The sequence below is a fragment of the Enterobacter sp. 241F3 genome, assembly GCF_034106785.1.
GTDB lineage: Bacteria > Pseudomonadota > Gammaproteobacteria > Enterobacterales > Enterobacteriaceae > Enterobacter > Enterobacter vonholyi.
Window position 1 is genome coordinate 1,429,833 of the sequence record NZ_JAWNDD010000001.1, and the last position, 57,671, is coordinate 1,487,503.

Annotated in this window: 55 protein-coding genes (2 of these 55 cut by a window edge); 17 read left to right on the top strand and 38 right to left on the bottom strand. The window is 56.5% G+C overall.

The window, feature by feature from the left end:
- Positions 1 to 447, bottom strand: partial view of a tRNA uracil 4-sulfurtransferase ThiI gene (gene thiI, locus UR504_RS06795; protein ID WP_302234236.1) — the 5' end (the start) only. It extends 1,002 nt beyond the left edge of the window; the window shows 447 of its 1,449 coding nt (coding positions 1-447); the start codon lies at positions 445 to 447; its stop codon lies off the left edge, out of view.
- A gap of 191 nt (positions 448 to 638) precedes the next feature.
- Between thiI and xseB the strand changes: the two genes are divergently transcribed.
- From xseB to UR504_RS06815, 4 genes are all read left to right on the top strand, one after another.
- Positions 639 to 881, top strand: coding sequence for an exodeoxyribonuclease VII small subunit (gene xseB, locus UR504_RS06800; protein WP_008503331.1), 243 nt, complete (start codon positions 639 to 641; stop codon positions 879 to 881).
- On the top strand, positions 882 to 1,781 hold the full coding sequence (gene ispA, locus UR504_RS06805) for a (2E,6E)-farnesyl diphosphate synthase (protein ID WP_302234234.1): 900 nt from the start codon (positions 882 to 884) through the stop codon (positions 1,779 to 1,781).
- Between the two features lie 24 nt (positions 1,782 to 1,805).
- A complete protein-coding gene (gene dxs, locus UR504_RS06810) occupies positions 1,806 to 3,668 on the top strand; it encodes a 1-deoxy-D-xylulose-5-phosphate synthase (RefSeq protein ID WP_274242225.1) in 1,863 nt (620 codons plus the stop codon).
- 62 nt (positions 3,669 to 3,730) lie between these two features.
- The gene (locus UR504_RS06815; protein WP_111963423.1) at positions 3,731 to 4,705 is read left to right on the top strand and encodes an aldo/keto reductase; all 975 of its coding nucleotides are present in this window, start codon (positions 3,731 to 3,733) and stop codon (positions 4,703 to 4,705) included.
- A gap of 62 nt (positions 4,706 to 4,767) precedes the next feature.
- On the opposite strand, the gene thiL is transcribed toward UR504_RS06815, so the two are convergent.
- From thiL to nrdR, 5 genes are all read right to left on the bottom strand, one after another.
- On the bottom strand, positions 4,768 to 5,739 hold the full coding sequence (gene thiL / locus UR504_RS06820) for a thiamine-phosphate kinase (protein WP_274242224.1): 972 nt from the start codon (positions 5,737 to 5,739) through the stop codon (positions 4,768 to 4,770).
- 77 nt (positions 5,740 to 5,816) lie between these two features.
- Positions 5,817 to 6,236 (bottom strand): transcription antitermination factor NusB, encoded by a 420-nt coding sequence (nusB, locus tag UR504_RS06825; RefSeq protein ID WP_006809908.1) that lies wholly within the window; start codon positions 6,234 to 6,236, stop codon positions 5,817 to 5,819.
- Between the two features lie 21 nt (positions 6,237 to 6,257).
- A complete protein-coding gene (ribE, locus tag UR504_RS06830; RefSeq protein WP_006176874.1) occupies positions 6,258 to 6,728 on the bottom strand; it encodes a 6,7-dimethyl-8-ribityllumazine synthase in 471 nt (156 codons plus the stop codon).
- Positions 6,729 to 6,815: 87 nt separating this feature from the next.
- Positions 6,816 to 7,919 (bottom strand): bifunctional diaminohydroxyphosphoribosylaminopyrimidine deaminase/5-amino-6-(5-phosphoribosylamino)uracil reductase RibD, encoded by a 1,104-nt coding sequence (gene ribD / locus UR504_RS06835; RefSeq protein WP_115874340.1) that lies wholly within the window; start codon positions 7,917 to 7,919, stop codon positions 6,816 to 6,818.
- 4 nt (positions 7,920 to 7,923) lie between these two features.
- On the bottom strand, positions 7,924 to 8,373 hold the full coding sequence (nrdR, locus tag UR504_RS06840) for a transcriptional regulator NrdR (protein ID WP_008503337.1): 450 nt from the start codon (positions 8,371 to 8,373) through the stop codon (positions 7,924 to 7,926).
- 152 nt (positions 8,374 to 8,525) lie between these two features.
- Between nrdR and UR504_RS06845 the strand changes: the two genes are divergently transcribed.
- A complete protein-coding gene (locus tag UR504_RS06845) occupies positions 8,526 to 9,065 on the top strand; it encodes a DUF3251 domain-containing protein (RefSeq protein WP_111963494.1) in 540 nt (179 codons plus the stop codon).
- Positions 9,066 to 9,335: 270 nt separating this feature from the next.
- Positions 9,336 to 10,214 (top strand): nucleoside-specific channel-forming protein Tsx, encoded by an 879-nt coding sequence (locus UR504_RS06850; protein WP_111963496.1) that lies wholly within the window; start codon positions 9,336 to 9,338, stop codon positions 10,212 to 10,214.
- An 88-nt stretch (positions 10,215 to 10,302) separates the two neighbouring features.
- Here the strand turns inward: UR504_RS06850 and UR504_RS06855 are convergent, their stop codons facing one another.
- The 7 genes from UR504_RS06855 to queA form a co-directional block, all read right to left on the bottom strand.
- A complete protein-coding gene (locus UR504_RS06855; RefSeq protein ID WP_111963426.1) occupies positions 10,303 to 10,983 on the bottom strand; it encodes a helix-turn-helix transcriptional regulator in 681 nt (226 codons plus the stop codon).
- A gap of 14 nt (positions 10,984 to 10,997) precedes the next feature.
- Positions 10,998 to 11,363 (bottom strand): VOC family protein, encoded by a 366-nt coding sequence (locus UR504_RS06860; RefSeq protein ID WP_111963427.1) that lies wholly within the window; start codon positions 11,361 to 11,363, stop codon positions 10,998 to 11,000.
- Positions 11,364 to 11,505: 142 nt separating this feature from the next.
- Positions 11,506 to 12,477 carry a protein translocase subunit SecF gene (gene secF, locus UR504_RS06865; RefSeq protein ID WP_008503342.1) on the bottom strand — a complete coding sequence of 324 codons (972 nt, stop codon included), beginning with the start codon at positions 12,475 to 12,477 and terminating at the stop codon, positions 11,506 to 11,508.
- 10 nt (positions 12,478 to 12,487) lie between these two features.
- Positions 12,488 to 14,335 (bottom strand): protein translocase subunit SecD, encoded by a 1,848-nt coding sequence (secD, locus tag UR504_RS06870; protein ID WP_071957349.1) that lies wholly within the window; start codon positions 14,333 to 14,335, stop codon positions 12,488 to 12,490.
- Between the two features lie 27 nt (positions 14,336 to 14,362).
- The gene (yajC, locus tag UR504_RS06875; protein ID WP_003859109.1) at positions 14,363 to 14,695 is read right to left on the bottom strand and encodes a preprotein translocase subunit YajC; all 333 of its coding nucleotides are present in this window, start codon (positions 14,693 to 14,695) and stop codon (positions 14,363 to 14,365) included.
- A 22-nt stretch (positions 14,696 to 14,717) separates the two neighbouring features.
- Positions 14,718 to 15,845: a tRNA guanosine(34) transglycosylase Tgt gene (gene tgt / locus UR504_RS06880; RefSeq protein ID WP_003859110.1), complete on the bottom strand. Its 1,128-nt coding sequence runs from the start codon at positions 15,843 to 15,845 to the stop codon at positions 14,718 to 14,720.
- 53 nt (positions 15,846 to 15,898) lie between these two features.
- Complete coding sequence (gene queA, locus UR504_RS06885; RefSeq protein WP_274242223.1) at positions 15,899 to 16,969, bottom strand: tRNA preQ1(34) S-adenosylmethionine ribosyltransferase-isomerase QueA; 1,071 nt, start codon at positions 16,967 to 16,969, stop codon at positions 15,899 to 15,901.
- A gap of 92 nt (positions 16,970 to 17,061) precedes the next feature.
- Between queA and acpH the strand changes: the two genes are divergently transcribed.
- The gene (gene acpH / locus UR504_RS06890) at positions 17,062 to 17,643 is read left to right on the top strand and encodes an ACP phosphodiesterase (protein ID WP_115874336.1); all 582 of its coding nucleotides are present in this window, start codon (positions 17,062 to 17,064) and stop codon (positions 17,641 to 17,643) included.
- Between the two features lie 127 nt (positions 17,644 to 17,770).
- Entirely contained in the window at positions 17,771 to 18,373 is a 603-nt protein-coding gene (locus UR504_RS06895) for a peroxiredoxin (protein WP_302234222.1), read from the top strand.
- Between the two features lie 43 nt (positions 18,374 to 18,416).
- Here UR504_RS06895 and UR504_RS06900 read toward each other — a convergent pair whose 3' ends face one another.
- From UR504_RS06900 to phoB, 7 genes are all read right to left on the bottom strand, one after another.
- Entirely contained in the window at positions 18,417 to 19,802 is a 1,386-nt protein-coding gene (locus UR504_RS06900; protein ID WP_302234220.1) for a DUF3999 domain-containing protein, read from the bottom strand.
- Positions 19,799 to 22,420: a DUF2339 domain-containing protein gene (locus UR504_RS06905; RefSeq protein WP_302234218.1), complete on the bottom strand. Its 2,622-nt coding sequence runs from the start codon at positions 22,418 to 22,420 to the stop codon at positions 19,799 to 19,801. Before UR504_RS06905 ends, UR504_RS06900 begins: the two co-directional genes overlap by 4 nt.
- A gap of 86 nt (positions 22,421 to 22,506) precedes the next feature.
- Entirely contained in the window at positions 22,507 to 24,324 is a 1,818-nt protein-coding gene (gene malZ, locus UR504_RS06910) for a maltodextrin glucosidase (RefSeq protein WP_302234216.1), read from the bottom strand.
- 163 nt (positions 24,325 to 24,487) lie between these two features.
- Positions 24,488 to 25,861 carry a proline-specific permease ProY gene (gene proY / locus UR504_RS06915; protein ID WP_008503261.1) on the bottom strand — a complete coding sequence of 458 codons (1,374 nt, stop codon included), beginning with the start codon at positions 25,859 to 25,861 and terminating at the stop codon, positions 24,488 to 24,490.
- 82 nt (positions 25,862 to 25,943) lie between these two features.
- Positions 25,944 to 27,263: a branched-chain amino acid transporter carrier protein BrnQ gene (gene brnQ / locus UR504_RS06920; RefSeq protein WP_111963434.1), complete on the bottom strand. Its 1,320-nt coding sequence runs from the start codon at positions 27,261 to 27,263 to the stop codon at positions 25,944 to 25,946.
- Between the two features lie 409 nt (positions 27,264 to 27,672).
- Positions 27,673 to 28,968: a phosphate regulon sensor histidine kinase PhoR gene (gene phoR, locus UR504_RS06925; protein WP_045909799.1), complete on the bottom strand. Its 1,296-nt coding sequence runs from the start codon at positions 28,966 to 28,968 to the stop codon at positions 27,673 to 27,675.
- A gap of 21 nt (positions 28,969 to 28,989) precedes the next feature.
- Entirely contained in the window at positions 28,990 to 29,679 is a 690-nt protein-coding gene (gene phoB / locus UR504_RS06930; protein ID WP_008503265.1) for a phosphate response regulator transcription factor PhoB, read from the bottom strand.
- Between the two features lie 187 nt (positions 29,680 to 29,866).
- On the opposite strand from phoB, the gene sbcD reads away from it, so the two are divergent.
- Together sbcD and sbcC are read left to right on the top strand one after the other, a co-directional pair.
- Positions 29,867 to 31,072 (top strand): exonuclease subunit SbcD, encoded by a 1,206-nt coding sequence (gene sbcD / locus UR504_RS06935; protein ID WP_302234211.1) that lies wholly within the window; start codon positions 29,867 to 29,869, stop codon positions 31,070 to 31,072.
- The gene (gene sbcC / locus UR504_RS06940; protein WP_302234210.1) at positions 31,069 to 34,200 is read left to right on the top strand and encodes an exonuclease subunit SbcC; all 3,132 of its coding nucleotides are present in this window, start codon (positions 31,069 to 31,071) and stop codon (positions 34,198 to 34,200) included. Before sbcD ends, sbcC begins: the two co-directional genes overlap by 4 nt.
- A gap of 76 nt (positions 34,201 to 34,276) precedes the next feature.
- On the opposite strand, the gene mak is transcribed toward sbcC, so the two are convergent.
- Complete coding sequence (mak, locus tag UR504_RS06945; RefSeq protein ID WP_302234209.1) at positions 34,277 to 35,182, bottom strand: fructokinase; 906 nt, start codon at positions 35,180 to 35,182, stop codon at positions 34,277 to 34,279.
- Positions 35,183 to 35,305: 123 nt separating this feature from the next.
- On the opposite strand from mak, the gene rdgC reads away from it, so the two are divergent.
- Entirely contained in the window at positions 35,306 to 36,220 is a 915-nt protein-coding gene (rdgC, locus tag UR504_RS06950; protein ID WP_023310540.1) for a recombination-associated protein RdgC, read from the top strand.
- Between the two features lie 48 nt (positions 36,221 to 36,268).
- On the opposite strand, the gene ppnP is transcribed toward rdgC, so the two are convergent.
- The 5 genes from ppnP to UR504_RS06975 form a co-directional block, all read right to left on the bottom strand.
- The gene (ppnP, locus tag UR504_RS06955; RefSeq protein WP_008503270.1) at positions 36,269 to 36,556 is read right to left on the bottom strand and encodes a pyrimidine/purine nucleoside phosphorylase; all 288 of its coding nucleotides are present in this window, start codon (positions 36,554 to 36,556) and stop codon (positions 36,269 to 36,271) included.
- Between the two features lie 71 nt (positions 36,557 to 36,627).
- The gene (locus UR504_RS06960; RefSeq protein WP_302234207.1) at positions 36,628 to 37,305 is read right to left on the bottom strand and encodes an AroM family protein; all 678 of its coding nucleotides are present in this window, start codon (positions 37,303 to 37,305) and stop codon (positions 36,628 to 36,630) included.
- A 237-nt stretch (positions 37,306 to 37,542) separates the two neighbouring features.
- On the bottom strand, positions 37,543 to 37,734 hold the full coding sequence (gene yaiA / locus UR504_RS06965; RefSeq protein ID WP_023334675.1) for a protein YaiA: 192 nt from the start codon (positions 37,732 to 37,734) through the stop codon (positions 37,543 to 37,545).
- Between the two features lie 44 nt (positions 37,735 to 37,778).
- Positions 37,779 to 38,303 (bottom strand): shikimate kinase AroL, encoded by a 525-nt coding sequence (gene aroL / locus UR504_RS06970; RefSeq protein ID WP_032639634.1) that lies wholly within the window; start codon positions 38,301 to 38,303, stop codon positions 37,779 to 37,781.
- Between the two features lie 144 nt (positions 38,304 to 38,447).
- Positions 38,448 to 38,906, bottom strand: a complete 459-nt coding sequence (locus UR504_RS06975; protein WP_010428006.1) for a YaiI/YqxD family protein — start codon at positions 38,904 to 38,906, stop codon at positions 38,448 to 38,450.
- A 97-nt stretch (positions 38,907 to 39,003) separates the two neighbouring features.
- Between UR504_RS06975 and proC the strand changes: the two genes are divergently transcribed.
- On the top strand, positions 39,004 to 39,813 hold the full coding sequence (gene proC, locus UR504_RS06980) for a pyrroline-5-carboxylate reductase (RefSeq protein WP_111963440.1): 810 nt from the start codon (positions 39,004 to 39,006) through the stop codon (positions 39,811 to 39,813).
- Between the two features lie 14 nt (positions 39,814 to 39,827).
- On the opposite strand, the gene adrA is transcribed toward proC, so the two are convergent.
- The 6 genes from adrA to UR504_RS07010 all read right to left on the bottom strand — a co-directional run bounded on the left by adrA (position 39,828) and on the right by UR504_RS07010 (position 45,494).
- Positions 39,828 to 40,931, bottom strand: a complete 1,104-nt coding sequence (gene adrA / locus UR504_RS06985; protein ID WP_302234202.1) for a diguanylate cyclase AdrA — start codon at positions 40,929 to 40,931, stop codon at positions 39,828 to 39,830.
- A gap of 102 nt (positions 40,932 to 41,033) precedes the next feature.
- A complete protein-coding gene (gene psiF, locus UR504_RS06990) occupies positions 41,034 to 41,354 on the bottom strand; it encodes a phosphate starvation-inducible protein PsiF (protein ID WP_008503278.1) in 321 nt (106 codons plus the stop codon).
- A gap of 89 nt (positions 41,355 to 41,443) precedes the next feature.
- Complete coding sequence (gene phoA, locus UR504_RS06995; protein ID WP_302234200.1) at positions 41,444 to 42,859, bottom strand: alkaline phosphatase; 1,416 nt, start codon at positions 42,857 to 42,859, stop codon at positions 41,444 to 41,446.
- A gap of 99 nt (positions 42,860 to 42,958) precedes the next feature.
- Positions 42,959 to 43,219: an anti-adapter protein IraP gene (gene iraP, locus UR504_RS07000; RefSeq protein WP_024906786.1), complete on the bottom strand. Its 261-nt coding sequence runs from the start codon at positions 43,217 to 43,219 to the stop codon at positions 42,959 to 42,961.
- Between the two features lie 208 nt (positions 43,220 to 43,427).
- Positions 43,428 to 44,642, bottom strand: coding sequence for a multidrug efflux MFS transporter (locus tag UR504_RS07005; RefSeq protein WP_302234195.1), 1,215 nt, complete (start codon positions 44,640 to 44,642; stop codon positions 43,428 to 43,430).
- Positions 44,643 to 44,810: 168 nt separating this feature from the next.
- Entirely contained in the window at positions 44,811 to 45,494 is a 684-nt protein-coding gene (locus tag UR504_RS07010; RefSeq protein WP_302234193.1) for an extensin family protein, read from the bottom strand.
- Between the two features lie 103 nt (positions 45,495 to 45,597).
- On the opposite strand from UR504_RS07010, the gene ddlA reads away from it, so the two are divergent.
- Complete coding sequence (ddlA, locus tag UR504_RS07015) at positions 45,598 to 46,698, top strand: D-alanine--D-alanine ligase (protein WP_111963444.1); 1,101 nt, start codon at positions 45,598 to 45,600, stop codon at positions 46,696 to 46,698.
- On the opposite strand, the gene UR504_RS07020 is transcribed toward ddlA, so the two are convergent.
- Positions 46,695 to 46,931 (bottom strand): DUF2754 domain-containing protein, encoded by a 237-nt coding sequence (locus UR504_RS07020; RefSeq protein WP_111963445.1) that lies wholly within the window; start codon positions 46,929 to 46,931, stop codon positions 46,695 to 46,697. The genes ddlA and UR504_RS07020 overlap by 4 nt on opposite strands.
- Positions 46,932 to 47,178: 247 nt before the next feature.
- Between UR504_RS07020 and UR504_RS07025 the strand changes: the two genes are divergently transcribed.
- The gene (locus UR504_RS07025; protein WP_008503287.1) at positions 47,179 to 47,478 is read left to right on the top strand and encodes a DUF2755 family protein; all 300 of its coding nucleotides are present in this window, start codon (positions 47,179 to 47,181) and stop codon (positions 47,476 to 47,478) included.
- On the opposite strand, the gene UR504_RS07030 is transcribed toward UR504_RS07025, so the two are convergent.
- The 3 genes from UR504_RS07030 to UR504_RS07040 form a co-directional block, all read right to left on the bottom strand.
- Entirely contained in the window at positions 47,475 to 48,572 is a 1,098-nt protein-coding gene (locus UR504_RS07030; RefSeq protein WP_302234191.1) for a DUF1615 domain-containing protein, read from the bottom strand. The two genes, UR504_RS07025 and UR504_RS07030, sit on opposite strands and share 4 nt — an antisense overlap.
- A 14-nt stretch (positions 48,573 to 48,586) precedes the next feature.
- Entirely contained in the window at positions 48,587 to 49,807 is a 1,221-nt protein-coding gene (sbmA, locus tag UR504_RS07035) for a peptide antibiotic transporter SbmA (RefSeq protein WP_104949290.1), read from the bottom strand.
- 115 nt (positions 49,808 to 49,922) lie between these two features.
- Entirely contained in the window at positions 49,923 to 50,456 is a 534-nt protein-coding gene (locus UR504_RS07040) for an isochorismatase family protein (protein ID WP_115874321.1), read from the bottom strand.
- 204 nt (positions 50,457 to 50,660) lie between these two features.
- Here UR504_RS07040 and ampH point away from each other — a divergent pair, with 204 nt between their 5' ends.
- Complete coding sequence (ampH, locus tag UR504_RS07045; RefSeq protein ID WP_111963450.1) at positions 50,661 to 51,821, top strand: D-alanyl-D-alanine-carboxypeptidase/endopeptidase AmpH; 1,161 nt, start codon at positions 50,661 to 50,663, stop codon at positions 51,819 to 51,821.
- A 2-nt stretch (positions 51,822 to 51,823) separates the two neighbouring features.
- On the opposite strand, the gene UR504_RS07050 is transcribed toward ampH, so the two are convergent.
- Both UR504_RS07050 and UR504_RS07055 read right to left on the bottom strand, forming a co-directional pair.
- A complete protein-coding gene (locus UR504_RS07050) occupies positions 51,824 to 52,447 on the bottom strand; it encodes a helix-turn-helix domain-containing protein (RefSeq protein ID WP_127729731.1) in 624 nt (207 codons plus the stop codon).
- Between the two features lie 93 nt (positions 52,448 to 52,540).
- A complete protein-coding gene (locus UR504_RS07055; protein ID WP_274242200.1) occupies positions 52,541 to 55,315 on the bottom strand; it encodes an autotransporter outer membrane beta-barrel domain-containing protein in 2,775 nt (924 codons plus the stop codon).
- A gap of 452 nt (positions 55,316 to 55,767) precedes the next feature.
- On the opposite strand from UR504_RS07055, the gene hemB reads away from it, so the two are divergent.
- Together hemB and UR504_RS07065 are read left to right on the top strand one after the other, a co-directional pair.
- A complete protein-coding gene (hemB, locus tag UR504_RS07060; RefSeq protein WP_248172652.1) occupies positions 55,768 to 56,742 on the top strand; it encodes a porphobilinogen synthase in 975 nt (324 codons plus the stop codon).
- Positions 56,743 to 56,869: 127 nt separating this feature from the next.
- Positions 56,870 to 57,671: the start of a lysophospholipid acyltransferase family protein gene (locus UR504_RS07065; RefSeq protein ID WP_252092581.1), read on the top strand. It continues 911 nt past the right edge of the window; 802 of the gene's 1,713 nt are visible here — the first part of the coding sequence; the start codon lies at positions 56,870 to 56,872; the stop codon falls past the right edge of the window.

Below are 57,671 nucleotides of genomic sequence, written 5' to 3' on the forward strand. Positions count from 1 at the left end.
CGTCACGTCCGGGTTGGTCAGACGTACGCGCGCCGTTTCAACGTGCTGGTTTAAACCGCCGCCGACATAACGTTCCACTTCAATGGAGCTGAATTCGTGCTTGCCGCGACGCTTCACGCGCACGCAGAAGGTTTTGCCTTCGATCTGGTCACGGTACTGCACCAGCGCTTTCTCGAAGATGTCGTGCATATCGCTGAACGGAACATCTTCCACTTCCAGGATATGGTGGATCCCCGGAATACGGGTCAGCGCGTCGCGAATATCCTGACGTTTGTTTTCGTCTTTCGCACGGACCTCAACGTGGTCCCAGTGGCGCACCACGGCGAGGGTTTCGTCGTAGTGCTTTAATACGTTACGAATGTTCCCGGTGAGAATTTTAATAAAGCGCAAACGCACAGATTGGCTTTTGATGGTGATTTCAGGGAACAATTTAATGATAAACTTCATGGCGGCAATGTTTCTTAGGCAAGCGTATTAAGGCTTGTAATGGAAAAGAGTACAGCAGCCCACACCCGTGGCTGCATCCAGGCGCGCAAGTATACCACCATCGCGCCGCTCCTGTGCACATTGCGCGTTATTTGCTTATCCGCCCAAGTCCGTTACCATGTCGGGGCGAAGAATATAAGAGTCAATTCACTATGCCGAAGAAGAACGACGCACCGGCCAGTTTTGAAACTGCGCTGAGTGAACTGGAGCAAATTGTTACCCGTCTTGAGAGCGGCGATCTCCCGCTGGAAGAGGCGCTCAACGAATTCGAGCGTGGCGTGCAGCTGGCGCGCCAGGGGCAGGTCAAGCTGCAGCAGGCCGAGCAGCGCGTGCAGATCCTGCTTTCCGACAGCGAAGACGCGAAAACCACGCCTTTCACACCGGACGCCGAGTAAATGGATTTTGCCAACGAGCTTCAGGCGCGCGTCGTACGCGCCAACGACGCCCTGCGCCGTTTTATTGCGCCACAGCCTTTTCAGAACACTCCACTGGTTGAAGCCATGCACTATGGCGCACTCTTGGGTGGAAAGCGCCTGCGCCCGTTCCTGGTGTATGCCACCGGCAATATGTTTGGCATCAGCGATAACACGCTGGACGCTCCGGCAGCCGCCGTTGAGTGCATCCATGCCTACTCGCTGATCCACGACGATCTCCCGGCCATGGACGACGACGATTTGCGTCGGGGTAAACCCACCTGCCATATCAAGTTTGGCGAGGCGAATGCCATCCTGGCGGGTGATGCCCTGCAGACGCTGGCGTTCTCGATTCTGAGCGACGCGCCAATGGCGGAAGTGGCTGACCGCGACCGTCTGGCGATGATCTCCGAGCTGGCAATGGCCAGCGGCGTGGCCGGCATGTGCGGCGGACAGGCGCTGGATCTTGAAGCGGAAGGACGTCAGGTTAATCTGGAACAGCTGGAGCGTATTCACCGCCATAAAACCGGGGCACTGATTCGTTCCGCCGTTCGCCTGGGCGCGCTGAGCGCGGGTGAACAAGGGCGCAAAGCCCTGCCGATTCTGGACAGATACGCAGAAAGTATCGGTCTGGCATTCCAGGTTCAGGATGACATTCTGGATGTGGTGGGCGATACTGCAACATTGGGTAAACGTCAGGGTGCGGACCAGCAGCTTGGCAAAAGTACCTACCCCGCCCTGCTGGGCCTTGAGCAAGCCCAACGTAAAGCCCGGGATCTGATTGACGATGCCCGCCAGTCGCTGAATGAACTGGCTGCGCAATCGCTGGATACCTCGGCACTGGAAGCGCTAGCGGACTATATAATCCAGCGTGATAAATAAACTATATATCTCGATGAGCCTTTGATGAGTTTTGATATTGCCAAATACCCGACACTGGCGTTAGTTGACTCCACCCAGGAGTTACGTCTGTTGCCGAAAGAGAGCCTGCCGAAGCTGTGCGACGAGCTGCGTCGCTACCTGCTCGACAGCGTAAGCCGCTCCAGCGGCCATTTCGCCTCCGGGCTTGGCACGGTAGAGCTGACCGTGGCGCTGCACTACGTCTATAACACGCCGTTCGATCAGCTCATCTGGGACGTGGGTCACCAGGCCTATCCGCACAAAATTCTGACCGGACGTCGCGATAAAATTGGCACAATTCGTCAGAAAGGCGGCTTGCACCCGTTCCCGTGGCGCGGTGAGAGCGAGTACGACGTGCTGAGCGTCGGCCACTCCTCTACCTCCATTTCGGCGGGCATCGGTATTGCCGTTGCCGCCGAGAAAGAGAACAAGCAGCGCCGCACCGTCTGCGTGATTGGCGACGGCGCCATCACCGCCGGTATGGCCTTCGAAGCCATGAACCACGCGGGCGACATCAAGCCGGACATGCTGGTTATCCTCAACGATAACGAAATGTCGATTTCCGAAAACGTCGGCGCGCTAAACAACCATCTGGCGCAGCTGCTCTCCGGCAAGCTTTACTCCTCGCTGCGTGAAGGCGGTAAAAAGGTCTTCTCCGGCGTACCGCCGATCAAAGAGCTGCTCAAGCGCACCGAAGAGCACATCAAAGGCATGGTCGTGCCAGGCACCCTGTTTGAAGAACTGGGCTTTAACTATATTGGGCCGGTTGACGGTCACGACGTGCTGGGTCTGGTGACCACGCTCAAGAACATGCGCGACCTGAAAGGCCCGCAGTTCCTGCACATCATGACCAAAAAAGGGCGTGGCTACGAACCGGCGGAAAAAGATCCGATCACCTTCCATGCGGTGCCTAAATTTGACCCGTCCAGCGGCTGTCTGCCAAAAAGCAGCGGCGGCATGCCGAGCTATTCAAAAATCTTCGGCGACTGGCTGTGCGAAACCGCCGCAAAAGACAACAAGCTGATGGCGATCACCCCGGCCATGCGCGAAGGCTCCGGCATGGTCGAATTCTCCAGAAAATATCCGGACCAGTATTTCGACGTGGCCATTGCCGAGCAGCACGCGGTGACGTTTGCAGCGGGCCTGGCGATCGGCGGCTACAAGCCGGTTGTCGCTATCTATTCCACCTTCCTGCAGCGCGCCTACGATCAGGTGATCCACGACGTGGCGATTCAGAAGCTGCCGGTGCTGTTTGCTATCGATCGTGCGGGCATCGTCGGTGCCGATGGTCAGACGCACCAGGGCGCGTATGACCTGTCGTTCCTGCGCTGCATTCCGGATATGGTTGTCATGACGCCAAGCGACGAGAACGAATGTCGTCAGATGCTGTTTACCGGCTACCACTATCAGGATGGCCCAAGCGCCGTTCGCTACCCGCGCGGCAATGCCGTAGGCGTTGAGCTTCAGCCGCTGGAAAAACTGCCGCTTGGTAAAGGAGTGGTTAAGCGTCGCGGTGAAAAAGTGGCGATCCTGAACTTCGGCACGTTGATGCCCGAGGCCGCGAAAGTGGCTGAAACGCTGAATGCCACGCTGGTGGATATGCGCTTTGTGAAGCCGCTCGACGAATCTCTGATCCTGAGTATGGCTGAGGCCCACGACGTGCTGGTGACGCTGGAAGAAAACGCCATCATGGGCGGTGCGGGTAGCGGCGTGAACGAGGTACTGATGGCAAATCGTAAAGCCGTGCCAGTGCTGAACCTCGGCCTGCCGGATCATTTCATTCCGCAAGGTACCCAGGACGAAGCCCGCGCGGCGATTGGCCTGGACGCTGCCGGTATCGAAGCTAAAATCCGCGCCTGGCTGGACTGATCCCTCACCTTTTCCGCTCCTGCTATGCTTAAACCTGGTGTTTAAACAGCAGGAGCGGAACCGTGCAATACACAACATTAGGAAAAACGGACCTTAAGGTATCCCGACTTTGCCTGGGCTGCATGACCTTTGGCGAGCCCGATCGGGGAAACCACGCCTGGACGCTGCCGGAAGAGAGCAGCCGTCCGATTATCAAACGCGCCATCGAGGGCGGCATTAACTTCTTTGACACCGCCAACAGCTACTCCGACGGCAGCAGCGAGGAGATTGTCGGCCGCGCCCTGCGCGATTTTGCCCGGCGGGATGACGTTGTCGTTGCCACCAAGGTCTACTACCCGGTGGGCGACCTGCCGCAGGGCCTTTCTCGCGCGCAGATCCTGCGCTCCATTGATGACAGCCTCAGACGCCTGAACATGGATTACGTCGACCTGCTGCAAATTCACCGCTGGGATTACAACACGCCGATCGAGGAGACGCTTGAGGCGCTCAACGACGTGGTCAAAGCCGGTAAAGCACGCTACATCGGCGCGTCGTCTATGCACGCGTCGCAGTTTGCCCAGGCGCTGGATCTCCAGGCCCAACACGGCTGGGCGCGCTTTGTCACCATGCAGGATCACTACAATCTGATCTATCGTGAAGAAGAGCGCGAGATGCTGCCGCTGTGCCATCAGGAGGGCGTGGCGGTTATCCCGTGGAGCCCGCTCGCGCGCGGTCGCCTGACCCGTCCGTGGGGCGAAACTACGGCCCGTCTGGTCTCGGATGAAGTGGGAAAAAATCTCTATGAAGGAACAGAGGCCAGCGATGCGCTGATTGCCGAACGCCTGGCCGGGATTGCCGACGATACCGGCGCAACCCGCGCCCAGGTGGCGCTGGCGTGGCTGCTGGGCAAGCGCGGCGTCGCGGCTCCCATTATCGGCACGTCCCGGGAAGAGCAGTTGGACGAACTGTTAAACGCGGTGGATATCACGCTGACGCCCGAACAGGTTGCCGAGCTGGAGACCCCGTATCAGCCGCATCCGGTGGTGGGGTTTAAATAAGCCCCATCTTTTGTAGGCCGGGTAAGGCGGAGCCGCCACCCGGCAATACAAAGCGTACAAACTCACGCGAAGTGATCGTACCCTTTCCAGTCCAGCGTAACCGGCGCACCGTCTTTCACAAACTTCAGCCCTTCACTCTCCGGCATGATCTGACCTATGCAGGTGAATTTCGCACCAAGATGCGCTAATGCCACGTCGAGCGTTCCACGGTTCAGCTCCGGAACGGTAAAGCACAGCTCGTAATCTTCGCCACCGGACAGCGCCCAGCGCAGCGCCTGCTCAGGTTCGACATGACGAAGCAGTTCCTCTGACAGCGGGAACAGATCCAGATCAACGCGCGCCCCAACGCCGCTGGCCTTTAAAATATGGCCAAGGTCTGAGATCAGCCCGTCAGAGAGGTCGATAGCAGAGCTCGCGCGCTCGCGCAGCGCCTGGCCGTGCAGAATACGCGGCGTTGGGCGCAGATGGCGTTTCACCAGATACGCCGCGTCGTCGGCATCCTTTACGGTTAAGCGATCCTGGAGAATCGCCAGCCCTGCCGCACTGTCACCCGGCGTACCGGTGACGTAGATCCAGTCGCCGGGTTTTGCACCCGAGCGCTTCAGGGCGCGGCCGAGCGGCACATAGCCGTGGATCGCCAGCGTCATCGACAGCGGCCCGGCAGTGGTATCACCGCCAATCAGCTGCATATCGTAGTAGTTAAGCTGCTCAAACAGCGCATCGCTGAAAGCTTCAAGCCAGGATTCGTCCACCTCAGGCAGCGTCAGCGCCAGCGTTAACCACGCGGGATCGGCACCCATCGCCGCCAGATCGCTGACGTTAACCGCCAGCGCCTTATAGGCCAGATCGGCAGGATCGATATCCGGTAAGAAATGACGGCCGCACACCAGAGTGTCGGTGCTGATTGCCAGCGTCTGTTTTTCTGGAATATTGAGAAGTGCACAGTCATCGCCGATGCCGGTTTCAACATCAAGACGAGAGGTTCTGACACGGTCGAAATAACGGGCAATCAGGGAGAATTCGCCGCATGCCATACGTTATGCCTCAGCAAATAAAAGAAAAAACCGGAGCCGCACCGCCCGTCAGGCAATGCAGGACTCCGGTTTGCGGATCACTTTTTGTGGGGACGGATCGCAGGTGCTGCTTTATCAAGTACGCCGTTTACAAACTTGTGGCTGTCTTCAGCGCCGAAGGTTTTCGCCAGTTCGATCGCTTCGTTGATGGCCACTTTGTACGGCACATCATCACGTTTAGACAGCTCAAACAGCGCAATACGCAACACTGCTTTTTCTACCTGGCCCAGCTCTTCGAGCAGACGGGACAGATAAGGCTTCATCAGACCATCGAGATACGCGCTATTAGTCGCCACTCCCGACAGCAGTTCACGGAAGTACAGAACGTCAACGTCTTTCACGTCCTGTTCTGACAGGAACTGGTATTCAACATCAGCGATGTCGTTCTGGGACAACTGCCAGGAGTAAAGTGCCTGGACGGCACATTCACGGGCGCGGCGACGAGCAGCAGGTTTCACGGAATTCCCCTTACAAAAAAATCAGGCCTTGATGGCTTTCAATACATTAATCATTTCAAGCGCGGTCAGTGCAGCTTCTGCACCTTTGTTACCGGCTTTGGTGCCAGCACGTTCGATGGCTTGTTCAATACTTTCGGTGGTCAGCACGCCGAATGCGACAGGAATTTCAGCATCCTGCGCAACGTGTGCCAGGCCGTTGCTTGCACCGCCCGCAACGTATTCGAAGTGCGCAGTGCCGCCACGAATAACGGTACCCAGCGCAATCACCGCGTCGTATTTACCGGTTTTCGCCAGCGCGCCTGCCGCCAGTGGCAGTTCGTAAGCGCCTGGAACCCAAACAACGGTAATGTTGTCATCTTTAACCTGGCCGATACGTTTCAGGGCGTCAATCGCACCTTCCAGCAGGCTGTCGTTGATGAAGTTGTTGAAACGCGCAATGGTGATGGCGACGCGAGCGTCCGGGGTAGCTACAGCAGCTTCAATAATGTTCATACTCTTCCTTTACGGGTTCATTTGGCCCCGCAGGGGGGCGGATTTTATCATAATACTTTGCGCACTGCTTCCCTATTTAAGGAGCAATTACGCTGTCGTTAAGTGGAGGCAGACATCCGGACCTACCGGACGAATCTCGCTAAATTTGAGTTGCGGTGCGTCGGCCAGTTTTTCAAGGCCGGGCAGCACAAACAGGCCGCGCGCGTCGTGGCCTAACAGTTTAGGCGCAACGTAAACAAGCAGTTCATCCACCAGCCCGGCCTGTAAGAGCGCACCGGCAAGCGTTGGCCCCGCTTCCACCCAGATGCTGTTCACCTGCTGCTTGCCGAGCAGCATCATCAGCACCACCAGATCCAGATGGCCATTATGCTCCGGCACCGTAATGCTGCGTACGCCTTCCGGCCATTCGCGAGCATCCTCTTTGGTACGGGCAATCCAAGTCTCACCAGGCTGCTGGACGATGCGGTGCTCCGGCGTCACGCGGTTCTGGCTATCAATGACAATACGCAGCGGCTGACGCAGGTTCTCCTGCGGGTAAAGAGCCTGGGTATCGGCATTCAGCTCGTCCCAGCGCACGGTCATGGCCGGATCGTCAGCCAGAACGGTTTCACTGCTGGTGAGAATAGCATGGCTTTGCGCGCGCAGACGTTGCACATCGCGCCTTGCCTGTGGAGAAGTGATCCACTGGCTTTCACCGTTTGCCATTGCCGTACGGCCGTCCAGCGAGGCGCCCAGCTTGAGCTGAATATACGGGAACCCCGTGCGCATGCGCTTCAGGAAACCTTTGTTAAGCGCTTCCGCGTCCTGCATCATCAGACCATGGCTGACGTCAATGCCTTCCTGCTGCAGGCGATACAGACCGCGTCCAGCCACCTGCGGATTTGGGTCCTGCATCGATGCGACCACGCGTGAAACACCCGCCGCGATCAACGCTTCACAGCACGGCGGCGTACGCCCGTGATGGCTGCAGGGCTCCAGCGTGACGTAGGCTGTGGCACCGCGCGCCTTCTCACCGGCCATGCGCAACGCATGAACCTCGGCATGCGGTTCGCCCGCCCGATAGTGAAACCCCTCTCCGACAATCTCGCCATCGTTGACGATAACGCACCCGACGTTCGGGTTGGGATGGGTAGTAAAACGACCGCGCTGCGCCAGCTTCATGGCTCGCGCCATGTAAATCTCATCCTGCATGAGCTTAATCCTGTAAGCGGGCGATCTCTTCGCCAAACTCTTTGATGTCTTCGAAGCTGCGGTAGACCGAGGCGAAGCGGATATAGGCGACCTTATCGAGCTTTTTCAACTGCTCCATCACCAGGTTGCCGATCATTTTGCTTGGCACTTCACGCTCACCCAAACCACGAAGGTAAGATTTTATGTGGTTTAACGCCATCTCCACGTCGTCCGCGCTGACGGGACGTTTTTCGAGGGCCTTCAGCATCCCGCTGCGCAGTTTCTCTTCGTTAAACGGCTCGCGCACGTCGTTACTTTTTACCACGCGCGGCATTACCAGCTCTGCAACCTCAAAGGTCGTGAAACGCTCGTTGCACACCAGACACTGCCGACGACGGCGTACGGATGACCCTTCGCCCACAAGACGAGAGTCGATGACTTTGGTATCCACAGCGGAGCAGAATGGGCAATGCATACGGTATCCCTGTTATCTGGTTAACTAATTTTCATTTTACCCTGATCTGGCCTGACAACAAAGGAAGAGCTTTTTGAGACAAAGGATCTATATCTCACATGATGATGCTGGCTAACATTAAGGCGATCCGTTATTTCAAGGAAATAAACGCAATGACAAGACGTTACCTGAAAATCTTGCTGGTGGGGAGCCTCTTCACCCTTAGCGCCTGTGCACAGCAAACCGAAGTCCGTCAGTTGAAACAGAGCGTCAATACGCTCAATACGGCGATGGACAAGCTGAACAAAGAAACGGTGAAAATCACCCAACAAAACGCGTTGAATGCCAAATCCAGCAGCGGAGTTTATCTGCTGCCGGGCGCGAATACGCCTGCGCGTCTCAATAGTCAGATCGGCACGCTAAAAATGTCTCTGGTGAATGTGGCGGCGAACGCCGATGGTACTCGCGCAACATTGCGCATTCAGGGCGAGTCCAACGATCCGCTTCCGGCCTTCAGCGGCACCGTCGAGTGGGGGCAGATCCAGGGCACAACGGAGAACTACCAGGAGGTGAACGTGAAGAATCAGCTCTTCACCGCCCCGGCCAGTGTTTTAGCACCAAGCGATGTGGATATTCCGCTTCAGTTAAGCGGCGTTACGCCGGAACAGTTAGGCTTTATCCGCATTCACGACATTCAACCCGCCGCGCACTAATCCCCTCTTTTTTAGCGGAGCGCAATGTCACTCCGCTAACATTTACATTTCGTATGGATTGGCAACATAAATGATTGCCGCTACAATCCCGCCCGTTTAAAGTACGCAAACGTGAACGCAATCGATTACGCGCGTGAGAAATATGTGAAACAACACATATTTTTGTGAGCAGGGATTCCTATAATAGGCACCGCAGAAACACGAAATATTTAGAAACGCAATTCGCGCATTTTTCACTCCCGAAAGGGAATTTCAATCAGTGGCATGATTATGAAAAAAACATTACTCGCAGCTGGCGCCGTGCTGGCACTTTCTTCCTCTTTCACTGTTAACGCAGCGGAAAACGATAAACCACAATACCTCTCCGACTGGTGGCACCAGAGCGTTAACGTCGTCGGCAGCTACCACACCCGTTTCGGACCACAGATCCGCAACGATACCTACCTGGAGTACGAAGCATTCGCCAAGAAAGACTGGTTTGATTTCTACGGCTACATGGATGCACCGGTCTTCTTCGGCGGTAACTCTCAGGCAAAAGGTATCTGGAACCACGGTTCTCCGCTGTTCATGGAGATCGAGCCGCGCTTCTCCATCGACAAGCTGACCGGCACCGACCTCAGCTTCGGTCCGTTCAAAGAGTGGTACTTCGCGAACAACTATATCTACGACATGGGCCGCAACGAGTCTGGTCGTCAGAGCACCTGGTATATGGGTCTGGGTACCGATGTTGACACCGGCCTGCCAATGAGCCTGTCCCTGAACGTTTACGCGAAATACCAGTGGCAGAACTACGGTGCAGAAAACCAGAATGAGTGGGATGGCTACCGTTTCAAAGTGAAATACTTTGTACCAATCACTCAGCTGTGGGGCGGTAACCTGAGCTACATCGGCTTCACCAACTTCGACTGGGGTTCAGAACTGGGAGATAAGAGCGGTTACGCAGAGAACGGTATTAAACAGCGTACTAACGACTCCATCGCCTCCAGCCACATCCTGGCGCTGAACTACGATCACTGGCACTACTCTGTAGTGGCGCGTTACTGGCACAACGGCGGTCAGTGGAACGACGACGCCGACCTGAATTGGATGAAAGAAAACGTCCGTTCTACCGGTTGGGGTGGTTACCTGGTTGTAGGTTACAACTTCTAATCAGTGTGGGTTTCGCCCGGTGGCGCTACGCTTACCGGGCCTACGACCCAAATGTAGGCCGGGTAAGGCGTAGCCGCCACCCGGCCTTTTACTGCTTCACCTTCCGCAAAAAATCCGCCAGAGACCTGTCCGCGCTCTCGCTAAAACGCCTCTCCGTAGCCACAATATTGAGGCATCGGTCGAGCCGGAAACAGCGATAGTCATCGCGCCGTTCACACCACGCAGCCAGCAGCCAGCGCTCTCCCCAGAAGAATAGCCCCAGCGGCTGAACCTCGCGCTTTGAGAGCTGTCCTGCTTCATCACGGTAATGCAGCGCCAGCACGCGCTGGGCGGAAATCGCCTGATGAATCATGTCAAAATCGCTGCGGGAGTGGCTTTGCATGCAAAAGTCCGGGGCGTAGATCCGCGTCTGCTCCGCCTTTCGGCGGCTCTCCTCGGGCAGGATAGCCAGCACCTTCTCCTGAGCCGACTCCAGCTCGCGCGACAGCGATTCCCCACCCCAGGTTTTGAGCAGGCGAATCGCGACGATCAGCGCCTCGGACTCCTTATTTGTCAGCATCAGCGGCGGCAGGTCAAAGCCCGACATCAGCCGATATCCACTCCCCGCCTCACCTTCCACCGGCACGCCGGAAAGCGACAGGTCGCGGATATCGCGATATACCGTGCGCTCGGACACGCCAAGCCGGTCCGCGAGATGCGCTGCCGTTGTCAGACGCCTGCCCCGCAGGATCTGCACAATCTGAAACAAACGGTCAGCGCGTCGGGTCATATCTTTATCCGCTCTCAGGCAGGTTGATGGAGCCCGACGCGGTTGCCCTCGCTGTCGGTAAACAAGGCGATAGTGCCAATGCCATGCGGCAGTTCCAGCGGGCCAAACACGCACTCGCCGCCCGCAGAGGCGATGCGATCGAGCGTGGCCGCCAGATTGTCAGTATGCAGGTAAATAATAGCGCCCTGCAAAGACGGTGTAACGCCGTCAAATTTTGCCAGTGCGCCTCCGGTACCCGGATCCTCATGCGGGAAAACGGCCAGCTCCGCACAGTCCATTTTCTCGCGACGCAGCGCAAGCTGCATCACGGGCTCATAAAATTTGATGGCGCGATCCATATCCGAGACCGGAATTTCAAACCAGTTAATGACGCTTTTCATACATCCTCCTGCCTGTTGTTTGGGTTCAGAAGGAGTCTACGACAGGGCTCCTGACAGCATACTGTCAGGAGTGTTTGTCAGGAGCAGATAAAAAAAATCCCGGTCAACCGACCGGGATTTCGATAACGCGCTAAACGTCGCCTTACGGCAGAATGGACGGCTGATCCGCCCCTTCTTTCTCGACTTTCTGCTGGAGCAGGTGCTCGCGCTTCATGCCGAGTTTCAGTGCCAGGGCGGACGCAACGTAGATAGACGACGCCGTACCGATGGTGACACCAATCAGCATGGTCAGCGAGAAGCCTTCCAGTACCGGACCACCGAAGAGGAACAGCATCAGGATCACCATCAGGGTGGTACCGGATGTGATCAAGGTACGGTGCAGCGTCTGGGTCAACGACACGTTAAAGATCTCGTACGGCGTACCGCGACGGATCTTACGGAAGTTTTCACGGATACGGTCAGATACCACGATACTGTCGTTCAGCGAGTAACCGATAACGGACATCAGTGATGCCACGATCGTCAGGTCAATCTCAATGTGGAACAGCGACAGTATGCCCATGGTGATCACCACGTCGTGCGCCAGGGCGATAACCACACCGGCCGCCAGTCGCCACTCAAAGCGGAAACCGACGTACACCAGGATGGAGATCAGCGCCACCAGCAGCGCCATCGCGCCGGTCTGCGCCAGGTCAGCACCTACGCTTGGGCCGACGAACTCAATACGCTTAACCGCCGCGTTCTGGCTGGTTGTTTCGTTAATCACGCTAACAACCTTACTGCCCAGCTCCTGGCTGCCGTTGGCATCGTGCACCGGCGGCATACGTACCATAATGTCGCGGCTGCTGCCGAAGTTCTGCAGCAGCGGCTCTTCAAAGCCCGCTTTCTGCAGCGATTCGCGCATCTGGTCCATATCGACCGGTTTTTCCAGGGAGATTTCAATTACCGTACCACCGGTAAAATCGAGCCCCCAGTTAAAGCCTTTCACGCCCATAATGACGATGGACAGTATCAGCAGGAAACCTGAAATGCCGAAGGCCCAGTAGTCCCAGCGCATAAAGTCCCAGACTTTACGGCCGTGGTTCAATTGTTCAACAGTATATTCCTGTGCCACAACGCACTCCTCAGATAGACAGCTTTTTGACGCGCTTGCCGCCGTACAGCAGGTTCACGATGGCACGGGTGCCGACAATAGCGGTAAACATTGACGTTGCGACACCGATACCGGTTGTAATCGCAAAGCCTTTGATAGCGCCGGTACCCACTGCATACAGGATAAGAACCTTGATCAGTGTTGTTACGTTCGCATCGAAGATAGAGCTGAACGCGCCTTTATAACCTTCGTCAATCGCCTGCTGAACAGAACGACCGTTGCTCAACTCTTCTTTGATACGTTCGTTAATCAGTACGTTGGCGTCGACCGCCACCGCAAGGGTCAGAACGATACCCGCAATACCCGGCATGGTCAGCGTCGCCCCCGGCAGCAGGGACATGATGCCGATAATCAGCACCAGGTTCGCAATCAGCGCAGAGGTCGCAATCAGACCAAACTTCTTATAGAAGAAGATCATGAACAGAATAGAGACCACCAGACCGGCCAGACACGCTTCCAGGCCCTGCTGGATGTTTTGCATACCCAGAGTTGGACCAATGGTACGTTCTTCAACAATCTGAATTGGCGCAATCAGCGCACCGGCACGCAGCAGCAGGGAGAGCTGACGCGCTTCGTTCGGGTTGTTGATGCCGGTGATACGGAAGCTGTTACCCAGACGAGACTGGATATTGGCGATGTTAATCACCTCTTCCTCTTTCACCAGCACAGCACGACCGTTTGCATCTTTCTTACCGCTGTCTTTGTACTCCACGAACAGGGTTGCCATCGGTTTACCGATGTTGTCCTTGGTGAAGTTAGACATGATGTTACCACCCGCGCTATCGAGCGAGATGTTAACCTGCGGCTGGTTGTATTCGTCCTGGCTCGACGTGGAGTCGGTGATGTGATCACCGGTCAGAATCACGCGTTTGTACAGCACAACTGGCTGACCTTCGCGGGTCTGTTTCACTTCGGAGTCACCCGGAATACGGCCAGAAGCGGCAGCAGACTGGTCAACGTTGGTATTCACCAGACGGAATTCCAGGGTTGCGGTCGCACCCAGAATCTCTTTCGCACGCGCGGTGTCCTGAATACCCGGCAGTTCAACCACGATACGGTCAGCACCCTGACGCTGTACAAGCGGCTCGGCCACACCCAGTTGGTTTACACGGTTACGCAGAATGTTGATGTTCTGCTGAACGGCATATTCACGCGCTTCTTTCAGGCGCGCATCGGTCATCACCGCACGCAGCTGGTTGCTGCCCTGCGAGGAGATCACCAGGTCACGGTGACGTTGAGTCAGATAATCTACAGCCTGATCGCGCGCCGCGCTGTCGCGGAACGTGATGCTCATGCCGTAGTTATCTTCTTTACGCACGGTGGTGTAAGCGATGCCTTTATCACGCAGATCGCTGCGCAGGCTGTCGATATTCTGTTCCTGCAGCTTGCCGAGCGCGGTATCCATATCCACTTCCATCAGGAAGTGAACGCCGCCACGCAGGTCAAGACCGAGTTTCATTGGCTCTGCTTTCATCGCAGCCAGCCAACGCGGGGTTGCAGGGGCAAGGTTAAGCGCCACGACGTATTTGTCACCCAGCACGCCCATCAGCGCTTCGCGAGCGCGGAGCTGCGTGTCGGTGGTGTCGAAGCGAGCAAGAATTGCGCCCTCTTCCAGAGCCACAGACTTAGCGGTAATTTTTTCTTCTTGTAACGTTTTCTGGACCTGGATCAGCGTTTGCTCACTGGCGGCGACACCGCGCGCGCCAGTGATTTGAACAGCCGGATCCTCACCATACAGGTTGGGAAGCGCGTACAGCAGGCCGACGAGAATCACGACGACCAGCATGATGTACTTCCACAAAGGATAACGGTTTAACACGGCAGTTCCCTTTGGGAAAAGTTGGGATTACAGCGCCTTCATGGTGCCTTTCGGCAGAACGGCAGCTACGAAGTCACGTTTGATGACCACTTCAGTGGTGTCGTTCAGGGCGATAGCAATGTAGCCGTTTTCAGCCACTTTGGTTACGCGACCGACCAGACCACCGTTAGTCAGCACTTCATCGCCTTTCGCAATGGAGTTCATCAGGTTTTTGTGCTCTTTGGTGCGCTTCTGCTGTGGACGCAGGATCATGAAGTAGAAGATCAGACCGAACACAACCAGCATCAGAATCAGAGACATCGGGCTGCCCTGCGCTGGAGCACCTGTTGCCGCTACCGCATCAGAAATAAAAAAGCTCATTCAAATTCCCTCATTATTAAAATTAATCAACGTTCAACGGTGGAACATCCCGCCCCTGACGTTGGTAGAAATCGGTCACGAAGCTCTCTAATTTACCCTCTTCGATAGCCTTACGTAAACCAGCCATTAAGCGCTGATAATAACGAAGATTATGAATGGTATTGAGACGCGCGCCCAAAATCTCGTTGCAACGATCGAGATGATGCAGATACGCGCGAGAATAATTGCGACAGGTATAGCAATCGCACTCAGAATCGAGCGGGCTGGTGTCACTCTTATGCTTCGCGTTACGGATTTTCACCACGCCATCGGTAACGAACAAATGGCCGTTACGCGCGTTGCGGGTTGGCATGACGCAGTCGAACATATCAATGCCGCGGCGTACGCCTTCAACCAGATCTTCCGGTTTACCCACGCCCATCAGGTATCGTGGTTTATCCGCAGGGATTTGCGGGCAAACATGCTCCAGAATGCGGTGCATGTCTTCCTTCGGCTCACCTACAGCCAAACCGCCGACAGCGTAGCCATCAAAACCTATCTCTACCAGACCTTTAACCGAGATATCGCGTAAATCTTCGTAAACGCTGCCCTGGATAATGCCGAACAGCGCATTTTTGTTCTGCAGGGAGTCAAAGCGGTCACGGCTTCGCTTCGCCCAGCGCAGAGACATCTCCATTGAACGCTTGGCGTAATCCCAGTCTGCCGGGTATGGCGTACATTCGTCGAAGATCATCACGATATCAGAGCCGAGATCGTACTGAATCTCCATCGATTTTTCCGGATCGAGGAAAATCGGATCGCCGTTGATCGGGTTACGGAAGTGAACGCCCTGCTCGGTGATCTTACGGATATCGCCCAGGCTGAAGACCTGGAAGCCGCCGGAATCGGTCAGGATTGGGCCTTTCCACTGCATGAAATCGTGCAGATCGCCGTGGAGCTTCATGATCTCCTGACCCGGACGCAGCCAAAGGTGGAAGGTGTTGCCGAGGATAATCTGTGCGCCAGTGGCTTCTACTTCTTCCGGCGTCATCCCTTTTACGGTGCCGTACGTGCCCACAGGCATAAACGCGGGGGTTTCCACCACGCCGCGATCAAACACCAGGCGACCGCGACGCGCGCGACCGTCGGTGGTATCGAGTTCAAATTTCATTTTTTCTCCGACGTCAGAAAAACAGTCCAACGTTGTAAAACGGTGCCGCGGACTTATTCCCCGACACGCTCATTCAAAGCCTGCGGATTGTACGTGATAAACATCGCGTCCCCGTAGCTAAAAAAGCGATATTTTTGTTCTACCGCAGACTTGTAGGCCGCCATAGTGTGCTGATAACCAGCAAACGCGGAAACCAGCATAATCAGCGTCGATTCAGGCAGATGGAAGTTGGTCACCAGCGCGTCAATTACTTTGTACTGATAGCCCGGGTAGATAAAGATCTGCGTATCGCCAAAGAACGGCTCGATAAGACCGTTTTTAGCCGCCTGCGCGGCGCTCTCGAGTGAGCGCACGGACGTAGTACCAACCGCCACGACGCGGCTGCCGCGCGCTTTCGCCGCCAGCACCGCGTCCACCACGTCCTGAGGCACTTCAGCATACTCAGAGTGCATGATGTGATCTTCAATGCTGTCCACGCGCACCGGCTGGAAGGTACCCGCGCCGACGTGGAGCGTCACGAACGCCATCTCAATGCCCTTCGCGCGCAGTTTCTCCAGCAGCGGCTCATCAAAATGCAGGCCCGCGGTCGGCGCAGCGACAGCGCCAGGCTTCTGGCTGTAGACGGTCTGGTACAGCTCGCGGTCAGCCTCTTCGTCCGGACGCTCAATATACGGCGGCAGCGGCATGTGGCCGATGGCGTTCAGGATATCGAGCACCGTACGTTCGTCGTTGAACTCCACCTCGAACAGCGCGTCGTGGCGCGCGGTCATGGTCGCTTTGATGCTCTCATCATCGCCCAGCAGCAGCTCCGCGCCCGGCTTTGGCGCCTTAGATGCGCGAATATGTGCCAGAATACGTTTATCATCGAGCATACGTTCGACCAGCACTTCAATCTTGCCGCCGCTGGCTTTACGGCCGAACAGGCGCGCCGGGATCACGCGGGTATTGTTAAAGACCAGCAGATCGCCAGGGTTGAGCTTGTCGAGCAAATCGGTGAAAGTACCGTGCGTCAGCTCGCCCGTTGGCCCATCCAGTGACAGTAAGCGACAGCTGCTGCGCTCAGGCATGGGATAGTGAGCAATCAGGGATTCAGGTAGTTCAAAGGAGAAATCGGCGACGCGCATGACGTATACTCGTGACTTAAAAACAGGCGGCATAGTCTAGTGCTCACACCCTTTTGCTGCAACAACTAGCCGCCCCCGGACAAATAAAACGCATGAATTTTCTCGCTCACCTGCATCTCGCGCACCTTGCTGACAGTTCCCTCTCGGGCAATTTGCTGGCCGATTTCGTACGCGGCAATCCCGCAGAAGACTACTCCCCTGAGGTTGTCGACGGGATTTTTATGCACCGCCGCATCGACGTGCTGACGGATAAACTGCCGGAAGTGACGGAAGCCAAAGCGTGGTTCCGCCCTGAAACGCGCCGCGTTGCGCCGATCACGCTTGACGTGATGTGGGATCACTTCCTGTCGCGCCACTGGGCACAGCTCTCGCCGGAGCTACCCCTGCCCGAATTTGTGCGCTATGCCCACCAGCAGGTGTCGATCATTCTGCCCGACTCGCCGCCGCGCTTTGTGAATCTGAATAACTATCTGTGGTCGGAACGCTGGCTGGAGCGCTATCGCGAGATGGACTTCATCCAGAACGTGTTGAACGGGATGGCGAGCCGTCGCCCGCGCCTGGATGCGCTGCGGGATTCCTGGTATGACCTGGATGAACATTACGATGCGCTGGAGACCCGCTTCTGGCAGTTTTACCCGCGCATGATGGTCCAGGCGAAAAACAAACAGCTTTAACAGAAATCACATTGATAGGTAAAAGCTGGCGGAACGATTGTCACCACCTCTTTGTCTTATCCATGAACACTCTCTATACTGGCTCGCGTTGCGTTCCAAATAACCTTAGTATCTACAGGAGAATCATATGGTTCTGGTAACTCGTACGGCTCCGGATTTTACAGCTGCAGCAGTTCTGGGCAACGGTGAAATCGTTGAAAACTTCAACTTCAAACAGCACACCAACGGTAAAGCGACCGTTCTGTTCTTCTGGCCAATGGACTTCACTTTCGTTTGCCCGTCTGAGCTGATCGCTTTCGACAAACGTTATGAAGAATTCCAGAAGCGTGGCGTGGAAGTTGTTGGCGTCTCCTTCGACTCTGAGTTTGTACACAACGCATGGCGTAACACCCCTGTCGACAAAGGCGGCATCGGTGCGGTGAAATACGCAATGGTTGCGGACATCAAACGCGAAATCCAGCAGGCTTACGGTATCGAACATCCGGACGCTGGCGTTGCGCTGCGCGGTTCCTTCCTGATCGACGCGAACGGCATCGTTCGTCACCAGGTTGTGAACGATCTGCCGCTGGGTCGTAACATCGACGAAATGCTGCGCATGGTTGACGCGCTGCAGTTCCACGAAGAGCACGGCGAAGTGTGCCCGGCTCAGTGGGAAAAAGGTAAAGAAGGTATGGCTGCTTCCCCAGACGGCGTAGCTAAATACCTGTCTGAGAACGTATCCAGCCTGTAATCGGCACGGTTTACGAAAAAGGCCCGCTTATGCGGGCCTTTTTTTATGCCTTACGCTGCGTCTCTCGCCAGATGCGCCAGGCCATGCCCGCCAGCAGGATCACGCCCGCAATCAGTACGCCCCATACCAGCAGGGCGTTCAGCCAGCTCGCCCGCTCAGCTGCAGAGGTGGCGTTCAGCCGCCCCTCGCCGCCCAACGCGACATCATCCACAATATCGGCCTGCGGCAGGTTCGCCATATCATAGGTCTTGCGCAGGTCGGCTGGGATCAGCATGTCAGGCTCCACGCTGGCAGGCTTTGCGGCACCGTTGCCCCATGCGAGGACGTACGGCGCTTTCCCCTGCGCGTTGAACACAAGATCATAGCGGTCGCGATGCCCCGTAACGCTCGGCAGGTATTCTGGCAGACGCGCATTCAGCGTCGTGATTTTCACTGCCTGCACCAGGCCCCCGCTAAGCGAAACCGGTCCGGACGTTTTCCCCTCCAGACGGTAAATCACCTCTTTCTTCAGGGGATGCCATGCCTCTTTTTCCGTACTGCGCCACGCGATCTCCACGGGAAGAACGCCATCGCCGTTCAGCGAGATGCTGACAGCACTCAGCGGCTGCGGGCGCGCCCAGCGCCACTGAGCTTCACTTGTCGATAGCTGCTCACCTTCCCCTTCAAGACTAATCTCTTCCGGGGCCGCCCGGGCAGGTGCGCTGATTGCGTTTACGCCGGTCAACGTTACCCCCTGGCTCTGCGTATTCAGCACCACCATGAGATAGCGATTCGCATCGGGAGATAAAACCGTATCGGTATCGAGCCGATCGAGCTTAAGACGATCCTGACCGCTGACGACGTCCAGCAGCGGCATATCCTCGCGCAGGGTATACCACCGCTTGAGATCCTCGCTGTAATAGACCGACGCCGTTCCCTGCCACGGCGTCTCATGGGTATTCCAGAGGAGCTGCAGCTGGGATATAGCCAGCTCACCCGTCGTCTGCTCCGGCAGGGTCAGCAGGTAATGTTGCCCGACGGCGGCGGCTTTTTGCCCCTCCAGCACAATCTCAATGCCGTTTCGGGAACGGAGCCGGATCTTATCGCTGTCACCGGCGTCTGAGCCAGCCGCGAGCGGCGAGGCGTCCAGCGGAAAGAGGCGCAGCGCCGTGGATTGCGCTGTCGCCTGCGGGCGCGTAGCGGCGATCAGGCTAAAGGGAACCGGCTCACCCGACTGGTTAAAGACGCGGACATCGTGCAGATCCGGCGACGTGCTTTGCTCATAGACGGCAAGCGGCAGCATTACCCGATACCACCGGGAAGGAACGGACGTGTCGAGTGAACGACCAAAGGCATAGTCACGGGGCGATTCCGTTGGTATTTCGTCGCAGAACGCCGGGCCGGAAAGCGCCAGTAGCGCGGTACACGCAACCGCTTTCATCCATTTCATTTTTCATCTCCTGTTTTTGGCGGTAGCGGCGAGAAATAGCCCACTATCAGTACCAGTATCGCCACGCCGATAAACGCCACCGCGCGCGACAGACCGCCTCCGCCCGCGCTGTCCACCAGCATCAGTTTCACCATCACCACACCCAGCAGCGCGGCACCGCAAAGCCACTCCTGCCGGGAAGCCCTGCGGGTGGCATGGATCATGACCACCAGCGCGCTCAACATCCAGAACAGGGCAAAGCTTGTCTGGATCAGCCGCGAATCCCACAGCGATGCCATATTCCAGGCCACGTCGCCGTACCAGGCCAGGGCGCGCATCAGCACACCGTTTAGCCACCAGAAGCCAAACGCCATAATCGCGACGGCAGGCCACGGGCGCGCTTGCGCAAGCCATGACGGGTAGTAGCGATCCACCCCCCGATAAAAGACCACCAGCCCCAGCAACGCGAACGCAGCACCTTCCTCGAGCGGGTTCACCAGCGGCAGCCAGGTCTGACGATAGACCACGCCGTCCTGGAAATTGGTCACCACCAGCAATACCAGCAGCGCCACGACGACAGGGATCGGTGCCAGACACGCATAGAGCGCAGGCCACTCCCGGAACGGCCACACGCGACGCCGTACTGCTGCAGAAAGTGCCATAATAATCCCGCCACCTGCGGCCATCGCTAATCCGCTTCCCCAGGCCGCCATTCCCCACGGCAGAGACCGGGCAAACCAGTAAAGCTCCGCGGCCAGCGCCAGCAAAATCATCCAGAACAGCGACAAATGCAGCCCCATCGCGATGCGCGGCAGGAGTCTTTCACCATCGCGCCGCAACAGCATTAGCGCGGCAGGAAGCGCAACGCACCAGGCCAGGTTTGACCAGCCGGCGGTAACGATCTGCTGATGCCAGAGCTGATAACCCACCATCAGCAGCATAACCGGCCACAGCAGCCATTTGCTGGCGTTCAGCTCCCGCCACGTCAGGCGAGCAGCCACCTGCCGCCAGCCCCAGACCGACGCCGCCGTCAGCGCCAGCACGCCCGCCAGAATCGGTAATTCCTTCGTCAGTACCAGCTGCGACGCGCCCAGCTGCGCCACTATCCAGAACAGCAGCCCGCCTGCCAGCAGCGCCCAGCTGACCGGCAGGAAGAGAGTCCGCCACAGCCAGGCCGCAGCCAGCCAGCAAAGGCTGAGGATGGCGAAGATGAGGAACAGGCTCAGCGCCGTAACGCCGTCCGTTTGTGCCCACAGCGCGCTGCCGAGCGCCAGCACCAGCAGCGCCGTCCCGCTATAGCTCATGCGACGCTGATGCTGCTGCACGCCCAGCCAGAGAATCCCCAGCCCCTCCAGCGCCCAGGCCATCGCCGTCCAGCGCGCCGACAGCGCCAGCGGAATGGCGAGCGTGGCAAACCCGCCGCCGATCGCCAGCGCCGCCATGACCAGCGGTCGTCCGAGGGAGGGATAGCGACGCAGCGCGAGGAACGCGAGGGCAAGATAAAAGGCACCATATCCGAGGGCACTCAGCGCCGGGCCATAGTCCCAGTGCTGCGTCATGCCGTACTGCATTCCAAAACCAACCAGCGGCGGGGCAAACAGCAGCACGCCGTCGATAATCTGCTTCCCTTTCTCCTGCGCCCGCAGCGACAGCGCCACGCTCAGCACGCCGAATATCAGCGTATTGGCAATCAGGAACAGCTGGCAGATCCAATAGTCTTCAGGCTGGTAGTCATTCAGCCCCCACAGGCCGCCCACGCCGAACGTGAACAGCAGCCCGAGCAGGTTCAGCTCGCGCCAGTGCTGCCAGATGCTGATCGCGAGAATGCCGATGGACAGCAGAAGATAGAAAGAGAACAGCGCGACAAAGCTGCCGCCCCCGGTAGATAAGAGCAGCGGCGCGAGATATCCGCCAAGGCTCGCCAGCATGGCAAGACTCAGCGCCTTCTGCAGCACCGCCAGCCCGACGCTCGCCGCGCAAATCACCACCAGAAGCGCAAAGGCCAGCGTCATCGGCAGCATTTGCCAGAGCCGGAATGCGCCAAACACCGTCAGGTAGAGCACGCCGGTCGCCCCGCCCTGGAGGATCAGCGCATAGACACGCTGCCTGTGCCGCAGCCGCCACCCAATCGCCAGCAGAACAACGGCAAACAGCGCCGCTGCCACGAGGCGCAGCTCAAGCGGGAACAGGGAATGTTCGACGGTATAGCGCAGCAGGAAAGAGAGGCCGAGGAAGAGCAGCAGAATGCCCAGCTTCGCCAGCGGATTGCCCTGCATGAACCAGCGCGCCAGCGACGTCAGGATGCCGCCAAAGGCTGAAGGCTGTTTTGCCGCAGGGGTCGGGACCTGGGAAGAAGCGGGTTCTGCCACCGCTGCGGGAATATCGGGTCGCCAGGGGTCGACAGGCGCGGGAGCGTCCTCCACCACTGGCGCGGTAATTGCCTCCGGCGCGGCGGTCTGCACCGGTTCCGACGCGTTCTGAGGCACGCCGCGCTGCTCAAGCGCCTCTATGCGCTGGCGCAGCAGGGCTATCTCCTGCCGCGCTGCCGTACTTCGGTTAAACCCGATAACCGCAAGCACGGGCGCAACCAGCAGCGCAAAAACCAGGAATAAACAGCCAAGGATGTAAAGCTCGTCCATGTTTCCACCTTCACCGTAAACGATCTGTTAAGATTGACACAAATCGTTGCATTTGCGCCATCTTAAAAGGTGGAAACATTAGCGCATTAGCTGCCGAACCAGATCGTCGCGGATATCGCAGGCAGCGCCAGCACGCCGTCCTGAATCGTGGCCTTGCCCTCTTTACTCTTCCACGCTGCCACCTTCAGCAGCGGCGAATCATCCAGTACCACTTCGCAGGCCTCGCCCCGGTTGATCGCCACCAGCACGCGCTGCTGGTTATAGATGCGAGCATACACCACCACGTTATCGTGGGCGTACACCACCTGACAGCCGCCATAGCGCAGGGCGAGACTCTGCTTACGCAGCTTCGCCAGGCGCTGATACAGGCTGAACAGCACCGTGTCCTGTTTCGCTGGCTCCCACGGGAAAGTTTTGCGGCTGAACGGATCGTTGTTGCCGTCCAGCCCCACTTCGTCTCCATAATAGATACACGGCACGCCCGGCCAGGTGAAGAGCCAGGTCACCGCCAGCGGCAGACGCGCAACATCCTTGCCGAGCAGGGATTTAAAGCGCGCGGTATCGTGGCTATCGAGCTGGTTAAACATCCGCAGCTGCTGCTGATGCGACAGGCCGGCGCGGTAGTTCTCCATCCACGCCATGCAGGTTTCAGCATCGATATGATTCGGATCGTAGGAGATATCGGTGTTGGCGAGGAATCCCCACAGCGGGAAGGTAAAGCCGCGATAGTTCATCGCCGCATCTTCCGCATCGTTCTGCAGCCACTGGCGCGCGTCGCCAAAGTGCTCGCCAAAGACGAACGCCTCCGGCTGAGCCGCTTTCGCCGAGCGCGTTATGCCGGCGACGTGCTGAAGGTTATTCCGCGCCCCGCCCGCTTCGCCGAGCATATGCACCACGTCCAGGCGCCAGCCGTCCATATTCCACGGCGCCTTCAGCCAGTGTCGGACGATGCTGTCTTCGCCGCCGTAAATCTCGTTAACCAGAGACGGCGACTGGAAATCCAGCTTCGGCAGGCTCGGGTAGCCCAGCCAGTCCAGCGCACGCCCCTCCTCGTTAAAGCTGTACCAGTCGCGCTGCGGCGAGTCCGGGTTATGACACGCCCCGCCCATCGACTGGTTATGCCGGTCAAACCACGTATGCGAATCTCCGCTGTGGTTGAACACGCCGTCCAGAATCAGGCGCATGCCTTCGTTTTGGGTGTTCTTACGCAGGCGCAGCAGCGCCTCGTCACCGCCAAACTGCGCGTCAACGTGGCGATAATCTTCGGTATCGTATTTGTGTACGCTCGGGGCTTTAAACACCGGGTTGAGATACAGCGCCGTCACGCCGAGTTTTTTCAGGTACGGCAGCTTTTCGCTGATGCCGTCGAGATCGCCGCCGTAGAAGGTCGATCCGCCCGCCTGCGCGGTTAATGGCTCGTCCCACGCTTTCAGAATAATGTCATGACCCGCCGCATGGTGGTGATAGATCTTATCCTGGTGGGCAGTGCGCTTTTCGCTGCGCGCAAAACGGTCCGGGAAAATCTGGTAAAAGACCTGATCGTTAACCCACTGCGGGCCGTTATCCGGGTAATCGACCGCAAACTGTTCCAGCCGTGCGGGCGGGAAACGACTAAATCCCTGCGGGGTAAACCACAGCTGGCGGTTGTTCCATAAAAGCTTAAAGCTGTAACGGCGGCGCGGCTGCCCGCTGCGCAGGTCGATATTCGCCCGCCAGGCCGTGATGCCAGGCTGCGGCTGGCTGCGCAGCTTGTGCATTTTCAACCCGGTCTCTTCGTTATCGATTTCGGCGCGGAGCGTCACGCGTTCAGGCTGGTTTTCACCCGCCAGCCAGAGCGTAATCACCAGGTTGTCTTTGTTTTGCTTAACAAATGGGGCAACCGGAAGGTGCCAGGCGTTTAACATCACGAATCCCCTTTGATGAAATTGACGTCACCTTGCCACAGGGTGGTTAAGGATAGCTCACCATGATGGGATTTATTGGGGGAGGAGGACGGGGGAGGAGGTACCAGTGCAGCCTGATGCCCTCACCCCAACCCTCTCCCACAAGGAGAGGGAGAAAAAAAGATTACTGCGCTTCCGCCAGCTGACGGTCGCGGCGGCATTTAAACACCCAGCCCACCAGCAGCAGCACAATCCACGCGCAGCCCACGTACAGTGAAATGCGGGTGTCCGGATGGTAGCCAATCAGGCCAATGATAAACACCAGGAAGATCAGCCCCACGACGGTCGTCGCAACGCCGCCCGGGACTTTGAACTTCAGCGCTTTCGCCTCATCCGGCGACAGGCGACGGCGGAAGGCAATCTGCGACAGCAGGATCATGATCCACACCCAGACGGTTGCGAAGGTCGCCAGGGACGCAATCACGAGGAAGACGTTCTCCGGCATGATGTAGTTCAGGTAAACCGAGAACAGCAGCGCTACGGTCATTACCACAACGGTTACCCACGGCGTGCCGCGGCGTGAGGTTTTGGCGAATACCTTCGGCGCACTGCCCTGCTCCGCCATGCCGTGCAGCATACGGCCTACGCCAAAGACGTCACTGTTAATCGCCGAAAGCGACGCGGTCAGCACCACAAAGTTCAGAATGCTGGCCGCAAACGCAATGCCCATATGCTGGAAGGTCAGGACAAACGGGCTACCGTTGGTGCCTACCTGGTTCCACGGGTAGATGGACATAATCACGAACAGCGTACCCACGTAGAACACCAGAATACGCATCGGCACAGAGTTGATGGCGCGCGGAATGGATTTCTCCGGATCTTTCGCTTCCCCGGCGGTGATACCGATAATCTCGATACCGCCGTAGGCGAACATCACCATCTGCAGCGACATCACCATCCCGAGCCAGCCGTTGCTGAAGAAGCCGCCGTTGCTCCAGAGGTTGTGGATCCCGGTCGGCTGCCCGCCGTTGCCAATCCCCCAGATGATAATCCCGAAACCGGCCACAATCATGATGATGATGGTGGCGACCTTGAAGAAGGAGAACCAGAACTCCAGCTCGCCGAACACCTTCACGCTCATCAGGTTGACGGCGCAAATGATCAGCACAACGCTCAGCACCCAAATCCAGTGCGGTACCGCCGGGAACCAGACGCCCATGTAGATGCCAAATGCCGTCACGTCGGCAATCGCAACAATCAGGATTTCGAAGCAGTAGGTCCAGCCGGTGATAAACCCGGCCAGCGGGCCGAGGTTTTCCTGCGCGTAGCGGGAGAAAGAGCTGGCGGAGGGGTTGTGAACCGACATTTCGCCGAGGGCGCGCATGATGATATACGCCGCCACGCCGCCGATAATGTACGCCAGCAGAACGCTGGGACCGGCCATTTTGATGGCATCTGCCGAGCCATAAAAAAGACCGGTGCCGATAGCAGAGCCCAGCGCCATAAAGCGGATGTGGCGCGTGCTCAATCCACGTTTAAGTTTGTTAGTGCTTTCCATTTAAATCTTGCCATTCAACACGAAAAAAAACAAAAAACCACGGGGCCTTAAGCCCCGTGGTTAAACAGTTTGTTGCCGTTGATTAATGAGCGTTCGATGCGACCTGACGCCCTGCAGCACGATCCCAGATAATCGCCAGAACCAGTGCAACAACGGTAGGCATCAACCAGGCCAGACCCTGCTCGGACAGCGGCAGACGCTGTGTCCATGCCGGCAGTATGTGCGCGAAAGCTGATGCTTTAATCCCGTCAAGGATACCAAAAATCAGGCTGATAAACATGGCTGGCGCAATAATTCGTGAAGAGTTGTTCCACCACGGACGAGTAAAGCTCAGCACTACCAGCACGATGCACGGCGGGTAAATCGCCGTCAGCACCGGAATAGAGACCTGAATCAGGTGGCTCAGACCGAGGTTAGACACCGCCATGGAGAAGATACCGAGGATAAACACCAGGGTGCGGTAAGAAAGCGGCAGATACTGTGCAAAGAACTCTGCGCAGGCGCAGGTCAGGCCAACCGCGGTAACCAGACAGGCCAGGAAGATCAGCGCTGCCAGCAGCATACTGCCCGCACCGCCGAAGGTGTGCTGCACGTAGGCGTGAAGGATAGCCGCACCGTTGGCGTTCTGCTCAACCAGCATGGCGCTATCGGAACCCAGACGGAACAGCGCCAGATACAGCAGCGTCAGCCCCACGCCGGCCATCAGGCCAGCCCAGATGGTGTAGCGGGTCAGCAGACGCGCTTCGGTCACACCGCGGGAACGCGCGGCGTTAACGATAACAATACCAAACACCATCGCGCCCAGCGTGTCCATCGTCAGGTAGCCGTTCACAAAGCCGTTAGAGAACGCGGCGTTTTTATAGGCGTCCATCGCGTCGCTAATCGGGCCGGCTGGCCAGACGATGGCCGCTACCGCCAGAACAATCAGCGCCACAATTTTCAGCGGAGCCAGGAAGTTACCCACGGTATCCAGCAGCTTGCCCGGATAGAGGGAAACCAGAATCACGATCGCGAAGTAGATCAGGCTGTAGATAAACAGCGGCATCGCACCGTCACCGGTCAGGGGAGCAATACCCACTTCGAAGGACACGGTTGCCGTACGCGGGGTCGCAAACAGCGGGCCAACGGCGAGATAGCAGACGGTTGCCAGCAGAACGCCCGCCACTTTGCCAATCGGGGTGCTGAGGCTATCCACACCGCCGCCGACTTTCGCCAGCGCGATGACGGTCAGCACCGGCAGACCCACGGCAGTAATCAGGAAACCAAACGCGGCGGTCCAGACGTGTTCACCCGCCTGTAAGCCAACCATTGGAGGGAAAATGATGTTGCCTGCGCCAACGAACAGCGCAAATGTCATAAAGCCCAGCGCGATGATGTCACGCGATTTTAAGTGATGGGTCATAAAACCTTACTGCCTGTGGATGTGGTGTTGAAAACATTGAGATTTTCGATATCCCTCACGGGACGATACAGCCGAAAATTTGCTCAATTTCAGCGGGAAATGCTCCCGTCCTGGCGTGGAGAAGAATAGTTTTTCGATTTACCACGCAAATACAGTCGGTCTGACAGTATCTGGGGCGCAATTTAAACGCTTATAACGTTTAAAGGCAAGGTGGGATCGCAAAACCAGAACAATATGCCAGCATGAAAATACGCACCAGCACAATACGCTGTTTATAAGAAAAACCCATGGCTAATCATGCGAACAAAAAACAGCCAGCCGTATAAAATTCATCCGCGTTTCGCTTGACTGCAAAGCAAACGGGCCAGAGATGGCTGACCCGTGGAAAGGTAAAATGACACGCCCGCCGTCAGGCGATCTTTTTGGCAATTAATCGTTCCGGAATAACGAAACTGAAGCGGGTTCCTTTACCCAGCGTACTCTGAATATCGAGACGGCTTTCATGGTGATTCACCGCGTGTTTCACAATTGCCAGCCCCAGGCCGCTTCCGCCCGTCTGGCGCGATCGCGCTTTATCCACACGGTAGAAGCGCTCGGTCAGACGCGGAATATGCTCCGGCGCAATCCCCGGCCCGTTGTCCTCCACGCTAAACTCGGCCCCCGTTGGGGTATGGTGCCAGCGCACCACGATATCCGTCCCCTCCGGCGTATGATTCACCGCGTTATACACCAGGTTGGAAATGGCGCTGCGCAGCTCATCTTCGCTGCCCAGCACCTTCAGCGTGTTGTCGACGTCAAAGGTCAGGTGATGCTTTTTGTGGCTTAACGTCTGCGCTTCACGCTCCACGACCCGCAGCATCATCGGGACATCAATGGTGTCATTCAGCGCGAGCGTTGGCGCCGCTTCAATCTTCGAGAGCGTCAGCAGCTGCTTCACCAGCCCTTCCATCCGGTGCGTTTGCTCGCGCATGGTGTGCAGCGCTTTTTCACGCGGCGCACCTTCCAGCGTTTGCTCCTGCATCATCTCCAGGTAGCCCTGCAGCACGGTCAACGGGGTTCGCAGTTCGTGGCTGACGTTGGCGAAGAAGTTGCGACGCGCCCCTTCCAGCTGGTGCATCTGGGTAACATCGCGCGCCACCATCAGCCACTGCTTATCGCTGTAGGGCATCACGCGTATTTCCAGATGGCGGCCATTATTGAGCTTCAGATTGTGCGGACGGGTGAAATCACGCTTTTTCAGATACAGCGTGAACTCGGGATAACGCAGAAGGTTGAGGATATTCTGGCCATTGTCATCCGGCCAGCGCAGGCCCAGCAGCTGCTGCGCCAGGCCGTTACACCAGAAGATCGTCCCTTCTTCGGTGGTCAGGATCACGGCATCCGGCAGCGACTCTGCACCGCTGCGAAAACGCTTAATCAGGCTTCCCAGCTCGCGGCGACGCTTTTTATTACGCATCTGCATCTGATGCAGACCGTAAAGCAACGGCTCCCAGCTGCCGCTTCCCGGCGGCGGCGTCATGCTTCGGTCAACCCACAGCCACCAGGAGAGGCGCAGCAGGTTCCAGAAATGCCAGATGAGCAGCCCGGTGACCGACGCCAGCAGAAACCACGGCAGGTGTCCAAGAAAGGCCCCCAGAATGAAGGCCGGAATACAGCATAAGATCAGTTCAAAGACGAGCCTTTTCCATGACAGACGTTCCAGCACGCGTCACACTCCTGTCATTGTTCAGAAACGGGTAGAAAAACGATAACCCGTGCCGCGGACCGTCTGCACCATGCGATCGTGGCCGCTCAGTTCCAGCGCTTTTCGCAGGCGGCGGATATGTACGTCAACCGTCCGGTCTTCGACATACACGTTAGTTCCCCAGACGTTATTCAGCAACTGCTCGCGGCTGTAAACGCGTTCCGGGTGGGTCATAAAGAAGTGCAGGAGTTTAAATTCGGTAGGCCCCATGTCGAGGGGATTTTCACCGGTCATCACACGGTGAGAAGTAGGATCAAGGCTCAGCCCCTGCATTTCGATCACCTCTTCCACCGCCATCGGTGAAATACGGCGCATCACGGCTTTAATGCGGGCCACCAGCTCTTTTGGGGAGAACGGTTTAGTAATGTAATCGTCCGCACCGGTCTCCAGACCGCGCACGCGATCCTCTTCTTCTCCGCGCGCCGTGAGCATCACAACCGGGATGTCGCGGGTCAGCGCTTCACGCTTCAGGTGTTTGATAAACTGCAGTCCGGAGCCGCCGGGCAACATCCAGTCCAGCAGAATCAGATCGGGCCAGGGTTCATTCAGCTGGTTCACTGCGCTGTCATAATCTTCCGCTTCAACCGGCTGGAAGCCGTTTTGCTCGAGCACGAAGCACACCATTTCACGAATTGGAGCTTCATCTTCTACGACCAGAATACGTCTCGCCATACTTTGCCCTGTCTTATCTTATTTACGTTACAAGTTTGTAATTCGGCGCCATTATGCGTCAGATTTATGACAGATTTATGAAAAACAGTACCACGTTAACGGGCAAACCGTTGTTTTATTACAGCGGTTATTTTCCCTTCTCTGAACGTTTATAATCCTGCTTTCTCTTTTTTGCCACGGATCAGCTATGCGCATACTTCACACCTCGGACTGGCATCTGGGTCAAAATTTTTACAGCAAAAGCCGTGCGGCTGAACATGAAGCGTTCCTGGGCTGGCTGCTGGAAACGGCCCGGACGCACGAGGTGGATGCGATTATCGTGGCGGGTGACATCTTTGATACCGGCTCGCCGCCGAGCTATGCGCGCGAGCTGTATAACCGCTTCGTGGTGAATCTGCAGCAAACCGGCTGTCATCTGGTGATTGTCGCCGGCAACCATGATTCCGTCGCAACGCTGAATGAATCCCGCGACATTCTGGCGTTTCTCAATACCACCGTCGTCGCCAGCGCCGGGCACGCCCCGCAGATCCTGAAAAAACGCGACGGGTCGCCGGGGGCGGTGCTGTGTCCGATTCCCTTTTTACGTCCACGGGACATCGTGCAAAGCCAGGCGGGGCTGTCGGGCGCGGAAAAGCAGCAGCATTTATTACAGGCCATCACCGACTATTACCACCAGCAGCACGCCGAAGCTTGTGCCCTGCGCGGTGACCAGTCGATTCCGGTGATTGCGACCGGGCACCTCACCACCGTCGGGGCCAGTAAAAGTGACGCCGTGCGTGACATCTATATCGGCACGCTGGATGCCTTTCCGGCGCAGCACTTCCCGCCAGCCGACTACATTGCGCTCGGACACATTCACCGGGCGCAGATCGTCGGCGGCTGCGAGCACATCCGCTACTGCGGCTCCCCCCTTTCGCTCAGCTTTGACGAAACGGGCAAAGCCAAATCCGTACATCTGGTGACCTTCTCCGACGGAAAACTCAGCGCCGTCGACACGCTGGAGGTGCCCGTCACCCAGCCGCTGGCGGTGCTGAAGGGCGATCTCGACGCCATTACCGCCCAGCTGGAGCAGTGGCGCGGCGTCGAGCAAGATCCCCCCATCTGGCTGGATATCGAAATCACCACCGACGACTACCTGCACGATATGCAGCGAAAAATCCAGGCGCTGACCGAAGACTTGCCGGTAGAGGTGTTACTGGTGCGCCGCAGCCGCGAGCAGCGCGAGAAAATACTGTTAAGCGCTCAACGCGAAACGCTCAGTGAGCTTCGGGTTGAAGAGGTGTTTGAACGCAGGCTCTCGCAGGAGGAAATCGACGACACGAAGCGCGCAAGACTCAGCGAACTGTTCAGCCATACCCTGCATGCGCTCAATGATGAGGAAGAAAACGCGTGAAAATTCTGAGCCTGCGCCTGAAAAATATCAACTCCCTCAAGGGCGAGTGGAAAATTGACTTTACCGCTGAGCCGTTTGCCAGCAACGGGCTGTTTGCCATCACCGGCGCGACCGGGGCAGGTAAAACTACCCTGCTCGACGCCATCTGTCTGGCGCTTTATCACGAAACGCCGCGCCTGAATAAGGTCTCCCAGGCGCAAAACGATCTGATGACGCGCGACACCGCCGAGTGCCTGGCTGAAGTGGAGTTCGAGGTAAAAGGCATCGCTTACCGCGCCTTCTGGAGCCAGAACCGGGCGCGCAACCAGCCTGACGGGAACCTGCAGGCACCGCGCGTTGAGCTGGCGCGCTGCGAAGATGGCAAAATCCTGGCCGACAAAGTGACGGATAAACTGGAGCAAACCGCCGCGCTCACCGGGCTGGACTATGGCCGCTTTACCCGCTCGATGCTGCTCTCACAGGGGCAATTTGCTGCCTTCCTCAACGCCAAACCGAGCGATCGTGCCGAGCTGCTGGAAGAGCTGACCGGCACCGAGATCTACGGCCAGATTTCCGCCATGGTGTTTGAAAAACACAAAGCCGCCCGCAGCGTGCTTGAAAAGTGCGAGGCGCAGGCGGCGGGCGTCGTGCTGTTGAGTGAAGAGCTACAGCAGCAGTTACAGCAAAGTTTGCAGGCACTTACTGACGAAGAGAAAATCCTGCTGGAACAGCAGCAAAGCCAACAGAAAGATTTTCAGTGGCTTACGCGCCATGAAGAGCTCGTAAGAGAGCAACAGCGCGTCAACGCGCTCCAGCAGCATGCGCAACAGGCGCTGGCGGACGCAGCACCTGAGCTGGCAAAACTCCAGCTTGCTCTGCCCGCCGCCCAGCTTCGACCGCTTTGGGAGCATCAGCAGGAACAAACCGCACGCCTGACGCAAACGCAGCAGCGTATTATCGAAGTAAATACTCGCTTACAAGCCAGAACCGCGCTGCGTTCGCGTATTCGCAATACCGCCCTGCGTAACCACGAGCAGCTTCAGACCGAACTGACGGCGCTGGCGCAGTGGCTGGCGGAGCACGAGCGTTATCGCCTGCTGGGGCAGGAGATCGCCGGATGGCGTGCCCAGTTCTCGCAGCTTAACCGCGATAAAACGCAGTTAGCCTCGCTTGCGGCGCGGATAAGTGAATTACGCAACAGGCTGGCTGAGATGCCGGAAAATGCGCTGACGCTAACGGCGGACGAAGTCAGCGTAGCCATGGAGCAGCAGTCCCGGTCACGCACGCTGCGCCAGCAGCTGACGTCGCTGCATGCCCGCTATCAGCCGCTGCAAAAGCGCCTGCGTCAGAGCGGTGAAAGCGTGCAGAAGGCGCAGGCCGAACAAAATAAACTCAATGAAACGCTGACGCTGCGCCGCCAGCAGTACAAAGAAAAAAACCAGCACTATCTCGACCTGAAAGCCCTGTGCGAAACCGAAGCAACAATCAAGAAGCTGGAGCATTACCGTTCGCAGCTTGAGGCGGGTAAACCCTGTCCGCTGTGCGGTTCCTGCGAACATCCGGCCGTTGAGCAATATCAGTCGCTTGAGCTGACGGATAACCAGCGCCGCCGTGATGCCCTGGAAAAAGAGGTCGCCGCGCTTAAAGAGGAAGGCCTGCTGGTGCTGGGACAGGTTAATGCCCTGACTCAGCAGATCCAGCGTGAAACAGACGACGCGCAGACGCTTTCTCAGGAAGAGCAAGCGCTCACTAAAGAGTGGATGGAGGCCTGCGCGTCCCTGAACATCGCGTTGTATATTCAGGATGATATCGCACCATGGCTGAACGAACAGGAACAGCACGAGCGCCAGCTTTATCAGCTCAGCCAGCGGCTGACCCTGCAGAACCAGCTGAACGAACAGGAAGCGCAGGAGCGGCAGTATCAGCAGCAGCAGGCGGCCACGCGCCAGGCGCTGGAACATGCGCTGCTCGCGCTCTCACTTAACGCACCTGAAGAGGGTCAGGAAGCCGCCTGGCTTCAGGCCCGTGAAGCTGAATTCGCGCAGTGGCAGGAGAAGCAAACGCAGCACGGCGTGCTGCAGGAACGCATAAACGCCCTGAAGCCGCTGCTCGACGCGCTTCCGGCAACAAACAGCGAGGACGCCGAACCGGTTATCCCTGATAACTGGCGCGCCATCCACGACGAATGCGTGTCGCTGCAAAGCCAGCTCACCGCGCAACAGCAGCAGGAAGCGCTGGAGCGAGAGCGCCTGCAGCAGTCGCAGACGCAGTTCACCGCGGCGCTCTCGGCGAGCTGCTTTGCCGACCAGGACGCGTTTCTTGCCGCCCTGCTGGATGACGATGCCATTCGCCATCTCGAACAGCGAAAGCAGTCGCTGGAAAACCAGATACAGCAGGCTGCGGCGCTGTGCGGGCAAGCGAACCAACAGCTGCAGTCTCATCTGACTCTGCGGCCGGAAGGGCTCGACGAAGATGCTCCTGCGCTGCAAAGCCAGCTGCAGCAGCTGGCGCAACGGCTTCGCGAGAACACCACGCATCAGGGCGAGATCCGTCAGCAGCTTAAGCAGGACAGCGATAACCGGCAGCACCAGCTGGCGTTGATGCAGGAAATTGAAGAGGCCGCGCGCCAGGTAGACGACTGGGGGTACCTGAACGCGCTGATCGGCTCGAGCACCGGCGACAAGTTCCGCAAGTTCGCCCAGGGGCTGACGCTGGACAATCTTGTCTGGCTTGCTAACCAGCAGCTTAACCGCCTGCACGGGCGTTATTTATTGCAGCGTAAGGCCAGCGACGCGCTGGAGCTGGAAGTGGTGGATACGTGGCAGGCGGATGCGGTTCGCGATACCCGCACGCTCTCAGGCGGCGAGAGCTTCCTGGTCAGCCTGGCGCTGGCGCTGGCGCTTTCCGATCTTGTGAGTCATAAAACGCGGATCGATTCCCTGTTCCTGGATGAAGGGTTCGGCACGCTCGACAGTGAAACGCTGGATACCGCGCTGGATGCGCTCGACGCACTGAACGCCACCGGGAAAACCATCGGCGTGATCAGCCACGTAGAGGCGATGAAAGAGCGTATTCCGGTGCAGATCAAGGTGAAGAAAATTAACGGGCTGGGGTATAGCAGGCTGGATAAGGAATTTGCGGTGGGGTGAAGGGTGGAACGGTGCGTTCTGGTGCCCCTCACCCTTGCCCTCTCCCACAGGGAGAGGGAATAAACACTATTTGCTTTTATTCCGGCCACAGCCACGCCGCGCCGCGCACGCCGCTGGAGTCACCGTGGACAGCTTTGCGGATCGGAGTTTCACACTCGCCGCCGAAGACCCACTGCTTCACCAGGTTCGGTACCGTGGCGTACAGCCGGTCGACGTTGCTCATGCCGCCGCCGAGCACAATCACGTCTGGATCGAGAATATTCACCACGTGGGCCAGCGATTTCGCCAGCCGCATTTCGTAGCGGCTCAGCGCCAGCTCCGCCACCGGATCCTGTGCTTCGACCAGACGCATAATCTCATTTCCCTTAAGCGGCTGGCCGCTCAGGCGATGGTAGTCGGTCGCAAAACCGGTACCGGAGATAAACGTCTCAATACAGCCCTGCTTTCCGCAGTAGCACGGCACTTCAGCGCGGTATTTAAGCTCGTCTTCATCCATCCACGGCAGCGGGTTGTGACCCCACTCACCCGCGGTGCCGTTACCGCCGATATGGGCGCGTCCGCCAAACGCCACGCCCGCACCGCAGCCGGTACCGACGATCACGGCAAACACGGTCTGGGCACCTGCCGCCGCGCCGTCGATGGCCTCCGAGACCGCCAGACAGTTAGCGTCGTTGGCCAGACGCACTCCCCGGTTCAGACGTTGGCTCAAATCCTTATCAAACGGCTGACCGTTGAGCCAGGTGGAGTTGGCATTTTTAACCACGCCGGTATACGGCGAGATCGACCCCGGGATCCCCATCCCTACGCTCCCGGTTTGCCCTGTCGCCTGCTCGGCCATCTCAACCAGTTGAGCAATCGTCTCGATAGTCTGGCGATAATCATCGCGCGGCGTTGGCAGACGATGGCGAAACAGCTGCTGCCCCTGCTCGCTCAGTGCGATAACTTCTGTTTTGGTGCCGCCCAAATCGATCCCAATACGCACAAGACTCTCCTCATTATTTTGATTATCAACAGAGTAGAAGCACGCATCCCGATTAGCAATGCAAGCGATGCGACAATTCGTTATCATGCCCGCTGATTTAACGACAAGGCCGTGGAAATTATCATGCTGTGGTTCAAAAATTTGATGGTTTACCGTCTCAGCCGCGACGTTTCGCTGCGTGCAGAAGAGATGGAAAAACAGTTAGCCGCTTATACCTTTTCCCCTTGCGGTAGCCAGGATATGGCAAAAACCGGTTGGGTTCCGCCAATGGGTTCACAAAGCGATGCACTGACCCACGCCAGCAGCACGGGTCAAATTATCGTCTGTGCCCGTAAAGAAGAGAAAATCCTGCCGACGCCGGTGGTTAAGCAGGCGCTCGAGGCGAAAATTTTTAAGCTGGAAGCCGAACAGGGCCGCAAGCTGAAAAAAACCGAAAAAGATTCGCTGAAGGACGAAGTACTGCACTCCCTGCTGCCGCGCGCCTTTAGCCGCTTCAGCCAGACCATGATGTGGATCGACACCGTCAACGGGCTGATCATGGTGGACTGCGCCAGCGCCAAGAAAGCAGAAGATACGCTGGCCCTGCTGCGCAAAAGCATCGGATCTTTACCGGTCGTTCCGCTGGCGCTGGAAACGCCGATCGAGCTGACGCTGACCGAATGGGTACGCAGCGGCGCTGCGGCCCAGGGCTTCCAGATCCTTGATGAAGCCGAGCTGAAAGCCCTGCTGGAAGATGGCGGCGTGATCCGCGCGAAGAAGCAGGATCTGGTCAGCGACGAGATCGCCGTACACATCGAAGCGGGTAAAGTGGTCACCAAGCTGGCGCTCGACTGGCAGCAGCGCATCCAGTTCGTGATGTGCGACGACGGCTCCGTGAAGCGTCTGAAGTTCTGCGACGAGCTGCGCGATCAGAACGAAGATATAGACAGGGAAGATTACGCCCAGCGTTTTGACGCGGATTTCATCCTGATGACCGGCGAGCTGGCCGCGTTGATTCAGAATCTGGTGGAAGGTCTCGGCGGCGAAGCGCAGCGATAACGGGCAAAACGTAGGCCGGGTAAGCGTTAGCGCCACCCGGCTAATTTTTTATTTCAGATAGCGGCACAGATAAGAGGTGGGCTCAGCCACCTGCAAATGAAATTCGCTGTGGCCAGGGACGTTGAAAACTTGCCCGGCAGCGTAAACTTTCCATTCCGTTTCGCCCGGCAGCAGGACGTTCAGCGCACCGCTGACCACCGTCATTTCTTCCGCTTCCGCCGTGCCAAAGGTGTATTCCCCTTCCGCCATTACGCCAACGCTGGCGCGGCCAGTGCTGCTGCTGGTAAAACCAATGGATTTCACTTTACCGGAAAAGTATTCGTTACTCTGAAGCATGAACTGGCCCTTATATTTTTAAATAAAAATTCACTATAGGGGCCATGCTCATCACCTGTCACGCAAAATCATTACATGAGCAGTTCCGAGGCCAGGCGAGCCATCAGAACGTTGGATAATAGCACCGGCACATCCAGCGCTTTTTGCAGCAAATCACGATGATGCTGGTGGAAACCCAGGCAGTCCAGAATCAGGACATCGGCCCCTCTTTCCAGCAGTTCATTCCCGGCCGCAATGAGTTTGGCCTCGCTGTCCCAGAACGGATTGGCCAGTGCGTACAAAGGCACTTTTTCCAGCACGTGCCATTTTGCCTCCTGGTTATCCATGAGCTCCTCAATGGGGACAATCACCCCCACCTGATGACCATCCACGATGGAGGCCACCAGCGGCGGAATGATGCGCATCGGTTCCAGCAGAATCGCATTGCGCGCCGTGAGCCCCTTAATGGGAGCCGTGCTCATCAGCAAAATAACGTCATAACCTTGATTATCGAGCACTTCTATCACGCCCTGCAGCGAGCGCTCGATTTTCTGGCGTGAAACGTGCGCCAGTTTACCGTCACTTAATAACGTCGCCAGGGGATCCTCCCCCGCCTCGACAGCGTAGTCCTCCATGACCTCTTCCCGACTCATCTTCCCCAACAGGCTAAGATGCGTTATCTGTTGTTCAGATACATGCTCGGTTAAGAGCGGTAACACTTCGCTTACAGGGACCACACCAATGGTGAGGATCGCCAACGTTGCCTTCATCTTTATCGCCTTCCATTACTCCAACATCGTGCACACAGGTACAGGCTCACTACGCTGCACAGTTCGTTTTTTCAACAAAACAGCACCAAGCGTAGCAGGTGATCCCGACATCGAAATGTAAAGATCGCCTGCCGATACCAGAGTTACTTGTAATAACTAAATATTAACTCCTGCTTAACTTTCACGATGAGTAAAAAGTGTGATTCAGGCACGATCCTGGAGCGTTTAGGAAAACATTCAGGTTATGTCGGGATCTTCATAGCGCCGTTTCGCATCCAGCGCTTCCTGTTCAGTCTCGTGTTCACTGATCAGCGAGTCCGGCTTGGGGTGATCGGCACGCAGTTGATACCAGGTCACGGTATGACCCGTATGGCCTTTTTCAACGGTAACAATGCGCGCTTCACGCGGATAGGGAGGTCTGGTTGGCATAGCTCATCCTTTTTTTATGTCTGAGCTATAAGTATAGACGCCGCTTAGCTGGCACAAGCCAAACGCAGGGCGGTAATAATCTGAATCACAACGTCTTCAGGAGAGGCTGACGCATCCACCACGTGGTGAGCCGCTTCGCGGTATAACGCATCGCGTTCCGCCAGCACTTCACTCACCTCTTCGTTCAGCGGCCTGGAGGTCAGCGCAGGGCGTTGTCCCTCTTCCGGAAAGGCTTCCAGACGCCCAACCAGGGCCGACACCGGCGCGCTAAGGTAGATCACAATCCCCTTTTCGCGCATAAAGTGACGATTACACTCCGCCAGAACAATGCCACCCCCGGTCGCGATCACGGCAGACGGGGTGGTGACCGCTTTCAGCGCGGCCGTTTCGCGCGCGCGAAAGCTCTCCCATCCCTCTTGCTCAACAATCTCAGCGATGGTTTTTCCAGCCTCGGTTTGCAGCCAGTGGTCGGTATCCACAAACTGGCGATGACACACGCGTGCCAGCTCCAGGCCAACGGTGGTTTTCCCACAGCCGCGGGGGCCAACTAAAAAGATGGGTTGGGTCATAGCCAGGTGTTCCCCTTGATGCCGGATGGCTGAAGAGTGTAAAGAAATAATTGCAGAAGATGTTGCGATTACTTTACTGCAAAGCGGTACGGGATGACAACCCTGTGGAAGCCACACTGTACCACAAATTGACAATAATTATCATTACGCTGTGCGGCGCTTCACCTCCAGCAGCCATTTATCCAGTTCGGCAGCAAACTGCTGACGATCGCGCTGTGACAGGCTGTCCGGCCCCCCGGTCTGCACGCCGCTGGCCCGCATCGTATCCATAAAATCGCGCATGGTGAGCTTCTCGCGAATGGTCGACGGCGAGTATCGCTCTCCGCGCGGATTGAGCGCCGCGGCCCCTTTTTCCAGCACTTCGGCAGCCAGCGGAATATCCGCCGTGATCACCAGATCCTCCGCGCTGCACAGGCGGACAATTTCGTTATCCGCCACGTCGAACCCGGCCGGCACGCGCAAAGAGCGGATGAACCGCGAAGGCGGTACGCGAATATTCTGGTTCGCCACCAGCGTCAGCGGCATCTGAACGCGCTCGGCGGCGCGAAATAAAATCTCTTTAATCACATTCGGACACGCGTCCGCATCAACCCAAATCGCCATATTGTCTCCCCATAATAACTCTGCCGACTATTGTCGCCTGCATTTCGTTGTTAAGCTATCAATCAGAGAAAACAACGCATAATGACGGAGAATCGTGATGGACAAGAAAATCGGGTTTATCGGCTGCGGTAACATGGGCAAAGCCATCCTGGGCGGCCTGATCGCCAGCGGGCAGGTGCTGCCGGGTCAGATTTGGGTCTATACCCCGTCACCAGACAAGGTCGCCGCGTTGCGCGATCAGTACGGGATCAACGCCGCCGAAAGCGCGCAGGAAGTGGCCCAGGTCGCCGATATCGTCTTTGGCGCCGTCAAGCCGAACATCATGATCAAAGTGCTGAGTGACATCACCTCCAGCCTGAATAAAGAGACGCTGGTGGTGTCGATTGCCGCGGGCGTCACCCTCGATCAGCTGGCGCGCGCGCTGGGTCACGATCGTAAAATCGTCCGCGCGATGCCCAATACCCCTTCGCTGGTCAACGCCGGCATGACCTCCGTCACGCCTAACGCGCTGGTGACCTCAGAAGAAGTGGCTGATGTACTGAACATTTTCCGCTGCTTCGGCGAAGCAGAAGTGATTGCCGAATCGATGATCCATCCGGTGGTCGGCGTCAGTGGATCAGCCCCTGCGTATGTCTTCATGTTTTTAGAAGCGATGGCCGATGCCGCCGTGCTTGGCGGAATGCCGCGCGCCCAGGCGTATAAGTTCGCCGCGCAGGCCGTCATGGGCTCCGCCAAAATGGTGCTGGAGACCGGTAAACACCCGGGTGAGCTGAAAGATATGGTCTGCTCCCCTGGCGGTACCACCATTGAAGCGGTGCGGGTGCTGGAGGAGCGCGGTTTCCGCTCGGCCGTCATTGAGGCAATGGCAAAATGCATGGAAAAATCAGAGAAGCTGAGTAAATCCTGATTTCTGACCGGGCGTCAGGCGGCCACTTCGGTGCGGCCGCGCCCGGCATTTTTCGCCCTGTACAGCGCCACGTCAGCCGCCTTCAGCCATTCCCGATAATGTCCAAACTGCGGCCCCCAGGGGGCAACGCCTACGCTGATGCGCAGCGCCTCTTTTGGTGCGCACGGTAACGTCAGTTTTTCCAGCCGCTCATGCAACCGCGACATCACCGCGATGGCGCTTTCCGCCGCGGTCTGCGACATAATCACCGCAAACTCATCCCCACCAAACCGGCCTATAGCATCGCCTGACCGTACTGACCGCTGGAGCTGACGCGTAATGGCGATGATCGCCTCGTCGCCCACAGCGTGCCCCCAGGTGTCGTTGATGTTTTTAAAGTGGTCGATATCAATCAGCAAAATCGTGGCGGTGCAGTGGTCGCGGCGGCAATGCTCAAATTCATTTCGCAGCAGCATTTCCCAGTGGCGGCGATTAAAGACCCCGGTCATGCCGTCACGGGTGCTCATCATTTCCAGCCGCTGCTTGTGCTCTGCAAGCCTGACGGCGGTGCGGTGGCTGAGCCAGGCAAAAAGCATGGGATAAAGCACCAGTACGGGCAGCGTTAGGCCCCACTCTACCGGGTCGGGCCTGAAAACAGCCACGCTCCCGACAAGCGGCTGCGTCACCAGCGCGGAAAGCAGAGTCAACAGGATCCCCGGGATAAACAGGCGACAGCCCCCGGAGCCCATCATATTCATACCTACCATCATCACCAGCGCTGCCGAGGGTAACGCGCTCATCCCCATCACGCCGATCCAGAGCCCGGCAATGATGGCATCGATCTTAAGATTGAACACTTCCTGCTGTTGAGGTGACGCGGCCCGGCAGGATAACTGCCAGGCGAAATGGGGCCAGACGAACGCCCACCCCACCAGTAAAAGCCACCAGCCTCCGGGTAAAAAATGGGTGACCAGCATTCCCGCAACCGGGAAAAACATTGCTGCCAGCCCCACGGCGCGCGCCAGCCGAACCCGGCGGGCAAACTGAATGCCGGCGCGGTGAGGGTCATCCTGAGAAAGGGTTAAATTCCACTCTTCCCGAATGCGCTTTTTGTTGTAATACGTTTCATCATTCATCATTTTTGGGAATATTCTGAAACATTTTCCCAAATTATAGAGAGGGGGTCTGCGGGGAAAGTATGAAATTTCGGGTGAGCCGCCGGAGCCGCTCACCCGTTCGAACTACACTTTTTTCTTCAGGCAGGCACTCATGAATTTGCTGCGGTCATCCCCTTTAAGGGACTGTTCGGTGGCCTTGGCATTACACTCGCGCATCTTTTGCTGCTGAGGCGTGAGGCTTTTTTCAGCTGGCTTCGAGGCGCCGTTTTTGAGGCAGTCGCTCATGTAGGTCTTACGAGCATCGCCCTTCAGACTCTGAGACGTCGCCTGTTGATTACAGGTGGTCATACGCTGCTGCTGCGGCGTTAACGTTTTCTCTTCCGCGTTCGCCGATGCGACCAGGAACAGGCCGGAGAGCAGAGTAACCAGTAATGTTGTTTTCATTGCACCATCCTTTTGTGAACATTCCCTGTAAGTCTGGTTCGTGACAGGAAAAAAACCACCCGGCAGATGTGATTTCCGCCGGGATTTTATTATTTAAGGCCCAGCGCCGCCTTCATGGTGTAGAACAGATCCGTTTGATCGGTCAGGCCTACCACGTTGGCCGCGTGCGGGCCGTAGGCGGCAATACGCAGCTGGGTGCCCGTGTGCTCCATGGACTCTTCTTCAGAGTTACCGTAGCTCATCACCATGACGGCACCATCTTTGGTGTTCAGCGACTGCGTCAGGCCAGGGGCTTTGGTATCTGGCGGAACGATCTGGCTGGCGTGCGCGTGGTCCGCGGTGACGATCACCAGGGTGTTACCGTCTTTTTTCGCGAACGCGAGCGCCTTCTGCACCGCTTCGTCCAGATCGACGGTTTCGCCAATCTGACCGCACGGATTTGCCGCATGATCCTGCTTATCGATCGACGCGCCTTCTACCTGCAGGAAGAACCCTTTTTCGCTCTTGCTCAGCAGAGAGATCGCTTTATCGGTCATCGCCGCCAGCGTCGGTACGCTGTCCGTGCGTTTCGGGTTTGGCGTACAGGTCACCGCAGGCTTATCGATATTGCCGTGATACGAGGCTTTTGGTCCTTCCCAGCGCACGGGCATGTTGCCGTCAGAGAACAGCCCCAGCAGCGGTTTATCCTGGTTCGCCTCGCTTATCGCCGCCAGAGCATTTGCGTCACTCACCAGCTGATAGCCGCGAGCCTGCGCCTGCTCGCGCAGCGTTTTGCCCTGCCACTCGCCCGCCGTGGCGGTTTCCGCGAAGGTTTTCGCGCCGCCGCCCAGCGTCACGTCAGGACGCGTGTTCAGCAGCTGTTCCGTAATCGAACCTTTGCCGCCTTTTTCCAGCGCATTTGTAGGGCATTTTTCGCTGGTCACTGACGGGCCGTAGCACTTACGCGAGGTCACGTGTGCCACCAGCGCCGCAGGCGTCGCATCCTGAAGTTCAGCGGTGGAGACGTTGCCGGTCGCCAGGCCCGCCGCTTTTGCCATCTCCAGAAGGGTTTGATGATCTTTTTCGTGAATATCCACGCCCAGCGCACCATTATAGGTTTTCACGCCGGTGGACCACGCCGTGGCAGAGGCCGCGGAGTCCGTTACGTAATCCGGTTTACCGGTTTTTTTATCCAGCGCGTAGTGGGTATATTGTCCGGTCAACGGTAATGCGTCGATACCTTTAAAAAAGCCGCCCGCACCCTCGGCATAATTTCGCGCCGCCGTGATTTCGGAATCCCCCATTCCATCGCCAATCAGCAGAATAATATTTTTCGCCGGCTTATCATTCAGCGAAGCGCGAATAGCAGCAGTTTGATCTTCTGATAAACGACGCGCGCCGCCAGGCTGGGTGATATCCCCTTTTGCGGCACGATTATCCAGCACGCTGGTTTGCGTCGTATCAGCATAAATGGCAGGGGTAATTAACAGGGGAAGTAATGCGATGAAAAGTGCGCTCTGTTTCAATTTATTTTCTCCATGTACAAATACATAAAAATAAAAACAGAGCGACTATAGGCATCCTGCATGACAATTCTATGACACGTCGTTACGTTCTGTGACGGTTTAGCTGCGCGGATGCCTTAACAGCTTCTTTACGTACTGGTGGAGCATCTCAGCATCCTCAACCGGTACCTGCGATTCAGGCCTGACGCTATCCAGCGCGCCTTCCACGCTCTCAATCAACGCCTGCTGATCGGTTTTCGCCATTTGTCGCAGCAGCGCGGTGACCACAATTTCAAGCGCTTCGACCTGAGCCACCAGCTCTTTTGACTCTTCTTCCTTTTGTGCCAGCTTGACCAGCAATTCAGCAATGAGGTTTTTCATCGTGCCAGTTCCTTTTCAGTTTTGTCTGAAGTTATCACTCTGAATCCCTATTGCAAAGAGAAGAAATTAATTATGGTATGCAAAAGTGATACAGGAACGGAAATAAAGAGGCAGCGCCGTGAGCGAAACGTTTTTCTATAAAAAGCGCCGCATTTTGTTATATAAAAATGCGGCTACCATAAGAATATATAATACATCAACGAAACGGTTATCTCGATGATTTCGCTTCCGCCATTTGTATGCGGCGTCGCAGTGCAATAGCCAGCTGGATAATATTGATTAAAACGACAATCGCTGTCGCCGCAAATACCCAACGAAAACCGGCCATCGCAGAAACGGATGCGCCAATAAGCGGGCCGGCAACATTCCCCAGATACATAAACGACTGGTTATATCCAAAAATACGCCCCGTCACCTGGTCGCTGGAATATTTGACCAGCAGGGTCTGTACCGCAGGCAACATGGCGCCATCAGCAAAGCCGAGCAGAAATCGCAATATGCCAAGCTGAAGCGGAGAGGTGACAAACGACATCGCGAAGAAGAGCACCACCGCAAAGATCAGCGTCGCCATCAGGATGCGCGCCGTGCCGATCCTGTCCCCCAGTTTTCCCAGACGCGGCGCGGAAATCAGGGCAGATACGCCCGGCACGGCGGCAATCATGCCGCTCAGAAAAGCGATATTTGTGCTCTCCGGCTCCATCGACTTGATAAACAGCGCCAGAATCGGCCCCACCGAACCGTTACAGAGCTGGATCACCATAGTGGTCACAAACAGGCTAATCATCAGGCCCGGATAGGGCAGCGAGGCGAAGACGGCCTTGCCGCTCAGGCGTTCAGATTTACTGATAACCGGGCGGCCCCCCTCTTTGATAAGAAAGAGCGTGACCAGAAAACTGACCACCAGCAGGATCGCGGTGATGATAAATACGGCGCGCAGCCCGACGTGGTCCGCCAGAAAGCCGCCCAGCAGCGGACCGCCGATGACGCCGCTGATCTGTGCCGTGGAGAGCGTACTCAGCGCCCAGCCGCTACGCTCGCGCGGCACCTGAGAGGCGACCAGCGCCATGGCGTTTGGAATATACCCGGACGTCAACCCCATCACCGCCCGCAGGAAGAACAACTGCCAGACGTTGGTGGCGAAGGCCTGCAGCAGAATGGCGATCGCCATCCCGAGCGAAGCGCGTAGAAGCATCAGCTTACGGCCTTTCCGATCCGCCAGGCTGCCCCACATCGGTGACACAATGGCGGAAACCAGAAACGTGACGCTGAACGTCAGACCGGACCACATGGAAAGGGCTTCATGCGAGGTCACCCCCAGCTGCGACACGTACAGAGGCAGGAACGGCAAAATCTGGCTGATGGCCAGTCCGGTAAAGAAGCAGCCGAACCAAACCGAGATGAGATTAACTTTCCAGGATTCCATAAAGAAATAGTCTTCATTTTTAGGCGAATTCGCCGACAGATTAGCAAGTTACGCGTATTAACGTCGCACCAGAGATGCGGCCCGACTGACTTTGGTGTTTTATCTCCCCAGTCATCATATTTGTGAAATAAGTCACAATTCATCCATTTTCTGGCGGAATATTATGCTTCAACGGCAGAGGCCAAAACCGCGCATTCCCAGATGAAAATGGTTGGCATGCGCCGCGTTATACTCCGGCCCCAGTCCGTTTCCGTAGTACCCACAGCTCGCCGCCAGCATGGCCTTCAGCCAGGGCTGCGTGGTGGCCGCCTTCCAGCCGTTCAGCACCGTGACGCGTTCACCGTTCGCCAGACGAAAAGCAGCGATATCCAGCGCCTCCGCCGTGGCATGTTCACTGCGTCGCGCGTCAGGGCGATGATAAATATTGCGGCAGGCAAAGCTGCCGAGGTGGTCGATACGCGCCAGGTCACTGCCCGTATAACGTTTTGTCAGCGGCCGGGCCTGCTGGCTGATATAGAGGACTGAGCTGAGCGCCAGCGGGCAGCTGGCAAGAAAACTGCTGTTCAGGCCGACCGGGCCGAAGTCACTCACGCGCACGACGTTATTCAGCGGACACGCGCCGCCGCTGTCAGCCACCGGCCGGGTGCGGATGAGATCGCGTTGATTAGCCTGTGCGAGCAGGCTCGCGCACGCCTCGGGGGTTAAACGCCGAAGCTTATACTGTGTGATTCGACCCGGCGGGTCGTCAAGCGTCAGCGGCATGAAAGGGTTGTAGTAAGGCGGCAACCAGCGGTAACCCACCGTTGCGATGGCCAAAATGATCAATACGGTCAGCAGCGTTTTTCCTTTCACTCTCCCCCCTCAACATTCCCCAAAACATTATGGCAGAAGGCCGCGAAACCCGCCGGGCATCGTGGTATGTTATTGGCTTTTCGTCATACTGGAAGAGAGTGAGATGGCTAAGCAGCGCGTAGGTATTGTCTTTGGGGGAAAATCAGCGGAACACGAAGTGTCATTGCAATCGGCCAAAAATATCGTTGATGCGATCGATAAAAGCCGTTTCGACGTGGTGCTGCTGGGCATTGATAAACAGGGCCAGTGGCACGTTAACGATGCCAGCCAGTATCTGCTGAATGCCCACGATCCGGCACATATCGCCCTGAATCCTTCAGAAATTAGCGTCGCCACCGTACCCGGCGTCGTAAAAGGGCAGCTCATCGACGCCGGCAACGCGCAGGCTCTCGCCCAGATCGACGTCGTCTTCCCGATTGTTCACGGCACCCTGGGCGAAGATGGTTCCCTGCAGGGAATGCTGCGCATGGCCAACCTGCCGTTCGTCGGCTCGGACGTCCTCGGCTCAGCCGCGTGCATGGACAAAGACGTCACCAAACGCCTGCTGCGCGATGCCGGGCTGAATATTGCGCCGTTCGTGACGCTCACCCGCGCCAACCGCGACAAACACAGCTTCACGCAAATCAGCGCAGAGCTGGGTCTGCCGCTGTTTGTGAAGCCTGCAAACCAGGGCTCCTCCGTGGGCGTCAGCAAAGTGACCAGCGAAGCTGAGTTCACGCAAGCCGTCCGCCTGGCGTTTGAGTTCGACCATAAAGTGGTAGTTGAGCAGGGCATCAAAGGTCGTGAAATTGAGTGTGCCGTGCTGGGCAACGATTTTCCCCAGGCGAGCACCTGCGGTGAAGTGGTCTTAAACAGCGACTTCTACTCGTACGACACCAAATACATTGATGATAAAGGCGCGCAGGTTGTCGTGCCTGCGGATCTCGATCCGGCGGTTAACGATAAGATCCGGGCGATCGCCATTCGCGCTTATCAGACGCTCGGCTGCTGCGGCATGGCGCGCGTGGATGTGTTCCTGACGGCGGAAAACGAGGTAGTGATCAATGAAATTAACACGCTGCCGGGGTTCACTAACATCAGCATGTATCCGAAGCTGTGGCAGGCGAGCGGCCTGAGCTACCCGGAATTGATCACCCGCCTGATCGAGCTGGCGCTGGAGCGTCACGCCGCCGACAGCGCGCTTAAAAGTTCCGTAAACGGTTAATCGGCGCGCTTCGCCGACTCAGCCTCATCCGCTGTCGTCTCTTCAGGGCGACGGCGGATAATCAACCCCGCCAGCCAGAAACTAATGACCCAGGTCACCAGCCCTACGGCATACGTTTGCCAGCCTTTTGCTTCAAACCCCAACAGGCCCACAATACCGTTAAGAATAAAGATCAGCCCGATAGCGAAAGCGTAGTAGTGCCAGTCACGGCGTAGTTTGGACGTGAGCTTCATAACAACTCCGGCAGGAAAAAAAGACATCCTCTCACAGTTTTACGGCCAGGTCTGTGGCAGATACGGAAATTCTGAAACGCGACGCAATTTTACTTAAGTTAATAAATTGTGACGTGCTGCAGAAATCAACAATCCAGGAGGATTCCGGCGCGTAAATTACCACGATTCTGATATTGACAAATGCGATGACCTGTCAAACTCACCCTGTACGAAGCGTATTAACAGAGCGATTTATCCGGAGGTCATCATGGCTGACTTTACATTGTCGAAACCGATTTTTGGCGGAAAACCAAAAACCTCTACGGCGGGTAATATCGCGTATGCCCTGTTTGTCCTGTTTTGCTTCTGGGCCGGCTCACAGCTGCTCAATATGCTGGTCCATGCGCCTGGCGTTTATGAACACCTGATGCAGGTGCAGGATAACGGACGCCCGCGAGTTGAGATTGGCTTTGGCGTCAGCACCCTGTTCGGCCTGATCCCCTTCCTCGCGGGATGTATGATTCTGGGCGTTGTGGCATTAGTGCTGCGCTTTCGCCGTCGCCGTTAAAGCCCCATACAGCGAGCCCGACGATCGTCCACGCGTTTTGCGAACCACGCGGTGGTCAGGTTACGCGTGATCTTCGGGCTTTCCAGCTGAATGCCCGGCAGGATAGCCCTCGGTAACGTTTTCCCGCTTTTCTGCTCTGCGAGCGCAAACACCTTCTTGTACAGATCCGTTTTCTCAAAGGCCAGACTATCGCCTTTCTCAAGCTGACGGCGAATGTCGCTGTTGCTCAGACCCAGCGTTGTAGAAAGTTTCCGTACGGCCAGCTCGGTGCTCCCCGCCTCGCTGCTGCCGTAAGCGATGAGATCGCCGTCCAGCGCGAGCTTGACGCCGCTTGCGCGGCTGACCGCACTCTGGAATGCCGCATTACGGCTGGCATACCAGCCGGCGTTAAAGTCGGCAAAGCGGTACAGCGGCTCATCGTAGTTCGCCGGGTAGTTCAACAGGTGATACGTGCCGAACCACAGTCCGCCGCGCAGGGAGAAGACCTCCTGGCGCACCGTCCCGTCGATTTTCCACGGATAGCCGTCGGTGTGTTTCTCCGCGAACGCGATGCTCACCTGCATCGGACCACCGGTGTGGACCGGGTTCAGTGAACCAAACAGCTTCTGCCCCATTGGGACCATGCTGATGAAATCATCAAAGATGGCGCTAAGCTGTTTTTCGGTTTTCACCTTATCCAGCCGTTCGCTGTAGCTTTTGCCGTTCGGCGAGGTGATTTTAAGCGCGGTATGCACGAGGAACACCGGGATATGCATGGACTCCGCGCGGCGGTCGATCTCTTTCCAGGCGATTTTGTTCAGACCCGGCACAGCCGGATCTGACTGGTACATTGACTCCTGCTGCGCCACCGCCAGCACCGAACAGATGTTCTCCTCGGTCGGCGCGATCTTTTGGCTTTCAAAGGTTTTTGCCAGCGCGTCTGCCCACGCATTGCGATCCTTTACGCTGGCGGGCATTTTCTGCCGCACAACGCTCGCCACATCAACGGGCTTCTCGCCCTTTTTGAGCGGAGCAGCCCCCTTTTCGGCACAGCCTGCCAGTACAAAAGCGGCCAGAATGGTCAACGGTAACGCGCGCGGTACGGCAAAAGACATAGCAACTTCCTGTATTAGCTAAATGTGTTGGTGACTTCCTGCAGGTCACGATCGTCCAGCTCGCGTTCAAAGCTGCGCAGACGTTTGTAGATGGACATCAGTTCTACCAGCGTGGTCCAGGAGCTGATCAGGTACTGGAACGACCCGCGAACCTGACCGAAAACGTTGGTGATCTGCGTCATCAGACCGAGCGTAATCGTACCCGCAACAATGGACGGAAACAGCAGGAACAAACCGAAAACGTTATCCACCTGCAGATACAAAATACGCGCGATGTTGAAATACATATAGTGGAAGTAGAGACGGAAATAGTTGCGACGCACGGCGCCAAACAGCTCGCGGACGGTCGGCGGCGAGGCGCGGTTGGCATCGTCTTCGCCATAAACCAGCTCTTTACGATATGCGGCTTCGACGCGTTGATTTTTAAACTCCAGCCCCGGCAGTTTGATCCCCACCACCGCCAGCAGGCCCGTCCCCATCAGCGACCAGACGATCGCGGCAATCACCAGACCATACGGAATATGGCCGACAATCGGCAAATCCGGTACATGCGCCGAGAGCGTTACCAGCACCGGCAGGAAGGCAATCAGCGTCATAATGGCGTTGATAAAGCTGACGCCCATGTCTTCAAGCGTGGAGGCAAAACGCATGGTGTCTTCCTGCACACGCTGTGCGGCACCTTCGATATGGCGCAGGTGCTGCCAGTGCGCCATATAATGTTCGTTCATCGCGGTACGCCAGCGGAAAACGTAGTGGCTGACGAAGAAATTGTTCATCACGCCGATGATAACCGCAATCAGGGCGATGCCGAGGAAGACGCCAACTTCATGGTAGAACTGATTGATGGTCACCTTATGCGGCGAGCTCAGCGCGGTCTGGATCAGATCGTAGAACGGCGCATACCAGGCGTTAACCGCCACGCCCACTTCCACCAGAAACCAGGTGACGAAGATAATCAGCGATGTGCCGAGGATCGACCAGTACTGCCAGCGGTGCGGAGAATAGACAAACCAAAAAAGGGCAAACAGCCCTACGCACACCGTGTAGTAGGCATAAAACAGCAGGTAGCTGAGCGACCAGAAGCGCGCCGCGCTAATCGGTACCTCGCCTGTCGCTCCCGTGATGCGCGTCAGCCATGCGCCCCCGCCCGCCTGCCAGAAAATGACAGCGATGAGTGCCCAAATAAATGCCGACAGGAAAAAAGGCCCCGGCTTTGGGAAAAAAGACTTAAACATAATGCTTCCTTCTTGTTGTTATGGCTGTTGCTGTGCACAACACGTTACCAAACGAAATACCTGCCCAGGCCAGCCTCCCGGCTCAGGCAAAAAGGTCAGACCCGAGGGTTGATTATTAGTTCGCTTTCCAGTTTTCGAGAATTGTTTCGGTGCGTTTCACTGCGAGAGGGTTCGCTGGCGCAATGAAGTTACGCCAGACGTCGTTGTGATGGTTAATCAGGATCTGTGCTTCAGCAGCCGGGCGGTTGGATGTGGTATGGGCATCTTCCGCAACTGTGATGTGATAACCCCGGCTAACGCCGTTCTTGATCGTCGCATCGACGCAGTAATCGGTGGCGCAGCCGCAGATGACAAACTCTCGAATGCCCTGGTCACGCAGCAGCGTCTCAAGCCCGGTGTTGTAGAAGGCATCACAGGCCGTTTTGGTCACGTAAAGCGCGTCAGCCGGCTGATGGAGTTCAGGCAGTAGCGCAAATCCTTCACTTCCCTCTTCCAGCCCCCCGGCCTCGGTGTGCTGAATAAAAATCACCTTGTCGGCAGCCTGCGTAAGCTGGTTGATCAGAGACACACACTTTTCGCGCTGATGACGAGGGGTTTCAAATACCCCGTTCTGCATATCGACAACCATAACCACACGCTTCTCAGACATACCGTTCTCCGTAAGATTGAGTGACACTGGTGCCTATCATAAGCCCGATGTCACAAAATGGGAGATGGCTCGTAAGTAAATTGTTCATATTTACCCATGGTTACGTTTTTCTCGCTATCGTTATGCAATTCGGGGCATTGCGCGGTACCGTTTAGTAGTATAAATACCCATAACTTTCCTATTTCACTTCATGGATGCTTTTCGTTGAAACGTTGTCTGCTCTCTTTTGCCGCGCTGTGTGCGGTGAGCTTTTCTACCGCCCAGGCAGCCCAACCGCTGACGGCTCCCGTTTTAGCTTCAGATATTGCCGATCGCTACGCGAACCTTATCTATTACGGCAGCGGCGCGACCGGAATGGCGATGGTTGTCATCGACGGAAACCAGCGCGTGTTCCGCAGCTTTGGCGAAACGCGCCCGGGAAATAACATTCATCCGCAGCTGGATTCCGTTATCCGCATCGCGTCCTTAACCAAGCTGATGACCAGCGAAATGCTGGTGAAACTGCTCGACCAGGGCGTGGTGAAGCTCGACGACCCGCTCAGCAAATACGCGCCTCCAGGCGCCCGGGTTCCAACCTATCAGGGTACGCCGATTCGGCTTGTGAACCTTGCCACCCACACCAGCGCCCTGCCGCGTGAGCAGCCGGGCGGGGCGGCGCATCGTGACGTATTTGTCTGGCCAACGCGCGACCAGCGCTGGAGCTATCTGAGTACCGCCACGCTGAAGGCGGCTCCGGGTTCGCAGGCCTCTTATTCAAACCTGGCCTTTGACCTGCTGGCGGACGCTCTTTCAACGGCGGCTGGCAAACCTTATACGCAGCTGTTTGAAGAGCAGATAACCCGTCCGCTGGGCATGAAAGACACCACCTTTACCCCGTCCCCGGATCAGTGCCGTCGCCTGATGGTGGCGGAGAAAGGCGCAAGCCCCTGTAATAACACGCTCGCGGCCGTGGGCAGCGGCGGGGTCTATTCCACGCCTGGCGACATGATGCGCTGGATGCAGCAGTTCCTTTCCTCGGATTTCTACGCTCGCAGCAGCCAGGCCGATCGTATGCAAACCCTGATTTATCAGCGTACCCAGCTGCACCGCGTCATCGGGATGGACGTGCCGGGTAAAGCCGATGCGCTCGGCATGGGCTGGGTCTATATGGCGCCAAAAAATGGCCGTCCGGGTATTATTCAGAAAACCGGTGGCGGTGGCGGGTTCATCACCTATATGGCGATGATCCCCCAGTCAAACGTGGGCGCGTTTGTGGTGGTGACCCGCTCCCCGCATACGCGTTTCGTCAATATGAGTGACGGGATTAATAACCTGGTGGCTGAGCTGAGCGCCAATAAAGCCCAGGTTCTTACCGCGTCCAACTGATATTAATATTCCGTGGGCAAGCGGTTGATGCTGACCAGCTTGCCCCGGCTCATATTGATATAGTTTCCCTGTCGCAGGGCGGCCAGAACCTCGGCAACAACAGAACGTGAAATACGTGTGCTTTGCTGAATATGATTCATCACACCGATTTTTGAACGCAGCGTTTCATCCCACTCTGCCATATTTAACAGCATCGCGCGGATCTGGTGATAGGAGTTATTGCCAACCAGCTGCATATCGCGTTTTTCAAGAATGTAATTTATCCACGATAACCAGCAGAAGGCCTCTTTCCAGAGTGAATTCTGTTGAATGAGTTGACGGGTGGTTTCCGTAGACAAATAAAAACCGGTACAGGCCGTTTTTGCCATCACCCTATATTCCTGAGAGTGATGAATCATCACCGTCGACAGACCGAAAATAAAAGGAGCAGTCGCAATTCCAACCAGCAGCTCATCAGAGGAACGGTAGACCTCAATAACACCGGTTTGTAATACGATCGTACGAGGCTCATTCCATTCATCTGACGTTATTAATTGTTGGGGCGTACATGTAAAAGGAGTACTGGCCGATATTAAACACTGTTCGAGCCGGCGTAATTCAGAAAGCGGTTTCGCATTAACGTTCATGCAGACCTCAAAACATCCGTATTTGTCGGTTCAATATTATTTTTATTGCTTTTGTAAAAAGTGGGGAGGTCATCCCTCCCCCGCTTTTATGCATTACCAGTTATATTTCACGCCAAGGTTTGCGCCCCAGTTCTGGTCAACGTCACCGCCGCCCAGATAAGTGGCATCAGTGTAAGCACTGAAGTTCTTCGTGAAGCTGAACTGGGTGCCCAGCCCAACACGAACAGCTGAACCTTTCACGCCGTTATCAATGCCGTCGCCGTTAATATCGGCATTGTTATCGGCGTCGTCATAGACATAGGCCAGTTTGAAGTAAGGGGTCAGAGCCTGATCGCCGCCGTAGTTGAAGGTGTAACCCGTATCAACACCGAGTTCATAACGCAGGCTGTCGTAAGATTGCCCATCCATGCGCATGTCATTGCTCAGACGATAATCATCACCAGACTGGAACAGGCCAGATACGGCTGCATATGGCGTAACGTAGCCAGAGAGGTTTGGTTTCCAGTCATAGCCCAGCTTCAGCCCAAAACCAACAGCGTCGCTGGTGGTATTACCGTCAACATACTGGCCGTTGCTCATGTTAGCGGAAAGATCGCTGTTGAAGCGGGTGTAGCTCAGGGAGCTGTCAAGGAACAGGTCGTTCATAAACTTCGCTGACGCGTAGATCATCGCCGTCTGGCTGTCCTGATCGGCCTGACCGGTACGATCGCTGATATCACCCTTCGCGAAACCTGCCGCACCACCGACGATCCACTTCGCGTTATTACCGTCAATCTGGGTATCCAGACCCACCATAATACCGCTCACGTCCTGATCGTAGCTGATAACGCCACTGTCACCGTCGAAGTTGCCGCCGAAGTAGCTCACCCACGCTCCGCCGTTATCCGCCAGGCCGTGACGGCTGTTTGTCAGGCGCGAGCCTACGGTATCCTGCTGCAGATTCCAGATATTGGTATTGGCAGAAGGAATGCTCAGCGCCATATTCGCGTAGTCGGTCAGCGCTTTCTGCTGGAGGACAACGGAGTCACCCTGCTGCTGCGCCTGGTAAGTGTAAGCACCTAAATCGGCTCTGTTTGCGGCAGTGAAGCTGGCTGTGGTATCCGCGTTATTGTCATAAACGCGAATAATCTCTTTGTTTTTGTAATCAGCAACGGAACCTGCTCCGGTCGCGCCGTCAATACGGACCTGGTAGTTGCCTGCAACATCACCGTTCACCGCCAGATGGCCGTCAGAGTTAATGGCCACAACGCCGTAGTCATAATCGGCGCTGCGCTTATCGTTGGTGATATAGCGAGCGTTGTTCAGATCGCTGTTCAGCACGTAATCACGGCTGGCAACGTTTAACACACCGCCATCGGTCAGTACCATATTGTGCGTATCAACCTGGCCCAGCCCCAGCGCCAGTTCTGCACCGTTATCCACGGTGATAGTGTTGGCATAAAGATCGGCCGTTTCTTCCGTCAGTGCCGCACGGCTATAGCTGTCCAGATACAAATGGTCGGTGGCTACGTCGCCGCTGTCGCCGATATTCAATGAGGAAGCATTGGTCAGAGTGATGGTATCCGCCAGCAGGCCAGAGCTTTCAACATTGACCTGAGAATGGTTGTTTACCGTCAGCGTGTCGATGTTAGACATCTTACGGGTATCCCACTCGGAGCCGTTATCCAGCGCGATGTTAAACAGACCGCTCTGATACACCGCTTCGCCCGCAACGTGTCCGTTGCTGTCATAGGTGGAATCCGGCCAAATGCTGTCAGGAGACAGAGTGCTCCAGTCTACGTTGCTGTAGCCCTGGCCATACATCTGCGCCGTGCCAATAGCCTCGACGCTGGACTGCGCTGCACCGACCCATTTGCTGCCGTTGGTGAGAGTAACATCCAGCTTATCGGTGCCATCCCAGCCGTTGGTAGTAGGGTTATAGATGCCGTCTGCGGTGGTATCGGTTGCCGGATCGCCGTTCGGGAAGAAGTTGTTGTCGAAGGTGCTGGAGAACAGAATATCGCCAGTAACGGTGGAGTGATCGAACGTGGCGGTGGTCTGCATCGCGTTATCAGACGCGCTGGCGGCCACAATCAGCGCCGCATCATCTGCCGCTGTCGCGTTGGTTTCACCGTAGTCGCTCGGCTTCGCGCTTTGACCGTAGAATCCGCTGGTCCCTAAATCGCTGTACGCACCGGAAGTCAGTACCGAATCTTTCACAACTAGCGTGTCGGTAAAGACTTTGCTGCTGTTGGCTACGCCTTCAACTCCGTCGTATGGGGTATTATCCAGTTCCTGATACCCCTGCGTCAGGGTAATCCCCGCAACGTGGGAGTTATTCTGGATCACGATATCCGATTCAACATCCAGGGTAATCGCGTTACCGAGAGCATAGGTGTCCAGATAATGCGTTTCTGTGCTCTGACCATTTACGACGTCATAAGCGTAATGCTCATAGGTATCGTTGATCGTAGAGTTATCCACGGTCAGGCTAAAACGATCGTACTGAGAATGGGTCGTGCCGTCGGTATCTATACCATCAGCACACGAGGCGGTCATACATTCAGAAGTGATCATGCCATTAATGGTGCTGTTGGAAATGCTCAACGCATTTGCCCGACCATTGATACCATCATCAAGATAATACGTTGAAATAACGCCATTCACGGTGGCTTTATTAATCACAGGATAAATATCACCATCGTGGATGGCATCTGAGTAATCCCAGTCGGCATAACCATAATACCAGGGGTTGGACGCTGTATTATCGTATCCGAAGGTATTATATGTCGTACCAGAAATATCCTTCGCATTGGCCTGAGAAGCGATAGCCAGGGTGCAGGCTAATGCAAGTTGAGATACAACCAGTTTCTTTTTCCATGTTTGCATTGGGTCATCCCTCCTCAGGGACGTAAGCAAGTTTGTCCATCAATGAATTTGCAATATTTAATTGCGGAGGGAATTATGCAGTTTCACTTCGAAAAGGTTCAATGAATGTTTCCATTAAGTCCGTATTCAGACAAAAAACACATCCAGACCACAAAGCATAAGGCGTCATAAAATAAATATTATAAAAACAGAATGTTAATGCACGGCCAAATCAAATGAAAAAACGCTATAAAAATAATAAATCATTTTTGATTATGCATTCATTACCATATAGAAATAACACGAATATCTCATTCTTCTCTCAGAGTTATAGTGACCTGCATTATATATTATTGGTAACAGGCAAACTCACCTGCCGCATTTTGCAAAAGCAAAATGCCCACTTTAGTAAAACACCCGTCGCCACTTTGAGGTACACTAGCCTTCTTTGTTCCACAAACATCAGGCATACCATGACCGATTTAATTGCACGTCCCCGCCGCCTGCGCAAGTCACCTGCACTGCGCGCTATGTTTGAAGAGACAACCCTGACCTTAAACGATCTGGTGTTGCCGATTTTTGTCGAAGAAGAGATCGATGACTACAAAGCCATCGAAGCCATGCCGGGCGTAATGCGCATTCCGGAGAAATATCTGGCGCGTGAGATCGAACGTATCGCCAACGCGGGTATCCGCTCGGTGATGACCTTCGGCATCTCCCACCATACTGACGCCACCGGCAGCGACGCGTGGAAAGAAGATGGCCTCGTCGCCCGCATGTCCCGCATCTGCAAAGAGACCGTGCCGGAAATGGTGGTGATGTCCGACACCTGCTTCTGTGAATATACCTCTCACGGCCACTGCGGCGTGCTGTGCGATCACGGCGTGGATAACGATGCCACCCTGCTGAACCTCGGAAAGCAGGCGGTCGTCGCGGCCGCTGCGGGTGCGGACTTCATCGCGCCATCTGCCGCAATGGACGGACAGGTTCAGGCGATTCGTCAGGCCCTGGACGCGGCCGGTTTCACCGACACCGCCATCATGTCTTACTCCACTAAATTTGCCTCCTCCTTCTACGGCCCGTTCCGCGAAGCGGCCGGTACGGCGCTGAAAGGCGATCGTAAAACCTATCAGATGAACCCGCTGAACCGCCGCGAAGCGATTCGTGAATCCCTGCTCGATGAAGCCCAGGGCGCAGACTGCCTGATGGTAAAACCGGCTGGCGCGTATCTCGATATCCTGCGCGACATCCGCGAGCGCACCGACCTGCCGCTGGGCGCTTACCAGGTCAGCGGTGAGTACGCGATGATCAAATTCGCCGCGCTGGCGGGTGCAATTGACGAAGAGAAAGTGGTCCTGGAAAGCCTCGGCGCTATCAAGCGCGCGGGCGCGGATCTGATCTTCAGCTACTTCGCGCTGGATCTGGCCGAGAAGAAAATTCTGCGTTAATCCGCTTTAGCGCCGGGTGACGCCTTCGCCTTACCCGGCCTGCTCTCTGCTCTAATCTTCACTAAACTGCAATACAACCGACATCTGCCCCTTCTACTGTCTTCGCAAGACGGCAGGAGGAGTGACCATGTTTAGCCTCGATAGCGTTCTCGACGATCTTTGGCCTCAGGCGAGGCCCGCACCCTGGCAAAAAAGTCTGTTAAAAAGACTGTTCTACGAAGACGAATTTCAGCAATTTGCCGCAGCACACCGCCACCTGAAAGGCCTGGATATGGTGGAGCAGGTTCTGGAACACCTGGATATTCTCTGCACCGTTTCCGCCCGCGATCTCGAACAAATCCCCGAACATGGCCCGCTGGTCATTATTGCCAACCACCCGACGGGCACGCTGGACGGACTGGCGCTGCTGTATGCCGTCTCCCGCGTGCGGCGCGATGTTAAAGTCGTGACCAACCGGATGCTAACCCACCTTGAGCCTCTCAGCTCGCTGTTTATTCCGGTGGATAATATGGGCGGCAGGACGGCGAAATCGTCCCTGGTGCAGATGGAACAGCATCTGCAAAACGCGGGCGTGCTGATCTTCTTCCCGGCCGGAGAAGTTTCCCGCCCTACGCTCAAGGGCATTCGCGATAAGAAATGGCATTCCGGCTTTATCAAACTCGCCGGCAAGCTGCGCGCCCCGCTGCTGCCGGTGCATATTCAGGCGCATAACAGCCTGCTCTTTTATGCCAGCACGCTGGTCTCTCCGACGCTGTCGATGCTGCTGCTGATGCAGCAGATGTTCCGCCGCCGCCACAGCCAGCTGCCGATCAAAATCGGCCAGCAGATTACGTGGCATCACTGGCACAGCGCTAACCTTTCGTCGCGTGAGATGGCCGAGCAGTGCCGTCAGCACGTGATGCGTCTTGGCAAGGGATTGCCCGGGGTCT

Coding starts and splice junctions, on each gene's coding strand:
- xseB (WP_008503331.1), top strand. CDS start 639: ATGCCGAAGAAGAACGACGCACCGGCCAGTTTTGAAACTGCGCTGAGT.
- ispA (WP_302234234.1), top strand. CDS start 882: ATGGATTTTGCCAACGAGCTTCAGGCGCGCGTCGTACGCGCCAACGAC.
- dxs (WP_274242225.1), top strand. CDS start 1,806: ATGAGTTTTGATATTGCCAAATACCCGACACTGGCGTTAGTTGACTCC.
- thiL (WP_274242224.1), bottom strand. CDS start 5,739: ATGGCATGCGGCGAATTCTCCCTGATTGCCCGTTATTTCGACCGTGTC.
- ribE (WP_006176874.1), bottom strand. CDS start 6,728: ATGAACATTATTGAAGCTGCTGTAGCTACCCCGGACGCTCGCGTCGCC.
- ribD (WP_115874340.1), bottom strand. CDS start 7,919: ATGCAGGATGAGATTTACATGGCGCGAGCCATGAAGCTGGCGCAGCGC.
- nrdR (WP_008503337.1), bottom strand. CDS start 8,373: ATGCATTGCCCATTCTGCTCCGCTGTGGATACCAAAGTCATCGACTCT.
- UR504_RS06845 (WP_111963494.1), top strand. CDS start 8,526: ATGACAAGACGTTACCTGAAAATCTTGCTGGTGGGGAGCCTCTTCACC.
- UR504_RS06850 (WP_111963496.1), top strand. CDS start 9,336: ATGAAAAAAACATTACTCGCAGCTGGCGCCGTGCTGGCACTTTCTTCC.
- UR504_RS06855 (WP_111963426.1), bottom strand. CDS start 10,983: ATGACCCGACGCGCTGACCGTTTGTTTCAGATTGTGCAGATCCTGCGG.
- UR504_RS06860 (WP_111963427.1), bottom strand. CDS start 11,363: ATGAAAAGCGTCATTAACTGGTTTGAAATTCCGGTCTCGGATATGGAT.
- yajC (WP_003859109.1), bottom strand. CDS start 14,695: ATGAGCTTTTTTATTTCTGATGCGGTAGCGGCAACAGGTGCTCCAGCG.
- tgt (WP_003859110.1), bottom strand. CDS start 15,845: ATGAAATTTGAACTCGATACCACCGACGGTCGCGCGCGTCGCGGTCGC.
- queA (WP_274242223.1), bottom strand. CDS start 16,969: ATGCGCGTCGCCGATTTCTCCTTTGAACTACCTGAATCCCTGATTGCT.
- acpH (WP_115874336.1), top strand. CDS start 17,062: ATGAATTTTCTCGCTCACCTGCATCTCGCGCACCTTGCTGACAGTTCC.
- UR504_RS06895 (WP_302234222.1), top strand. CDS start 17,771: ATGGTTCTGGTAACTCGTACGGCTCCGGATTTTACAGCTGCAGCAGTT.
- UR504_RS06900 (WP_302234220.1), bottom strand. CDS start 19,802: ATGAAATGGATGAAAGCGGTTGCGTGTACCGCGCTACTGGCGCTTTCC.
- UR504_RS06905 (WP_302234218.1), bottom strand. CDS start 22,420: ATGGACGAGCTTTACATCCTTGGCTGTTTATTCCTGGTTTTTGCGCTG.
- malZ (WP_302234216.1), bottom strand. CDS start 24,324: ATGTTAAACGCCTGGCACCTTCCGGTTGCCCCATTTGTTAAGCAAAAC.
- proY (WP_008503261.1), bottom strand. CDS start 25,861: ATGGAAAGCACTAACAAACTTAAACGTGGATTGAGCACGCGCCACATC.
- brnQ (WP_111963434.1), bottom strand. CDS start 27,263: ATGACCCATCACTTAAAATCGCGTGACATCATCGCGCTGGGCTTTATG.
- phoB (WP_008503265.1), bottom strand. CDS start 29,679: ATGGCGAGACGTATTCTGGTCGTAGAAGATGAAGCTCCAATTCGTGAA.
- sbcD (WP_302234211.1), top strand. CDS start 29,867: ATGCGCATACTTCACACCTCGGACTGGCATCTGGGTCAAAATTTTTAC.
- rdgC (WP_023310540.1), top strand. CDS start 35,306: ATGCTGTGGTTCAAAAATTTGATGGTTTACCGTCTCAGCCGCGACGTT.
- ppnP (WP_008503270.1), bottom strand. CDS start 36,556: ATGCTTCAGAGTAACGAATACTTTTCCGGTAAAGTGAAATCCATTGGT.
- UR504_RS06960 (WP_302234207.1), bottom strand. CDS start 37,305: ATGAAGGCAACGTTGGCGATCCTCACCATTGGTGTGGTCCCTGTAAGC.
- yaiA (WP_023334675.1), bottom strand. CDS start 37,734: ATGCCAACCAGACCTCCCTATCCGCGTGAAGCGCGCATTGTTACCGTT.
- aroL (WP_032639634.1), bottom strand. CDS start 38,303: ATGACCCAACCCATCTTTTTAGTTGGCCCCCGCGGCTGTGGGAAAACC.
- UR504_RS06975 (WP_010428006.1), bottom strand. CDS start 38,906: ATGGCGATTTGGGTTGATGCGGACGCGTGTCCGAATGTGATTAAAGAG.
- proC (WP_111963440.1), top strand. CDS start 39,004: ATGGACAAGAAAATCGGGTTTATCGGCTGCGGTAACATGGGCAAAGCC.
- adrA (WP_302234202.1), bottom strand. CDS start 40,931: ATGATGAATGATGAAACGTATTACAACAAAAAGCGCATTCGGGAAGAG.
- psiF (WP_008503278.1), bottom strand. CDS start 41,354: ATGAAAACAACATTACTGGTTACTCTGCTCTCCGGCCTGTTCCTGGTC.
- iraP (WP_024906786.1), bottom strand. CDS start 43,219: ATGAAAAACCTCATTGCTGAATTGCTGGTCAAGCTGGCACAAAAGGAA.
- UR504_RS07005 (WP_302234195.1), bottom strand. CDS start 44,642: ATGGAATCCTGGAAAGTTAATCTCATCTCGGTTTGGTTCGGCTGCTTC.
- ddlA (WP_111963444.1), top strand. CDS start 45,598: ATGGCTAAGCAGCGCGTAGGTATTGTCTTTGGGGGAAAATCAGCGGAA.
- UR504_RS07020 (WP_111963445.1), bottom strand. CDS start 46,931: ATGAAGCTCACGTCCAAACTACGCCGTGACTGGCACTACTACGCTTTC.
- UR504_RS07025 (WP_008503287.1), top strand. CDS start 47,179: ATGGCTGACTTTACATTGTCGAAACCGATTTTTGGCGGAAAACCAAAA.
- UR504_RS07030 (WP_302234191.1), bottom strand. CDS start 48,572: ATGTCTTTTGCCGTACCGCGCGCGTTACCGTTGACCATTCTGGCCGCT.
- sbmA (WP_104949290.1), bottom strand. CDS start 49,807: ATGTTTAAGTCTTTTTTCCCAAAGCCGGGGCCTTTTTTCCTGTCGGCA.
- UR504_RS07040 (WP_115874321.1), bottom strand. CDS start 50,456: ATGTCTGAGAAGCGTGTGGTTATGGTTGTCGATATGCAGAACGGGGTA.
- UR504_RS07050 (WP_127729731.1), bottom strand. CDS start 52,447: ATGAACGTTAATGCGAAACCGCTTTCTGAATTACGCCGGCTCGAACAG.
- UR504_RS07055 (WP_274242200.1), bottom strand. CDS start 55,315: ATGCAAACATGGAAAAAGAAACTGGTTGTATCTCAACTTGCATTAGCC.
- hemB (WP_248172652.1), top strand. CDS start 55,768: ATGACCGATTTAATTGCACGTCCCCGCCGCCTGCGCAAGTCACCTGCA.